This window comes from Streptomyces sp. NPDC002476 (assembly GCF_042889785.1).
GTDB lineage: Bacteria > Actinomycetota > Actinomycetes > Streptomycetales > Streptomycetaceae > Streptomyces.
Window position 1 is genome coordinate 299,707 of record NZ_JBIARH010000004.1, and the last position, 57,671, is coordinate 357,377.

General features: G+C 70.9%; 43 protein-coding genes, 1 tRNA gene and 5 pseudogenes (2 of these 49 only partly in view). 14 read left to right on the plus strand and 35 right to left on the minus strand.

Features of this window, described 5'->3' with window-relative positions; translation table 11 throughout:
• The 4 genes and pseudogenes from ACFYXM_RS07140 to ACFYXM_RS07155 form a co-directional block, all read right to left on the minus strand.
• Positions 1-1,436 carry the 5' portion of an NAD-binding protein gene (locus tag ACFYXM_RS07140; RefSeq protein WP_389287624.1) on the minus strand. The gene continues 631 nt to the left of window position 1, outside the view, so 1,436 of the gene's 2,067 nt are visible here — the first part of the coding sequence; the start codon lies at positions 1,434-1,436; the stop codon falls past the left edge of the window.
• 37 nt (positions 1,437-1,473) lie between these two features.
• On the minus strand, positions 1,474-6,540 hold the full coding sequence (locus tag ACFYXM_RS07145; RefSeq protein ID WP_389287626.1) for a DNA repair ATPase: 5,067 nt from the start codon (positions 6,538-6,540) through the stop codon (positions 1,474-1,476).
• A 375-nt stretch (positions 6,541-6,915) separates the two neighbouring features.
• Positions 6,916-9,150 (minus strand): flotillin family protein, encoded by a 2,235-nt coding sequence (locus tag ACFYXM_RS07150; RefSeq protein ID WP_389287628.1) that lies wholly within the window; start codon positions 9,148-9,150, stop codon positions 6,916-6,918.
• A 518-nt stretch (positions 9,151-9,668) separates the two neighbouring features.
• Positions 9,669-10,283 (minus strand): annotated as a pseudogene (locus ACFYXM_RS07155) (hypothetical protein); the annotation flags it as partial.
• 271 nt (positions 10,284-10,554) lie between these two features.
• Between ACFYXM_RS07155 and ACFYXM_RS07160 the strand changes: the two are divergent.
• Positions 10,555-11,625, plus strand: a complete 1,071-nt coding sequence (locus tag ACFYXM_RS07160; RefSeq protein ID WP_389287630.1) for a PucR family transcriptional regulator — start codon at positions 10,555-10,557, stop codon at positions 11,623-11,625.
• A 226-nt stretch (positions 11,626-11,851) separates the two neighbouring features.
• On the opposite strand, the gene ACFYXM_RS07165 is transcribed toward ACFYXM_RS07160, so the two are convergent.
• From ACFYXM_RS07165 to ACFYXM_RS07185, 5 genes are all read right to left on the minus strand, one after another.
• Positions 11,852-12,307 carry a tellurite resistance TerB family protein gene (locus ACFYXM_RS07165; protein WP_389287632.1) on the minus strand — a complete coding sequence of 152 codons (456 nt, stop codon included), beginning with the start codon at positions 12,305-12,307 and terminating at the stop codon, positions 11,852-11,854.
• Between the two features lie 287 nt (positions 12,308-12,594).
• Entirely contained in the window at positions 12,595-13,833 is a 1,239-nt protein-coding gene (locus ACFYXM_RS07170; RefSeq protein ID WP_389287634.1) for a cation:proton antiporter, read from the minus strand.
• 2 nt (positions 13,834-13,835) lie between these two features.
• Entirely contained in the window at positions 13,836-14,306 is a 471-nt protein-coding gene (locus ACFYXM_RS07175) for a cation:proton antiporter regulatory subunit (RefSeq protein WP_389287636.1), read from the minus strand.
• Positions 14,307-14,522: 216 nt separating this feature from the next.
• Positions 14,523-15,995 (minus strand): flotillin family protein, encoded by a 1,473-nt coding sequence (locus ACFYXM_RS07180; RefSeq protein ID WP_389287638.1) that lies wholly within the window; start codon positions 15,993-15,995, stop codon positions 14,523-14,525.
• Positions 15,996-16,108: 113 nt separating this feature from the next.
• Positions 16,109-16,618 carry a hypothetical protein gene (locus tag ACFYXM_RS07185; RefSeq protein ID WP_389287640.1) on the minus strand — a complete coding sequence of 170 codons (510 nt, stop codon included), beginning with the start codon at positions 16,616-16,618 and terminating at the stop codon, positions 16,109-16,111.
• A gap of 416 nt (positions 16,619-17,034) precedes the next feature.
• On the opposite strand from ACFYXM_RS07185, the gene ACFYXM_RS07190 reads away from it, so the two are divergent.
• Both ACFYXM_RS07190 and ACFYXM_RS07195 read left to right on the plus strand, forming a co-directional pair.
• On the plus strand, positions 17,035-17,811 hold the full coding sequence (locus ACFYXM_RS07190) for a serine aminopeptidase domain-containing protein (protein ID WP_389287642.1): 777 nt from the start codon (positions 17,035-17,037) through the stop codon (positions 17,809-17,811).
• Between the two features lie 171 nt (positions 17,812-17,982).
• The gene (locus ACFYXM_RS07195) at positions 17,983-18,255 is read left to right on the plus strand and encodes a DUF1876 domain-containing protein (RefSeq protein ID WP_389287644.1); all 273 of its coding nucleotides are present in this window, start codon (positions 17,983-17,985) and stop codon (positions 18,253-18,255) included.
• 200 nt (positions 18,256-18,455) lie between these two features.
• On the opposite strand, the gene ACFYXM_RS07200 is transcribed toward ACFYXM_RS07195, so the two are convergent.
• Positions 18,456-19,304 (minus strand): GNAT family N-acetyltransferase, encoded by an 849-nt coding sequence (locus ACFYXM_RS07200; RefSeq protein WP_389287645.1) that lies wholly within the window; start codon positions 19,302-19,304, stop codon positions 18,456-18,458.
• A gap of 167 nt (positions 19,305-19,471) precedes the next feature.
• Positions 19,472-20,278: an SDR family oxidoreductase gene (locus ACFYXM_RS07205; protein WP_389287647.1), complete on the minus strand. Its 807-nt coding sequence runs from the start codon at positions 20,276-20,278 to the stop codon at positions 19,472-19,474.
• 787 nt (positions 20,279-21,065) lie between these two features.
• Between ACFYXM_RS07205 and ACFYXM_RS07210 the strand changes: the two genes are divergently transcribed.
• Positions 21,066-21,824 carry a polyprenol monophosphomannose synthase gene (locus ACFYXM_RS07210; protein WP_389287649.1) on the plus strand — a complete coding sequence of 253 codons (759 nt, stop codon included), beginning with the start codon at positions 21,066-21,068 and terminating at the stop codon, positions 21,822-21,824.
• Positions 21,825-22,360: 536 nt separating this feature from the next.
• Here the strand turns inward: ACFYXM_RS07210 and ACFYXM_RS07215 are convergent.
• The 5 genes and pseudogenes from ACFYXM_RS07215 to ACFYXM_RS07235 form a co-directional block, all read right to left on the minus strand.
• A pseudogene (locus ACFYXM_RS07215) lies at positions 22,361-22,987 on the minus strand (phosphoribosyltransferase); the annotation flags it as partial.
• A gap of 225 nt (positions 22,988-23,212) precedes the next feature.
• Positions 23,213-24,010 (minus strand): VOC family protein, encoded by a 798-nt coding sequence (locus tag ACFYXM_RS07220; RefSeq protein ID WP_389287651.1) that lies wholly within the window; start codon positions 24,008-24,010, stop codon positions 23,213-23,215.
• A 246-nt stretch (positions 24,011-24,256) separates the two neighbouring features.
• A complete protein-coding gene (locus ACFYXM_RS07225) occupies positions 24,257-24,958 on the minus strand; it encodes a response regulator (RefSeq protein ID WP_389287653.1) in 702 nt (233 codons plus the stop codon).
• Positions 24,930-26,360, minus strand: coding sequence for a sensor histidine kinase (locus ACFYXM_RS07230; RefSeq protein WP_389287655.1), 1,431 nt, complete (start codon positions 26,358-26,360; stop codon positions 24,930-24,932). The genes ACFYXM_RS07225 and ACFYXM_RS07230 overlap by 29 nt, the downstream gene beginning before the upstream one ends.
• Before the next feature lie 239 nt (positions 26,361-26,599).
• A pseudogene (locus ACFYXM_RS07235) lies at positions 26,600-28,109 on the minus strand (MMPL family transporter); the annotation flags it as partial.
• 285 nt (positions 28,110-28,394) lie between these two features.
• On the opposite strand from ACFYXM_RS07235, the gene ACFYXM_RS07240 reads away from it, so the two are divergent.
• Positions 28,395-28,847, plus strand: coding sequence for a VOC family protein (locus ACFYXM_RS07240; RefSeq protein ID WP_389287657.1), 453 nt, complete (start codon positions 28,395-28,397; stop codon positions 28,845-28,847).
• 172 nt (positions 28,848-29,019) lie between these two features.
• On the opposite strand, the gene ACFYXM_RS07245 is transcribed toward ACFYXM_RS07240, so the two are convergent.
• From ACFYXM_RS07245 to ACFYXM_RS07285, 9 genes are all read right to left on the minus strand, one after another.
• Positions 29,020-30,135, minus strand: coding sequence for a CU044_5270 family protein (locus ACFYXM_RS07245; RefSeq protein WP_389287659.1), 1,116 nt, complete (start codon positions 30,133-30,135; stop codon positions 29,020-29,022).
• The gene (locus ACFYXM_RS07250; protein WP_389287661.1) at positions 30,132-30,824 is read right to left on the minus strand and encodes an RNA polymerase sigma factor; all 693 of its coding nucleotides are present in this window, start codon (positions 30,822-30,824) and stop codon (positions 30,132-30,134) included. The genes ACFYXM_RS07245 and ACFYXM_RS07250 overlap by 4 nt, the downstream gene beginning before the upstream one ends.
• A gap of 257 nt (positions 30,825-31,081) precedes the next feature.
• A complete protein-coding gene (locus tag ACFYXM_RS07255; RefSeq protein ID WP_389287663.1) occupies positions 31,082-31,903 on the minus strand; it encodes an enoyl-CoA hydratase/isomerase family protein in 822 nt (273 codons plus the stop codon).
• A complete protein-coding gene (locus ACFYXM_RS07260; RefSeq protein ID WP_389287726.1) occupies positions 31,900-33,030 on the minus strand; it encodes a cytochrome P450 in 1,131 nt (376 codons plus the stop codon). Before ACFYXM_RS07260 ends, ACFYXM_RS07255 begins: the two co-directional genes overlap by 4 nt.
• Before the next feature lie 537 nt (positions 33,031-33,567).
• On the minus strand, positions 33,568-34,968 hold the full coding sequence (locus ACFYXM_RS07265; protein WP_389287665.1) for a cytochrome P450: 1,401 nt from the start codon (positions 34,966-34,968) through the stop codon (positions 33,568-33,570).
• Between the two features lie 203 nt (positions 34,969-35,171).
• Positions 35,172-35,762, minus strand: coding sequence for an ATP/GTP-binding protein (locus ACFYXM_RS07270; RefSeq protein ID WP_389287667.1), 591 nt, complete (start codon positions 35,760-35,762; stop codon positions 35,172-35,174).
• Entirely contained in the window at positions 35,737-36,111 is a 375-nt protein-coding gene (locus ACFYXM_RS07275) for a DUF742 domain-containing protein (RefSeq protein WP_351517666.1), read from the minus strand. The genes ACFYXM_RS07270 and ACFYXM_RS07275 overlap by 26 nt, the downstream gene beginning before the upstream one ends.
• A complete protein-coding gene (locus tag ACFYXM_RS07280; protein WP_073789056.1) occupies positions 36,108-36,512 on the minus strand; it encodes a roadblock/LC7 domain-containing protein in 405 nt (134 codons plus the stop codon). Before ACFYXM_RS07280 ends, ACFYXM_RS07275 begins: the two co-directional genes overlap by 4 nt.
• Positions 36,509-37,741 (minus strand): ATP-binding protein, encoded by a 1,233-nt coding sequence (locus tag ACFYXM_RS07285; protein ID WP_389287670.1) that lies wholly within the window; start codon positions 37,739-37,741, stop codon positions 36,509-36,511. Before ACFYXM_RS07285 ends, ACFYXM_RS07280 begins: the two co-directional genes overlap by 4 nt.
• A gap of 554 nt (positions 37,742-38,295) precedes the next feature.
• On the opposite strand from ACFYXM_RS07285, the pseudogene ACFYXM_RS07290 reads away from it, so the two are divergent.
• The 4 genes and pseudogenes from ACFYXM_RS07290 to ACFYXM_RS07305 form a co-directional block, all read left to right on the plus strand.
• A pseudogene (locus tag ACFYXM_RS07290) lies at positions 38,296-38,531 on the plus strand (isochorismatase family protein); the annotation flags it as partial.
• An 809-nt stretch (positions 38,532-39,340) separates the two neighbouring features.
• Entirely contained in the window at positions 39,341-40,030 is a 690-nt protein-coding gene (locus tag ACFYXM_RS07295) for a DUF4232 domain-containing protein (RefSeq protein WP_389287672.1), read from the plus strand.
• A gap of 168 nt (positions 40,031-40,198) precedes the next feature.
• The gene (locus ACFYXM_RS07300; RefSeq protein ID WP_389287674.1) at positions 40,199-41,305 is read left to right on the plus strand and encodes a hypothetical protein; all 1,107 of its coding nucleotides are present in this window, start codon (positions 40,199-40,201) and stop codon (positions 41,303-41,305) included.
• A 203-nt stretch (positions 41,306-41,508) separates the two neighbouring features.
• Positions 41,509-43,563: a PA14 domain-containing protein gene (locus ACFYXM_RS07305; RefSeq protein ID WP_389287676.1), complete on the plus strand. Its 2,055-nt coding sequence runs from the start codon at positions 41,509-41,511 to the stop codon at positions 43,561-43,563.
• 344 nt (positions 43,564-43,907) lie between these two features.
• Here the strand turns inward: ACFYXM_RS07305 and ACFYXM_RS07310 are convergent, their stop codons facing one another.
• The 4 genes from ACFYXM_RS07310 to ACFYXM_RS07325 all read right to left on the minus strand — a co-directional run bounded on the left by ACFYXM_RS07310 (position 43,908) and on the right by ACFYXM_RS07325 (position 46,000).
• Complete coding sequence (locus ACFYXM_RS07310) at positions 43,908-44,339, minus strand: SRPBCC family protein (RefSeq protein ID WP_389287679.1); 432 nt, start codon at positions 44,337-44,339, stop codon at positions 43,908-43,910.
• 150 nt (positions 44,340-44,489) lie between these two features.
• Complete coding sequence (locus ACFYXM_RS07315; RefSeq protein ID WP_073789040.1) at positions 44,490-44,786, minus strand: hypothetical protein; 297 nt, start codon at positions 44,784-44,786, stop codon at positions 44,490-44,492.
• A gap of 198 nt (positions 44,787-44,984) precedes the next feature.
• Entirely contained in the window at positions 44,985-45,656 is a 672-nt protein-coding gene (locus ACFYXM_RS07320) for a nucleotidyl transferase AbiEii/AbiGii toxin family protein (RefSeq protein WP_389287681.1), read from the minus strand.
• A complete protein-coding gene (locus ACFYXM_RS07325) occupies positions 45,653-46,000 on the minus strand; it encodes a transcriptional regulator (protein ID WP_351071647.1) in 348 nt (115 codons plus the stop codon). Before ACFYXM_RS07325 ends, ACFYXM_RS07320 begins: the two co-directional genes overlap by 4 nt.
• A 455-nt stretch (positions 46,001-46,455) precedes the next feature.
• Here ACFYXM_RS07325 and ACFYXM_RS07330 point away from each other — a divergent pair.
• Positions 46,456-46,980: pseudogene (locus ACFYXM_RS07330) on the plus strand (tyrosine-type recombinase/integrase); the annotation flags it as partial.
• A 140-nt stretch (positions 46,981-47,120) separates the two neighbouring features.
• Here the strand turns inward: ACFYXM_RS07330 and ACFYXM_RS07335 are convergent.
• The 3 genes from ACFYXM_RS07335 to ACFYXM_RS07345 form a co-directional block, all read right to left on the minus strand.
• Entirely contained in the window at positions 47,121-47,501 is a 381-nt protein-coding gene (locus ACFYXM_RS07335; RefSeq protein WP_389287728.1) for a hypothetical protein, read from the minus strand.
• A 2-nt stretch (positions 47,502-47,503) separates the two neighbouring features.
• The gene (locus ACFYXM_RS07340; RefSeq protein WP_389287684.1) at positions 47,504-49,294 is read right to left on the minus strand and encodes a hypothetical protein; all 1,791 of its coding nucleotides are present in this window, start codon (positions 49,292-49,294) and stop codon (positions 47,504-47,506) included.
• A gap of 468 nt (positions 49,295-49,762) precedes the next feature.
• Positions 49,763-49,833: transfer RNA gene (locus ACFYXM_RS07345), tRNA-Gly, on the minus strand.
• A gap of 516 nt (positions 49,834-50,349) precedes the next feature.
• Here ACFYXM_RS07345 and dcd point away from each other — a divergent pair.
• The 3 genes from dcd to ACFYXM_RS07360 all read left to right on the plus strand — a co-directional run bounded on the left by dcd (position 50,350) and on the right by ACFYXM_RS07360 (position 52,298).
• Positions 50,350-50,925 carry a dCTP deaminase gene (gene dcd, locus ACFYXM_RS07350; protein ID WP_389287686.1) on the plus strand — a complete coding sequence of 192 codons (576 nt, stop codon included), beginning with the start codon at positions 50,350-50,352 and terminating at the stop codon, positions 50,923-50,925.
• Between the two features lie 6 nt (positions 50,926-50,931).
• Positions 50,932-51,432, plus strand: coding sequence for a phosphoribosyltransferase (locus ACFYXM_RS07355; RefSeq protein ID WP_351524200.1), 501 nt, complete (start codon positions 50,932-50,934; stop codon positions 51,430-51,432).
• Positions 51,433-51,623: 191 nt separating this feature from the next.
• Positions 51,624-52,298, plus strand: a complete 675-nt coding sequence (locus ACFYXM_RS07360) for a DUF2690 domain-containing protein (protein WP_389287688.1) — start codon at positions 51,624-51,626, stop codon at positions 52,296-52,298.
• Between the two features lie 350 nt (positions 52,299-52,648).
• Here the strand turns inward: ACFYXM_RS07360 and ACFYXM_RS07365 are convergent, their stop codons facing one another.
• The 3 genes from ACFYXM_RS07365 to ACFYXM_RS07375 all read right to left on the minus strand — a co-directional run bounded on the left by ACFYXM_RS07365 (position 52,649) and on the right by ACFYXM_RS07375 (position 57,131).
• Positions 52,649-53,653 carry a Yip1 family protein gene (locus ACFYXM_RS07365; protein WP_389287690.1) on the minus strand — a complete coding sequence of 335 codons (1,005 nt, stop codon included), beginning with the start codon at positions 53,651-53,653 and terminating at the stop codon, positions 52,649-52,651.
• 287 nt (positions 53,654-53,940) lie between these two features.
• The gene (locus tag ACFYXM_RS07370; RefSeq protein WP_389287692.1) at positions 53,941-56,223 is read right to left on the minus strand and encodes a (Fe-S)-binding protein; all 2,283 of its coding nucleotides are present in this window, start codon (positions 56,221-56,223) and stop codon (positions 53,941-53,943) included.
• A gap of 146 nt (positions 56,224-56,369) precedes the next feature.
• Entirely contained in the window at positions 56,370-57,131 is a 762-nt protein-coding gene (locus ACFYXM_RS07375) for a sugar transferase (RefSeq protein WP_389287694.1), read from the minus strand.
• Positions 57,132-57,462: 331 nt separating this feature from the next.
• On the opposite strand from ACFYXM_RS07375, the gene ACFYXM_RS07380 reads away from it, so the two are divergent.
• The coding region annotated (locus ACFYXM_RS07380) for an Hsp70 family protein (protein ID WP_389287696.1) crosses the window boundary (this coding region is incomplete at its 3' end): on the plus strand, positions 57,463-57,671 show 209 of its 1,092 nt. 883 nt of the annotated region lie beyond the right edge of the window.

Sequence of the window (57,671 nt, forward strand, 5' to 3'; positions counted from 1 at the left end):
CGCCGGGCCACCGGAATGCCGCGCGCGTCCGGATCGTTCTCCACGCACACCACGGGGACGCCCATCTCGCGCAGCTGGACGAGGACCCGCGTACCGATCTTGCCGAGTCCGAGCAGCACCACGTGGCCCGACAGGCCCCGGGGCGGGCGGCGCAGCGACGACACCGTGCGCAGTGAGCCGAAGGCTTCCAGGACGGCCGCCACGAGCAGCGGAAGCAGCATCAGCCCGGCGACTCCGGACAGGAGTTGGATGAGCTGGCGGGCCGTTGGTTCGCCGGTCGCCGGGTCGCCCATCGCGAACAGGTCCAGGAGCGTGAGGTACGCGGCGTGCATCGGGTCGTCGCCGGTGGTGAGTGTCGAGGCGACAGCCAGGGCGACGACGGACAGCCCGACGCCCAGCGCCGACCAGCGCAGCCGCCGTGAGAAGATCCGGCTCAGCGGCGCGCTCCTGCCCCCCATCCGGGGCGGCGGCGCGTCCGGGTCGGCCCGGCTCACCGTCTCCAGGACGACGGCACCGCGGCCCGTGGCCGCCGCCACCTGGCTAGCGTCCGGGAGGAGTTGGGGGCCCTCGGCGCCGCTGCTGTCGGAGCCCTCGGTGCCCGCCGGGTCGTGGGTGGTGGAGGACAGCAGGGCCAGGGTGCACAGGCCGGGGTCGGCGATCCGGCCGTCCTCGGGCGGGGTGCGCTCGGCGGCGCGCAGCAGCAGGCCCTCCGCCTGGATGACCTTGCTGGAGCCGGTGAGCGCGGTCGCGGCGAGGGCGGGCGCGGCGGTGTCGGCATCGGACAGGACGGTGGTGGAGGCGTCCAGGGCCGCCGGGTCGAGGTCGGGGGCGGTGACGGCGGCGGCCTGGTCGAGGAGCGCCGCCAGATGCTGGCCCAGCTTGCGGTTGTAGAGCCGGATCACCAGCCGAAGGCGGGGGTTGAGGCGGCGGGCGATCAGCGCGGCGCGGATGTTGCGTTCGTCGTCGTCGTAGACCAGGGCCAGCGCGGCGGCCGAGTCGACGCCCGCTTCCTCCAGCGCCTCGTCGGAGGGCTCGGCGGCCTCCATGATGCGCACGGCCTCGACCCCGGCGTTGGTGTCGGAGCTGTCGACGGTCAGCACACCGGAGTCGTCGATGGTCAGGATGCCGGAGCCGTCGCTGTCCCCGGCCGGATCGCCGCCCGAGGCGCCCGCGCCGCCGAGACCGCCCAGGTTGCGGTTCATCGCCGCCGACATCCGGCCGAACAGCGTGGCGGCCCGCCCGCGCCCGGTCAGCGGCAGCTCCGGGCGGCGCGCGTCGCGCCCCGGCGGGAGCAGCAGCGTGACCCGTTCCCCGTACACGTACCGCAGTTCCACCGAGAGCCGGCGGGCGAGGGTGTCGTCGCCGCAGACGACCATGTGGCCGCCGGACGAGGCACGTTGGGGCTGTGGGGGGAGAGTCGACACGTGTCCCAGCATGCCTTGCCCGCCTCCATCGCTCGACCCGTTCGGGCAGTCAGTGATCTTCGTGTGACGCAGGGAATTCCGCGGGGCGGGTGATCGCGGGGTGAGGGGCCGCGTGGCGGGCCGTCGGGTTGGTGAGGACGTGGCGCGGGTCGGCGACACGGACGATGGCCGACTCCACCGCAGCGATCCGGTCCGCGAGCAGCCCCAGGGCGGCGACGGCCCGGCCCAGGGGGTCGTCGTCCGGGGCGCCGAGTGCCTGGGCGCGGACGTAGGAGGTGGTGATCTCGGCCCAGCGCGCGGCCTGCCGCGTCGTGAGCCGGCCGCGCAGTTCCGCGAGCTTCAGCAGGTTGGCCTCGGCGCCCGTGGTCAGCGTCTGGGCCTCCCCGGCGTAGTGGTCGTCGATGACGGCCGACAGCTCGGCGTCGTTCATCACCGGCACGATCCGCTCGGCGATCTTGTTCATGTTGCGGTACGAGCCCTGGAGCCGGAACGGCGGCTCGGTGCGGGACTCGTCGGCCTGGGCGGCGGAGGCGATGTACGCGGCGTTCACGGCCAGCACCGTGTCCCGGGCGGTCAGCAGATGGCGCAGCACCGCCGTGATCCGCTCCACCTCGGCGGGCGCGTAGGGGTGTTCGAGGCGGTCCGGGCGGGCCGCCCCGTCCCCGGACGCGAGCCGCACGAACAGCGCCAGGTCCTCGCGGGAACGCCCGGCGAGCGGGGCCAGCACCGGGTTGGCGGTCAGCGCGTTCTCGACGAAGCTCAGCGCGAAGACGTCCTCGCGGCCGGTCAGCACCTCGCCGAGGTTCCACACGTCGGCCCGGTTGGCGAGCATGTCGGGGATCCGGAACCGCGCCCCCGACTCGGTGTACGGGTTGCCCGCCATGCACACCGCGAACCGCTTGCCCCGCAGGTCGTAGGTGCGCGGCTCGCCGTCCCGTACGCCTTCGACGCGGCGGGTGGCGTCGCAGAGCGGGATGAACTTCTGGAGCAGTTCGGGCGAGGTGTGCTGGATGTCGTCCAGGTAGAGCAGGGTGTTGTTGCCCGCCTCCAGCGCGAAGTTGATCTTCTCGATCTCCTGGCGGGCGGTCGCGGTCCGCGCCTGTGCCGGGTCCAGGGAGGTCACGTCGTGGCCGAGGTTCGGTCCACTGACCTTGACGAGGACCAGCCCGAGCCGGTCGGCGACGTACTCCATGAGCGTCGTCTTGCCGTAGCCGGGCGGCGACACGAGCAGCAGCAGCCCCTGTGAGTCGGTGCGCCGGTCGGCGTCGGCGGTGCCGAGTTGCTTGGCGAGGCTGTCGCCGATCAGCGGCAGGTACACCTCGTCCAGCAGCCGGTTGCGGACGAACGCCGACATGACGCGCGGCCGGTGGTCGTCCAGCCGCAGCCGGGCCCGCTCGGCGGCCACGAGTTCGGTACGCAGGCGCTGGTAGGCGCGGAAGCCGGGGACGGCAGTGGCGCGGAAATCGCCGGTGCGGGCAAGGAGTTCGTCCAGTCGTACGGTCAGCCGGCCCCGGTCGACGCGCGGATGGGCGCCGAGCAGGCCGTCCACGGTCGCGCCGAGCGGCGCCGCGCAGTCGTAGCGGGCGAGCACCGGCTCGGGGCACAGTTCCACGGCGACGGCCTCTGCGAGGTCGCCCGGCTCGATGCCGGTGCCGCTCGCCGCCGCGTACGAGGCGAGCCAGCCCTCGGCCAGCTGGCGGCGGGCCGGGAGGTCGTCGTGCAGGGCGGCCAGGTCCTCGTCGTAGGCCGAGGAGCCCACGGCACGGCGGAACTTGTCCAGGAACGTGCGGACGGCGACGCTCGTGACGAAGCCGTCGGGGCCACTGGTCAGCTCCTCGAAGAGGTACGCGGCCACGGCCCCGGGGCCGGGTGCCTCGGCACCGGTACCCGGGCCGGAGAGCAGGGACGAGGCCGCGCCCATGGCGTGCGCCCACTCCTCCTGGAGGGCCGCGACGGCGGGCGCGAGCCCGAACGTCTCCCGGGCGCGGGCCAGTGAGACGGCGCGCCGGGTCCAGGAGGTGCGCCGGGCCTCGTCCGCCCCGTACGCCCAGAACAGCTGGGCCGCCGCCCGTACGGCGGGCGGGAAACGCAACAGCCCGGCCCCGGCGTGGAGTTCGAGCAGCGTGGCGAGGATCGCGGCGGCGTCCTCGTCGTGCACTCCCCGCTGATGGCCCTCCTCGTACGCGGCTGCAGCCGACTCCCGTACCAGGGCGGTGAGTTCGTCCGGGTCCAGGGCGGTCAGAGCGTCCACGCCATGCTCGGCGAGGAGCCGGGCCGCCAGGTGCTCGGCGCGGTAGACGCGCGGCGACTCGGAGGGCAGCGTCCGGTCCCAGTACGGGCGGGTCGCCGCGAAGTCCGGGTCACCGACCGGGGCCCGGTAGTCCGTGCCGGTCAGCGCGAACGCCAGCTCCTCCCCGTGCGGGACGAGCGTCAGGTCGAACGGCTGGGTGTTCACCGCGAACCGGTGCCGACCCAGCCGGATCACGGAGCCGCCGTCCGCGTACAGCTCACCCCGGTCGCGCAGCGCCCGGCCGGCCTCCTGCCGGGCGGCCAGCAACCGCCCGTCCAGCTCCTCGGCGCGCACCGGATCGCCGAGTTCCCGCAGCTCGTCCGCGGTGCGGCGGATCTTCGCGACCATCGGGTCGGAGGCGAAGTAGGTGTGCACGGCGTCCGGGTCGGGCAGGGCGGACACCCGCCGCGAAACCGTCTCCAGGACCCGGGCCGCCGAGTCCGCCAGCCGCTCCGCCCGGCGGGCCCGGGCGTCCTGGAGGGTCTGCTTGCGGGCCGAGAACGCCTCGTACACCTCCGTGCGGCGCTCGGCCAGCTCGGCGAGGAAGTCGTCGAACTCCGCGAACCGCGACTCCAGGTTCTCCAACTGGAGGAGCAGTCGGGAGAGTTGGTCGTCGCAGGCGTCCGGCGTGCCGGCGGCGGCCAGGGCTCCGGTGACGGCCTGCCCGAGCAGGGCGAACTCGGCGGCGAACTCGGCCCGCCCCTCGTGCTCCAGGAGCTCGCGGCGGCGCGCGTCGAGGGTGGCGCGGGCCCGGTTGACCCCGCCGAGGACCTCCGCGATCCGCTCCAGGATGGACGTACGGACCATGGCATCGCCGATGTCGAGCCCGGCGACCACGTCCGTGACGGTGTTCAGGCCCTCCGTCGTCCCGGTCAGTCGGTCGCCCAGGGCGGCGGCTTCGGCGACGGTGGTGAGCGCGGACGCCTCGTCGGTCAGGCGGGCGATGTCGGCGTGGTGGTCGGCGAACGCGTCGTCCCGGGCGAGGAACGCGACGGCGCGCCGTCCCGCCGACTCGATGTCCTCGGCGGTGGCGGCGGTCAGTTCGGCGATCCGTTCCGTGTCCGCGTACCGCATCTCCGCGAGCGTCGCCAAGTGGCCCTGAGTACGCCTGAGTTCGGTGAGTCGGCCGACCCATTCGGCGGCCGAGCGCGGGGCCTCGCCGCGGACGCGGCGGACGAGCGCGGTGATCCGGTCGGCGGTCTCGGTCAGTGCGTCCGCGGCCTGCCGGGTCAGCTCCCGTACCGTCTCGAACTCGCCGGTGATCTGCTGCGCGGCCTCCCGTAGCCCGGCCAACGGGGCGGCGAGTCCGCCCAGTTCGGGGTCGGCGAGCCAGTGGTAACGGTCGGTGGCGCGGGTGCAGTCGGCGACCAGCCGCGCGTATCCGGCGGCGGTGGGGGTGGTGCCGGTGATCTGCTCGGTGCTGTGCGCGAGCGCCAGCAGGTCGGAGACACCGCGCACCAGATCGGCGTTGCCGATCCGGGCGAGCGGGCCGGTCCCGGCGGGGCGGGAGGCGGCGTGGGTGTCGGAGACGTACGGGGTCCGCCAGCGCTGCACCGGGTGGACGCGGGCCGGTTCGTCGCCCCCGGCACCGGCCTTCAGCAGGATCAGCGTGCCGTCGTCGAGCAGGGCGTGGCCGCGCCCCTGGAGCGGGGTGGCGACCTCCTGCCGGATCAGGTTGTAGGGCAGGAGCAGGCCGCGGCCGTCGTCGGGGGAGCGGAAGACGTAGAGCACGTCCTCCCCGTTCGGGGAGCGGACGACGCCCTCGAAGACCGGGTCGGTGAGCGGTTCGGCGATGTCGAAGGTCTTCGCGGCGCCGGTGGTGAGGTAGTAGCCGCCGGGGAAGATGATCCCCTGGTCCTCCGGGAGCCGGTGGCAGGCGGGCCCGATGCCGTCGAGCCGTGTCACGCTGCCGAGCAGCGTGTTGAAGACCAGGTGGCGCCAGTTCTCCTCGTTGTACGGGCGCACGCGGAGCAGGACCAGCGGCCCGACGGTGGCGTGCTCGACGTCGGCGTCGGCGAGGGACTGGAGCGGTTCGGCGACCGGCTCCTCGTAGATCCCGTCGGGGGTGTCGGTGTCGTCGACGGTCTTGATGGTCAGGGTGCCGCCGAGGGTGTCGACGAAGAGGACGGCGCCGCCCGGTCCGTCCGCGTCCCCGCCGACGGCGATGTGCGGGTGCCGGCCCGGGACGTGGGACTCGCGTCCCGCGACGATCCAGGTGAAGTCGTGGGAGGGCGGGAAGACGTGGTCGCGGTCGCCGCGCGCGTCGAGGAACGCGCCGGGCGAGCCGTCGGGGCCGAGCGCCCAGCGCAGCACCCGGATGCCGTCGGCGTTCTCGCCGGTACGGAAGACGGCGAGCAGCTTCCCGTCCACGCGGCGCAGCCGCAGCAGGCGGGCGTCGCGGTAGTAGCGGTGCAGAGTGGTGAACTCGCGGACGAAGCCCTCGTCGTCGAGCACGCCGCCGTCGGGTGCCTCGCCGTTCTGCCCCGGATGCGGGTCGGCTTCGGTCAACTCCGGCCCGTAGAGGGCGAGTACGTCGTTCACCTCGGCCGGGTCCGCCGTCCCGGGGGCCCGCTCGAAGCCGAAGAGGAGCCGCCCGCCCACGGCCACCAGGTCGCGGGGCACGCACGCCTGGGCGGTGCGGATCCGCTCGGTGCCGGTGAGGTGGAGTCCGGTCGAGCCGAACTCCTCGGTGCGGCGGGCGTTGAGCGCCTCGGCGCGGGCCGCGAGATCGGCGGCCCGGTCGTGGAGCCGGCGGCGCAGCACGTCGTACGTCCCCGCGTCCACGGGGCCGCCGGCGGGCGGTGCGGTCGTGGTGTCGGTGTCCATGCGCGCGGCTTTCTGTGAGGTGTGCGGTGTGCCGGGGCGCCCGTGCGGGTGGTGGTGCGGCCCGTGGGGTGGGGACGGCCGGTGGCGCGGTGTGCGGTGTGCGAGGGGCCTGTGGGGCGCGGAGGCGGTTCTGTGGTGGGGCGGGGGTGCGGTGGTGGTTCTGTGGTGGGGCGGTGGTGCGGGGGCGGGCGGCCTGCGGCGTGGGCCCGTCCGGTGCCGGGGGACGGTTCGGCGGTCACCGGACGGGCCCGGGGATGTCCGGGCAGGGCCCTGCCGCCCTGCCCGGACGGGTTCCTGGCCGTTCGCGGCGCCCGGACCGGGCCGCGGGCGCGGTGAGCGGTGCCCGCGGAACCGGCCCGAGCCGGACGAGTGTGCCTACGCGACCGGCGCCCCGTTCCGTGCCGCGAGCGTCTCCGCGTCCGCGCCGTGCGCCCCGGCGTCCGGAGCGTTCACCGCCCCCTCGGCCCCGGCACCCGTACCGGCAGTCCCGGCTTCGGCCCCGGTTCCGGCGGCCGTACCCGCGACACCCGCGCCCACGGCCCCCGTCAGCGCGGCGACCGGCAGGTCCGCGAGGCCCGAGTCCCGTGCGGCGGACAGCAGTTGACGTACCTGCTCCGGCGCGATCCCGGCCCCCGGTGCCCGCATCAGCCGCGTCAGCAGCGCCGACACCGTCAGGTTCCGCACGTCCCCCGTGGTCACCGAACCCACCATCCGGGTCAGGTCGTCCGTGAACGAGGACGTGCCGTCCAGCCACGGTCCGGCCAGGGCCTTCGCCGTGTCCGAGTTCTCGACGAACCCGTCGAGGCTCCTGCCCAGCGAGATGGAGGAGACCAGCCGGTCGAAGAAGACCGACTCCCCGCCGACGATGTCGATGTCGGCGTTCTCCAGTCCGGTGGCCAGCACCGTCGCCTGAGCCTCCGCGACCTGCCGCTGCACGTCGAGCCCGGCCAGCCGGATCTCCTTCTCCGCGGCGAGCCGCAGCCGGTACTCCTCGTGCCCGCGCGAGGCGTCGTCCAGGGCCGCCATCGCCGCGGCCTTCTCGGTGAGCCCGGCCGCCTCGGCCTTCAGCTTCTCGCCGATCATCGCCGCGTCGGCCGTCGCCTGGGCCTGCGTGCCCTCCGCCTCCGCGAGGGCCTTGAGCCTGGCCCCCTCCGCCTCGGCCCTGAGCCGTGCGGAGGCCGCCTCGGCCTCGGCGAGACCGGTCTTCTCGATGACGGCGGCGGCCGCGTCCCGCACCTGGACCTCCGCGAGGCCGGGAGCGGCGGACTCCGCCTGGACACCCTCCGCGAGCCGCAGCTTCGCCTGGGCGTCCAGGTCCGCGGTCTTCAGCCGGGCCTCGGCGAGCGTGAGCTGTTCGGCGGCCAGGTGGGCGGCCGCGGCCTCCGCCGCCTCGGCGGCCTTGATGTCCTTGACCAGCTTCTCCTGCGCCTCCGCCTCGGCGGCGATGATGACCGACCTGCGGGTGCGCTCCGACTCCTCGACGGCCCGCAGCGTCTTGATGGACTCCTCCTGCTCCGCGACCGTACGGTCCACGGCGATGCGCTCCCGGATGACGTCCGCGACCTCGCGGCGCTCGGCCTCGACCTCCTTCGTCGCGGCGATCCGGTCGAGCTCCGTCTGCCGCTCGCGCCCGATGACCTCCAGCAGCCGGTCCTTCTCGATGCGCTCGTTCTCCACGGCGATGACCCGCTCGCGGTTCTTCTGCGCGACGGCGATCTCCCGGGCCTGGTTCTCGCGCTGGATGCCGAGCTGCTCCTCGGTACGGATGAACGCGGCCTGGGCGTTCAGCCGTTCCTCCTCCTGGACCTTGGCGGTCGCCGCTTCCTCACGGGCCCGCAGCGTCTCGACCTCGCGGCGCTGCTTGATCTCGGCCTCGGCCTGCCGGCGCTCCAGCTCCAGGATCGTCTCCCGGGCGTCGACGTCCTGCCGGGTGATCTCCTTCTCCTCGGTGCGCTGGTACTCGTTGGTGCGCACGTGCTCGATCGCCGTCAGCTCGGTGATCTTGCGGATGCCCTGCGCGTCGAGGATGTTGGCGCCGTCGAGCTGCGTCATGGGCGTCTGCTCAAGGAAGTCGATCGCCGCGTCGTCCAGGTGGTAGCCGTTCAGGTCGGTGCCGATGACCCGGATGATCCGGTCCCGGAACTCCTCGCGCTTGGTGTACAGGTCGACGAAGTCCAGCTGCTTGCCGACCGTCTTGAGCGCCTCGGCGAACTTCGCGCCGAAGAACTCCTGGATCGCCACCTTGTCGCTGGCGCGCTCCGTGCCGATGGACTGGGCGACCTTGATGACGTCCTCGACCGTCTTGTTGACCCGGACGAAGAAGTTGATGTGGATGTCCGCGCGGATGTTGTCCTTGCAGATGAGGCCCTCGCGCCCGGTACGGCGGATCTCGATGGTCTTCACCGAGATGTCCATGTACTCGGCCTTGTGCAGCACCGGCAGTACGACGGCCCCCGTGAAGGTGACATCGACCTTCTTGGTCTTGGAGATGATCAGCGCCTTGCCCTGCTCGACCTTGCGGAAGAGTCGGCTGATGACGAGGAGGAGGGCGACGGCGATGAGCAGGACGACGGCTACGAGTACGCCGAAGCCCAGGGTGATGGCATCCATGGCGGTCCTTGACGGCTGGTGCGGAAGGCGGAAGGCGGAAGGCGGAAGGCGGAGGGAGGGAGGGGCGGGCCGGCCCGTTCGGCCGGGAGCCTCGTGCGGCCCCGTTCAGTCCCGGTCAGTCCCTTTCGTTCTTTCGTTCAGTCACGTTCATTTACGGTCAGTCACGTTCAGTCCGGTTCGGGGTCGTCGGAACGTGTCCGGCGATGGAGGGTCGTGGACGGCCCGGCGTTCTGCGAGGCATCCCGCGAGTCGTCCCTCGGGGCCGGCGTCGACGTGATCGGGCGCGGCGGCGCAGCGGCCGACCGCACGACCGGCCGGCCGGAGGACCGGTCGGAGGTAAGGCCGACCGGTCAGCCGGAGTGGTGCGCGGTACGTGGCGCACCGTGCTGGGCGGCCGGGCGCCGGGCGCGGCGCGACCCCGGCGGAACCTGCGACCTCGGCCGTTCCGGCCGCTCCAGGTGCTCCGACCGCTTCAGCCGTTGAAGCCCTTTCGGCTGCTCCGGCTGCTCGGGCCGTCCCGGCGGGCCCGGATCGAGGGCCCTGTCGTACGGCGAGACCCAGAAGAACTCGCCGTTGTCGTCGTACGCGTACAGCAGCCCCGCGCTGCCCGCGACGAGCAGCGGCCCGTCCGGCGGACTCAACAGCCTGACCTGGACGATCGCGGTGGAACCGTCGTCCGCCACGACCTCGGCCTGACCGAAGTCGGAACTCACGGAGCCCGTACGGATCGTGCAGACCCGGCCGAGGAAGTCCTGCCGTGACGGAGGGGGTACCTCCGGCAGGCGGCGGCGCAGCAGACGCACCAGCGCCCGCGTGACGGTCCAGGCGATCAGCAGCGATCCGACGAGCACGGCGCAGGTGAGCACGGCGCGGAGGGTGCCGGTGGCGCCGCCGCGATGCAGCAGGACGGTACCGGTCAGGCTCGTGAACCAGCCGACGACGACCAGCACGGACACCGAGACGGTGACCGGCACTCCGCCGATCCCGGCCAGGCCGGTGTCCAGGTCCCCGTCGAAGGAGTGGTGGTCGGCGGCCCCGGCCAGCACGAGCAGCCAGAAGAAGACGACCACGGCCAGCGCGGCTCCGAACAGTACGGCCGGAAAGGCAGTCGCCGCGCTCAGGAATTCCTGCATCGGTCCACCCCTGTCTGTTCTGGCGGGGTCCGGTGACGGCGATGGGTGACCCAGGCGCCGCGGCCCGCGCATGGCGGTGCCGCGACGGCCGGGCCGTCCCCCGTGTTCCCCCGTGTTCCCCCGTGGTGCTGGGCCGATCGTGCCATTCGGGCCCCGGGGAGTGCACTGCCGGAATCCGGCAATCTTTATGCGGCCTTGATGCCGGGCACCGGCAGCGCGGCGTGGTGTTGGATGGACGTCGGAGTCTCGTCAAGAAGTGAGGGGGGTACGTGTGGCCGCGCCGGAGATACCCGACGAATATCTGGGTGACTATGCCCGCATTCTGACCGAGGTCGCCGCCACCGGCCGTCGGCTGACCCGGGACGAGCTGGACGCCCGTCGGGCCATGGGGCGCCGGGCCGCCGAGGCGGGTTTCCAGATCCGTGCCCTGGTCGGCCTCCATCTCGCGGCGACCCGCGCCGACTGGCCGTGCGGCCCTTCGGCCGACGCCGCGACGACCGATTCCGTACTGGCCGCGGTCGAGCAGGCCGTCGACGCCTTCGCCGAGGGATTCGAGCGGGCCCAGAGGATGACGGTGCGGCGCGAGGAGGCGGCGCGCCGGGAGTTCATCGACGACCTGCTGTACGGGCGCAGCGACCTGGGCCGGATCGCCGAGCGCGCCACCCGGTTCGGGCTGCGGCTCTCCCGCGCCCACGCGGTCGCGGTGGCCACCGGTCCGGAGGCGTACACGGAGACCGACCCCGTGCCCCGCGCGGTCGAGTCGGCGCTGCTCGCGCGGTTCAGTGGCCGGAAGATCCTGATTACGACGAAGGACGGGCGGCTGGTCTGCATCGCGCCGGCCAGCCAGCCCGATGTGCTGCGCTACTTCGCCAAGCAGGCGCACGCGGCGACGGACGGCGGCCGGGTGGCGGTGGGCCGCCCGCATCCGGGCCCGGGGGGCGTGGTCCACTCCTACGACGAGGCGCTCGACGCGCTCGATCTCGCGCAGCGGATGGACCTGGACGATCCGGTGCTGTACGCCGCCGATCTGCTGGTCTATCCGGTGCTGACCCGGGACCGGCAGGCCATGGCCGACCTGGTGCGCGGTCAGCTGGGCCCGCTCCAGCGGGCGCGCGGTGGGGCAGAGCCCCTGCTCAACACGCTCATCACCTACTTCGACGCGGGCTGCGTCGCCGCCGAGACGGCCCGGCGGCTGTCGCTGAGCGTGCGGGCGCTGACCTACCGTCTGGAGCGGATCCACCAGTTGACCGGGGCCGACCCGGCCGACCCGATGCACCGTTACACGCTGCAGACGGCGGTGATCGGCGCCCGGCTGCTGGACTGGCCGGCCAAGGAGCTGTGACCCGGACGCCGGGAGAGGGGTGGCCGCGGGCGCCGCGAGAGGAACGGCCGCGGGTGCCGGGAGCGGAGTGGCCGGGGGTGCCCATCGGGGGAGTTGGGCACCCCCGGCCTGCCGGAGGCGGACCGGTGTCGTCCGGTCCGCGGTCGTCCGGCGGTACGCGGGCGGGCCGGGGTGCCCGGTCCGCCGGGGAGGGAGTCGAGGACCAGGGCCGGTCCGGAGACGGGCCCTACAGGTCGAACTCGTGCGGCGGGAGGTCGAGCGCGAAGCACGCCTCCCGCACGACGGCCCGCTCCGACGCGTCGAAGTTGCCGTCGGCGCCGCCGATGACGATGCCGATCTGGATGACGGCACGCGCCTCGGCCGGCTTCTTCTTCGCCTTGCCGATCTCCTGGAGGATGGAGACCTTGCCGAAGTCGAAGTCGGCGGTGAGCTTGTTCACGTAGTCGTTGAAGCGACGCTGGAGGTCGTCCGCCGGGAAGTTCTGCAGGACGTTGTTGGAGGCGATCAGCGAGGCGACACGCTGGCGCTCGGACGGGTCGACGGAACCGTCGGCAGCGGCGACGAGGGCGCACATGGCCATGCTCGCATCACGGAACGCCCCGCTCTTCAGGTCGTTCTTCTTCGCTTCCAGCTGCGACTGCATCGACGAAGCAGATTCCTTGATCCGATCCCACAGGGCCATGTCGTCTCCATACGTTGCGTTGTGTTGCCGGAACCAACTGAACTCTACAGGCGTGTAGAAGTTAGCAGGAGGGTGTTCCCGGAGTGTCCTCCGTGTTCCGTGAACAGCACTGAGTGCAACGAGTGGCTGTCGGGAGAAGTGCCCCGAAGTCCGAAGTGTCCCGATCGCGAAGCGCCCCGACCGCCCGGCGACGCCACGTGAGTACGGGCGTCGACCGGGCGGCCGGGGGCGGATGCGGTCGGTCGAGGCGCTGGGCAGGGCCTGGTGCCCTTCCGGGCGAACACGCCCTAGGGCGAGGCCGGGATCTCCTCCCGCGCGGCAGAACCCGCGGCACCCGTGGTTTCCGCGGTGGCCGGGGCACCGGCGGTACGGCCGCGTCGGCTCAGGACCTTGGTCGCGATCGGCTCGGTCCAGCGGGCGGTGAGCGGTCCGGCGATCACGAGGATGAGGACGTACGCGGTGGCGATGGGGCCGATCCGGGGCTCGGTCGCCACGGCCAGTCCGGCGATGACGATGGAGAACTCGCCGCGGGCGACGAGCGTTCCGCCGGCCCGCCAGCGTCCCTTCGACCCGATTCCGGCCCGGCGGGCGGCGTACCAGCCGGTGGCTGTCTTGGTGAAGATCGTGACGACGGCCAGCAACGCGGCCGGGAGCAGCACCGGCGGGATCTCGGCCGGGTTGGTGGAGAGACCGAAGAACACGAAGAAGACGGCGGCGAACAGGTCCCGCAGCGGGGTGAGCAGCTTGCGCGCGCCGTCGGCGACCTCACCGGAGAGCGCGATCCCGACCAGGAACGCGCCGACGGCCGCGGACACCTGCAACTCCTGGGCCACACCGGCCACCAGGACCGTCAGCCCGAGCACGACCAGCAGCAGCATCTCCGGGTTGTCGGAGGACACGGCCCGGCTGATCAGCCGTCCGTGACGCAGGGCCAGGTAGAGCACGAACCCGACGGTGCCGAGCGCGATGAGCAGGGCGATGCTGCCTCCGGCGAAGCCCACTCCCGCGAGCATCGCGGTCAGCAGCGGCAGATACACGGCCATCGAGAGGTCCTCGATGACCAGGACGCCGAGGATGACGGGCGTCTCCCGGTTCCCGAGCCGTCCGAGGTCCGCGAGCACTTTGGCGATCACCCCGGACGACGAGATCCACGTGACGCCGGCGAGCGCGACGGCCCCGACGGGTCCCCAGCCGAGCAGCAGCGCGGCCACCGCTCCCGGGGTCGCGTTGAGGAGGAAGTCCACGACCCCGGAGGGGTACTGGGTCTTGAGGCTGGTCACCAGCTCCGAGGCGCTGTACTCCAGGCCCAGCAGGAGCAGCAGCAGAATGACACCGATCTCGGCGCCGACGGCGGTGAACTCCTCACTGGCGCCGAGGGGCAGGAGCCCGCCTTCCCCGAAGGCGAGCCCCGCCAGCAGATACAGGGGAATGGGCGAGAGTCCTATCCGCCCGGCGAACCGCCCGATGATTCCCAGCCCCAGAATGACGGAGCCGAGCTCCACCAGCAAAGCGGTCGTGTCATGCACTGTCAGCCCTCCGCGATGATCTCGGAGAGCGCATCGACGCCCTCCCTGGTTCCGACGACGACGAGCGTGTCCCCGATGGCCAGCCGGAAGTCCGGCCCGGGCGACGGATGCGCACTGTGCGTCCGCAGCACCGCGACGATCGAGGCCCCCGAGCGGGTGCGTGCCCGGGTGTCCCCGAGCAGCCGTCCGCCGTAGGGGGAGCGCGTCCCGAGCGGGATGTGCTCGGTGACCAGGTCGATGCCCTCGGTGCGTACCGCGTCGATGGGCGCCGCGTCGATGAGGTGCGCGAGGCCGGTCGCCTCCTGCGGTGTCAGCGGTACCGAGAGACGGCACGAATCAGGATCGTCCTGGTCGTAGAAGCCGATGAACCGACGCCCGTCGTGGTGCACGACGACGGAGATGTGCTGACCCGACTCGGTCGTGTAGTCGTACTGGACACCGACTCCGGGCAGTGTGGTGCGGTGGGTTCCCATGGCTTCCTCCTGAGGGACATGGCGACATATCGACACTCTTGGTGATTTCTTTATCTGCGCATTACCTTATCCGGAGGGTTTCCGCCGCCTCCGGTGCGGCGGTGCGGGGCCGGGGCGCGGGAGCGCTGGGCAGCGGGCGCGGGGTTCCTGACATGCGTGTGCCCGGCCGGTGCGCTACCGGCCGGGCACGTACGGGCGCGTACGGGACGGGCCCGGTCAGTCGGTGATCTCGATCTTTCCGTCGGCAGGGGTGGCATCCGCCCCGCCCGTCTGCCGGGCGGACACGCCGGACGGTGCGGCGCCGTCCGAAGCGGGGGCGGCCGCAGCGCCCTTGAGGTTCTTCAGCAGCGCGGCCAGGTCGACGCCCGTGGTGGAGCTGAGGAGTTCCATGCCCTGTGCGACGTTGTCGGTGACGGTGCGCGACAGCCGGCTCGCACCGTCCGTGGAGATCACGGTCATCTTGTCGACGGCGCTCAGCGGCTCGGACGCCTTGGCGACGACGTGCGGCAGCACCTCGACCAGCATCTGGAGCACGGCCGCGTCGCCGTACCGGGCGAAGGCGTCCGCCTTCTTCTGCATCGCCTCGGCCTCGGCCGCACCCCTGGCGGCGATGGCCGCGGCCTCCGCCTCACCCTCGATGCGCACGGCGTCGGCGAGGGCCGAGCGGTGCAGCTTCTCGCCCTGACCGGTCAGCCGGGCGCGCTCGGCGTCCGCCTCGGCCTCCTTCACCTGGGCGATCCGGCGGGCCTCCGCCTCCTGCTCGGCCTGGTAGCGGGCGGCGTCGGCGGGCTTGCGGACCTTGGTGTCGAGTTCGCGGTCGGTCAGCGCGGCCTGCCGCTCGGCGACCTTCTCCTGCTCCGCGAGGACCTCCTGCTGACGGGCCGCCTCGGCGAGCGGGCCCGCCGCGTTGGCCTTGGCCGCAGCGGCCTCCGTCTCGGCCTTGATCTCCGCCTGCTTGAGGTAGAACGTCCGCTCGGCGACGGCGATCTCCTCGGCGGCCTTCAGCCGGGCCTGCTCCGAGGCGCGCTTGGCGTTCGCCTCGGCGATGTCCGCCTCCTGCTTGGCACGGGCGGCCTCGGGGCGGCCGAGGTCTTCGAGGTAGGAGCCCTCGGTGGTGATGTCCTGGATCTGGAAGGCGTCCAGGATCAGGCCCTGGCCGGAGAGGCTGGCCTCGGCCTCCTCCGCGACCTGCCCGGCGAACGCGGCGCGGTCCCGGATGATGTCCTCGACCGACATCCGGCCGACGATGGCACGCAGCGCGCCGGAGAGCACTTCCTGGGTGAAGCCGACGATGCCGTCCTGCTGCTGGAGGAAGCGCTGGGCGGCGGCCCGGATCGCTTCCTCGCTGCCGCCGACCTTGACGATCGCGACGCCTTCGAGGTTGGACTTCACCCCGCGCAGGGTGACGGCCCCGCGCACGGCCACCGGAATGTGCCGGCTGGACAGGTCGAGGGTGAACTTCTGCTGGACGAACGGGACGACGAAGACGCCGCCGCCGACGACGACCTTCTGGCCGCTGTTGTCGATGCTGGTGCGGCCCGTCACCGGGTCGGTCGACTTCTTGCCCCGGCGTCCGGTGATGATGAACGCCTCGCTGGGCCCCGCGACCTTGTAGCGGGTGATGACGACGAGGGCGAGCAGTACCAGGAGTACGACGACTCCGACGACTGCGGTCACGACTGGGCTCATAAGGGTGTCCCCCCTGCCTCCCTGCGGGACGGCAGTTCGATTGCGGGTGGTGGTGCTTGCGGTGCGGTGGCGGGCCGCGGTGGTCCGACGGATGGTGTCCCGGCTCGGTGGGGTCAGCGTTCGACGGGCCGCACGGCGACCGAGGTGGTGGACAGCACGGCCTCCACCCAGACCTCGGTGCCGCGTCCGACCGGCACCGCGCTCTTCGCCGCCAGCTTCACCGGCTGGCCCGCCAGCCGCAGCAGGACCTCGCCGTAGCCGTCGGCGGGGATGGCCGTGACGACCGACCCGGACGTGCCGACGAGATCCTCCCCGCGCGGAGTGACACTGGTCTGATCACGCATCAGCGCCCGGCTGAACTTCCAGGTGAGCCACGCCGCGAGGATTCCGGCCAGTACGCCGCCGACGGTCGCTACGACCGTACCGGCGTCCGTGGTGCCGAGCACGATCGCGCCGCCGAAGCCGAGCATCGACAGGAACCCCGCGATGACGGGCAGGGACAGGAGCCCGTCGAAGAGACCGTCCAGCACACCGCCGAAGAGACCTTCGAGAATGCCGTCGAAGACCAGCGACAGGACGAGCAGGACGACCCCCGCGATACCGAGACCGAGAAACAGGGTCACGCGATCACCTTTCTCGGTCCTCGAAATCCTCCGAACATGCTTCCCCCCGAACATCTCCGTCGAACTGGCTGGATGGTCCCATACGGGACGGCTGGAACACATTGCCGGAAGCCGGAAAACTTTTACGGTCTCTTTATGCCGGATGCCGGACCATCGCCGGGCGCCGGCGCGGCCCCGTGCGGGCCGCTTCCGGGCGGTGTACGGGGCACGCGTCCGAGGCTCGGGCGCCCGTGACTGTCCACACCCTGTGGACAGCGCGGCGCCGCACTGTCCGGGGGGCTTCGGACCGGCCGGAGGCGTCCGTCCGACCGGCGATCTCCGACGGTCCGGCGACACGGCCGCGCCGCGTGCCGCATGCTCGACAGGGAGCGGGGTACCGCACAGGCATACGTGCGCAGGCACGAAGGGAGGTGCGTATGACCGGCAGTCGACCGCCGGCCGCTGCCGTGATCCTGTTGCACGGCGGCCGTGAGACGGGCCTGGGACCGCCCCCGCCCGGCCTCCTGAACCTGCCCGCCGTCCGGATGCGGCCGTTCGCGCGGGCCGTCGGCCGGGCGACGGCCCGCGACGACGGAGCCATCGACAGCGGCGGCGCCGGGGACGTCCTGGTGCGCACTGCCCGCTACGCCCACCAGGGCTGGAACGGCTCCCGGGAGGACCCGCTCCACGACGCGCTGCGCGCCCTGGACACCCTGCGGCGTGAGGCGGGCGAACTCCCGGTGGTCCTGGTCGGGCACTCGATGGGCGCCCGCGCCGCCCTCCGGGCCGCCGGCCATCCGCTGGTACGCGGCGTGGTGGGCCTGGCCCCCTGGTGTCCGGCGGACGATCCGGTCGCCCAGCTCGCCGACCGTGACGTCGTCCTCCTCCACAGCACCCGTGACCGCGTCACCAGCCCCGGGGAATCCAGGTCCTTCACCGCTCGTGCCCGCCGCGCCGGGGCCCGCTCCTGCCTGGTCGAGATCCGGAACAGCGATCACGCGATGCTGCGCCGTGCCGGGGCCTGGCACACGCTGACGACCCGGATCGTCACCGGCCTGCTGGGCCTCGGCCCGCTCCCCGAGGAGATCGCGACGGCGCTCCGGCTCCCACCGGCCGCCCCGGCGACGCACGGCAACCTGGACCTGGACCGGCTCGCTCCCGACGGGTCCGCGCCCGGCGGGTCCGGCCCCGGCACGTTCATCGGGAACTGTTAGACCGTCGCCTTCCGGGCCCGGAGCCGGGGCATGGAGGAACGTGATCGTGCCGGGGCACGACCGTGACGGGAACGCGGCGGACCGGGGCACGGGAGTCATGCCCGTTCGCGGGGGGTGTGCCGTGGTGCAGGGGCGGCGGAACGGGCGCACTCTGGTAGGGAGGTGATCGAGATGATGCGCACAGTTGTCGGGTGGCATGTGGATCTGGAATTCGAGGAGGACAGTCACCGCACCCGCGCCGCCGCTCTGGTGAGGCTGCCGGACGGGGTCGAGGTACGCGCCCACGGGTACGCGAGCCGTCACCCCTCCGACAAGGAACAGCCGAGGGTCGGCGAGGAGATCGCGGGAGCCAGAGCACTCAACGAACTGGCGATGAAGATGCTGACGAAGGCGCACGACGAGATCGACGAGGCGTCCGGCCGGACGTCGCACCCGCTCACCTGAGCCGGGCGCCGGGGGTTCCGGGACCCCCGGGCGTGCGCCGGCTCGGGGTCCCGGCTGCGGCAAACCGAGGCGCCGGGGCTCTACGAGGCGGGGCCCTGCGGCGTGGGCTCTCCGACTCGGGCTGATACGGCGTGGGCTCAACGGTGTGCCCTGCAACGGGCCCGGCGTCGGCCGAGCGCGCAAGCCGTCGACATGGTGCCTCAGCCCAGTTCCAGGCTGGTGATGCCGTACAGCCCGGGGTGGTCGATGTCCGGTGACGGGCCGGTGTACATCCGGGCCGTCTCGAACGACGGGGTGAGGCCCAGCCGTTGGGCGAGCCGGACGGCGGCCGGGTTGACGTCGGGCACGTCGATCGCCACCGGGGTGGCCGGATCACCGGCCGCGAGTGCGCCGATCAGGGCACCGGCCACCTCGGGCGACTCCGCGTACACCGGGCCGATCCGGGACGCCGCGCGGCAGGGGCGCAGCACGGCGAGGCCCCGCAACTTCCCGTCACGGACGGCGGCGAGCGAGGCGTGGGCCGGTCCGGCGATCCAGGATGCGAGGAAGCTGTCGCGCTCGGCGGGGAAGAAACGCCGGTCGTAGGCGGCCAGTTGATCGAACGGGATACCGCGGGCATCGACGAGTGCGGTGCCGGGAGGCGCGGACGGCACATCGGCCGGACGGCCCTCGTAGCGCATGTTGGCCCAGACGGAACGGAACCCGGATGTACGGTAGTTGTCCTGCTGGGCCACCACACCGTCCAGCCCCACGTTGCGCCCCTGGAGCCGGGACATGCCGGCCCGCCAGGTCCGGATCCCGTAGCCCTGGCCCCGCAGTTCGGGACGGGTGAGGTAGAAGCCGAGGAACCCGAAGCCGGAGCCGTAGCGGACCACGGAGACGCTGGAGACCGGATCGCCGTCGAGCCGGCCGATCAGGAAGCCGCGCGGGTCGGTGGCGTAGAAGGCGTGGTGGTCGGCCAGTCCGGGGTTCCAGCTCTCCGCGTGGGCCCAGTCGGCCAGCATGGCGAGGTCGTCGGCGCTCGCGGTGGTGATCTCGAAGTTCGGCACGGGGCACCTGTACCCCGGAGGTGATCGGTTCAACGGTGGTTCTTCCGCCACCGCCCGTCCGGGTGAGGCGGTCGTCGGCAGGAACCCCGGTCGTCGGGTGGGCGGTGGTCCTGGGCCGTCGGGCCGTGGTCGGCGGCCGTCGGGAGGGCTCTCCCCGGCCCGCGGCGCTACCGCCCGCCCGCGACCCGCAGCACCGCTCCGGTCACGTAGGACGCCTCGCCCGACAGCAGCCAGGCGATGGCGGACGCGATCTCCGGCGCCGTACCCGGCCGGCCGAGCGGGATCCCGGCCGCTGCGGTGTGCGCCCGGTCCGGGTCGCCCGCCTCGGCGTGCATCTCGGTGTCGATCATTCCTGGGGCGACGGCGTTGACGCGGATGCCGTCCGGCCCCAGTTCCTTGGACAGCCCCACCGTCAGCGCGTCCGCCGCCGCCTTCGTGGCCGCGTAGTGGACGAAGTCGCCGGGGCTGCCGAGGGTGGCGGCGGCCGAGGAGACGTTGACGATCGCGCCCGCCCCGGCGGTGACCATGTCCTTCGCGGCGCGTCGGCAGCACAGCAGGACGCCGAGGAGATTGACATCCAGGACCCGGCGCAGAGTGTCCGTCGAGGTGTCGACGAGCCGCCCCAGCGGGCCCGTCACACCGGCGTTGTTCACCAGGCCGGTGACCGGGCCGAGCCGTGCGGCCGCGAGGTCGAAGAGCCGTTCCACATCGGATTCCACGGAGGTGTCCACGCGCACCGTGATGCAGCGCGCCCCCGCGGCCCGGACCGCGTCGGCGGTCCGTTCTGCGGCGTCGGCGTCGCGCACGTAGCCGAGCACGAGGTCGTGCCCGTCGGACGCCAGGCGGACGCAGGTCGCGGCGCCGATGCCGCGGCTGCCACCCGTGACGACGGTGACGGGGCGGGGGCGTGGAGCCGTTTCCTGCGGCGGCCGAGCGGTGTCGTGGGGCTGCGGTGTGGTGTCGTCTACGGCCACGGGGGACCTCTCGCTCTCGGGGGTACCGGTCGCGGCGGGGCTGCCGGGCGCATCGGGTGCGTCGTGCGCGCAGGTCCGTCGGCCGGGCGGTCACACGGTCGCACGGCCACGCCGTGGTCCTCGCGTGGGCCGCGCCCTGGTTCCGTACGCGGATTGTACGGAGCGGACCGCCGCCCGGAGGCCGGCCGCGCGCCGTGCCCGCGACGGCCCGGCCGCCTGCCGTTGGAGTGGAGTGCGGTGCGGCTGTCGGGCGTGGTGCCCGAGGGGTGCGGGCGCGGGTGCTTAGGGTCGATGGCTGACGGACCGCGGTCGGCGTGACACGGGTTGAATCGCCCGACGCCGGTTTCGGCTCCGCCTCAACGGCGTTCCCCCGCCGTCGCCTCGCATCGCGAGGGCGGGGGACGCCGACGGGCACCGAACGCCACGGCGCAGCGCGGGCGCAGCGCCCCCTTCCGTCGTGTGCGCACCCGCGACACCGGCAGATGTCCGGAGGAAAAGCGCGACGAATGCCGGGAGTTTTCCGCGACCGGCCCGAGGAATCCCCGGATGCTAGGCTCGCGCGATCCCGCGCGGGGAAGCACCCGGAGAACGCGCGAAGAGTTCGAGGAGACTCCGAGGAGAATCCGAGAAGGGGGCCGGGAAAAGCCCCGGGGAGGATCACGGGAACGTGCGACGCGGGGCGCGGATTTACGCGCGACGCAGGACATGCGGAACACGCGACGCAGGACATGCGGAACACGCAGCGCAGGACGCGGGGAAACGGGAAAGGGACGCGGGGAAGCGGGAAATGGGACACGAGGACAGCGCCGGGACGAAGGACTCACCGAAGATCGTGGTGGTGGTGCCCACCTACAACGAGCGGGACAACCTGCCTGTCCTCGTGGATCTCCTGACCGGTCTGGAACTGCCCGGTCTGCGCATTCTCGTGGTGGACGACAATTCGCCGGACGGCACCGGCGCGGTCGCGGACGAACTGGCGGCGGACCCCGCCGGAGTGGTCGAGGTGCTGCACCGCAAGGAGAAGGACGGGCTGGGCCGCGCCTACGTCGCGGGGATGACGCGTGCGCTCGACGGGGGCGCGGACGTCGTGGTCCAGATGGACGCGGATCTGTCCCATCCCGCGTCGCGGCTCCCCGCGATGATCGAGACGCTCTTCGCCGAGGGCGCCGCCGTGGTGATCGGTTCCCGTTATGTGGCGGGCGGTTCGCTCGCCACCGAGTGGCCCTGGCATCGCAAGGCGCTCTCCGCGTGGGCGAATTTCTACGTCAACGCGATCCTGCGGTTGCGGGTGAAGGACGCCACCGCGGGTTTCAAGGCATGGCGTGCGTCGACCCTGAAGGCGATCGACGTGTCCTCGGTGCGCAGCAACGGCTATTCCTTCCAGGTGGAGATGAACCACCGTACGGTCCGGCACCGTTTGAAGATCGTCGAGGTGCCGATCCGATTCGAGGAACGGGTCGCGGGTCAGTCGAAACTCGGACTGGGGGTGCAGATCGAATCCGCCCTCGCGCCGTGGAAGCTCCTGTTCGGCAAGAACGGCCGCTGAATTCGGCCGGGGGGTTCGGCCCCGCCCGGCGCACGCCGGCAGCGCCGGCGCGTCTTCACGGGCGCGTGCGGGCAGCATGGCTCCGGGGGTGCGCGTGGACAGTGACCCGCGTGGCGTCGGCGGGAGCGCGAAGGCGGGCTGTGAACTCCCGGCGGCGGACCGGGGGACGACGGCCCTGCGTTCCTGGCCGGCCGCTGACGGTTCTCTCGACGAGAACGTGGCACGGTCGCGGCGGATCGCCGAGGCGTGCGCCCGCAACGGCGGAGCGTTGCTGCGGAGCTTCACGACGGCCAACGGGGTACGGGACATCGACCGCTTCCGGCAGGCGCTCCGTGAAGCCGGTCCTGCCCGCCGAGCCGGTCCAGCCGCTGCCGGTCCAGCCGCTGCCGGACCGGAAGGTGGCGGCTCGATCGCCGTGATCTGCAACGACGTCCGCCGACGTCCGCCGGCCGGCCGACCTCCCGGAGTACCGCCGCGCCGGTACGTGCGCGTCAGCCTTCGCCGTCGCTGCCCGGCGTCACATGTCCGCCGTACCGGGCGCGCGCCAGCAGGGCGACGACCTCGTCGTCGGAGGTCTGCGAGAAGTCCCGGTACCACTCCCCGACGGCGTAGAACAGGGGTGGCACGGACAGGCACACCACCTCGTCCGCGCACTCCCGCAGCCGGGCCACCGCGTCCGGGGGCGCCACCGGAAACGCCGCCACCACACGGGCCGGATGCTGGGCCCGTATCACCCGGCAGGCCGCCTCGGCCGTGGCGCCGGTCGCGACACCGTCGTCGACGACGATCACGGTCCGGCCCTCGACCGGTATCCGCGGCCTGCCCGCGCGGTACGCCTGTGCGCGGCGTACCAGCTCCGCCGCCTCGACCCGTTCGACCGCGGCGAGATCCTGCTTCCCGGACCGCAGACGACTGACCACCTCCTCGTTGAGAACCCGTGTCCCGCCCTCGCCGATGGCGCCGAACGCCACCTCCTCGTGATGGGGCACGCCGAGTTTGCGGACCACGATCACATCGAGCGGGCCGCCGAGCGTCTGTGCCACCTCGAAGGCAACCGGGACCCCGCCGCGCGGCAGCCCCAGGACGACGGGGTCCTCGCGCTCCAGATGGCGGAGCGCCTCGGCCAGCTGCTGTCCCGCGTCCGCGCGGTCGACGAACAGCACGGTGTGTCACCCCCAACCGGGGAGCCCGGGAACCGACCGGGGGAGCCGGGAACCCGGCCGGGCGGCCGGGGACCACGCGGGCACGCGCCCGCCTCCCCTTTCGAAACAACCCCATGCGCGACGGGCCCGCAACTCGGACCCGCGGCGTACCCGCGACGGACCCGCCGCGGACCCGCCGCTCGGGCGGAACCATCGGGGGAGCCGGGACCGGGCCGTCGGGGCAGGTCAGGACACTGGTGACATCTTGGGCATCTCGCCTTCGGTCGTGTGGACGTCGATCACGGAGAACGCCGCACCCTGCGGGTCCGTCAGTGCGGCGAAGCGGCCGAACGGCATGCTCATCGGGCCGAACCGGAGGACCGCGCCGCGCTCGGTCGCCTTCGCCACGGCCGCATCGCAGTCCGCGACGGTGAAGTACACGTTCACGTGCGACGGCACCTCGGGCGGGAAGTCGTCGCCCATCCGCATCCGTCCCATGACCGTCTCGTCGCCGATGTTGTACAGCCTGAAGTCGACGTGCTCGTCCTCCATCTTCACCATGGAGTACGGGAAGACTGCGGAGAAGAAGGCGTCGGACTTCCCGGGCTCCCGGGTGAAGACCTCGGCCCAGCAGAACGTGCCGGGCACCCCATGGGCCTCGAAGCCCTCGTGGGAGCCCGCCTGCCACACGCCGAAGACGACACCTGCGGGGTCGCGGGCCAGCAGCATCGTGCCGAACTCGCCGACCTGCATCGGATCCATCAGCGTCTCTCCGCCGTTGTCACGGATCTTCGCGGCGGTGGCGGCGGCGTCCGGCGAGGCGAGGTACAGGCACCAGGCCGCCGGGCCCTCCTGGCCGGGCATCGGGGGCACGACGGCGGCGACCGCCCTGCCGTCGGCGTACGCCTGCGTGTAGTTGCCGTACTCCTCCGCGGACTCACCGAACGTCCAGCCCAGCACGTCACCGTAGAAGCTCTTCGCCGCCTCCAGGTCGGGGAACATCGCGTCGGCCCAGCACGGTGTGCCCTCCGCTCGTACAGCCATGACTCCGGCTCCTTCGCCCTCTGTGGGTTCATCCGCTCTCTGCGTGTCTGTCCCGTTATCGACGCGTTCGTCCGCAGTCCCACGCTAGCGATCGGGCCGCGGGGCCGCGCGCCGGAGACGCCCGTACCGGCCGTGAACGGTCGTAAGATCCACATCGGCCGGTGAGTGGACCGGCCCGCGGAACGGAGGTCCGCCGAGCGTGGTCCGTCGGCCCTCGCCCGTCGGGCCGTGCCTTTCGGGCCGTGTTCAGCGCCCCGCGTTCCGGAAGCCGTCGCCGGGCCGCGGCGGGTCCACCCGCACCAGCCCCGACTGATAGGCCATCGCGACGAGTTGGGCCCGGTGCCGGGCCCCCAGCTTCGTCATCGCACGCCCGACATGGGTGCACACGGTCAGCGGGCTGACGTGCATCCGCTCGGCGATCTCGTCGTTCGACAGGCCCTCGGCCACCTGCGCCATGACCTCGCGCTCGCGTGCGGTCAGGACGCCCAGCACGTCGGGCGCGGCGACCCTGCCCTCGGGCAGGGCCAGGTATCGGCCGATCAGGGCCTTGGTCGCGGTGGGTGACAGCAGGGTGTCCCCCGTGGCCACCGTGCGGATGGCGCCCAGGAGTTCCCCGGGGGCGACGTCCTTGCCGAGGAACCCGCTGGCGCCCGCGCGCAGGGCCCGGGTCACGTACTCGTCGATCTCGAACGTGGTGAGGATGAGGACGCGGGTTCCGCGCAGCGTCTCGTCGCGGCAGATCAGCTCCGTCGCCGCCACGCCGTCGAGTCCCGGCATGCGGATGTCCATCACGACGACGTCCGGCCGCGTGGCGCGGGCCTGCTCCACCGCCTCGCGGCCGTCCGCCGCGACGCCGACGACCTCCATGTCGTCGTTCGCCTCGATCAGCAGTCGAAAGGTCCCGGCGAGCAGTGCCTGGTCATCGGCCAGCAGTATCTGGATCGTCACCGTGCCGCCCTCTCGTCCCGTCCGTGCCGCCATCGTTCCGGAGAGGTTCGGGCCGCGCCGTCCCCGCCCCCGCCGCCCTTCCCGCCGCCGTGTCCGCTTTCGTCCCGGCCTCCGCGGCCACCTCTGCCCCGGCGGTCGCCCCCGTGGCCACGGACGCCCCCGAGGTCGCCTTCGTGGCCGCAGCCGCGTCCGTCGCCGTCTCCGCGTCCTTCTCCGGTTCGGTCTGCGACTCCAGGGGGAGCTCCGTGGTCACTTCGAAACCGCCGGCCGCCCGGTGCCCGGCGGACAGCCGGCCGCCGACGGACATGGCCCGTTCACGCATGCCGATGAGGCCGTACCCGTGCGTGCCCGAAGCCTGCGGCTCGTGCCCGTCGTCGGTGACGGTGAGCGTGAGCAACCGGCGCGAGTAGCCCAGCCGGACCGAGGCCGTCGCGGACCCCGCGTGCTTGGTGACGTTGGTCAGCGCCTCCTGCACGATCCGGTACGCGGTGAGGTCCGCGCCCGGCGACAAAGGCCGCACCGTGCCCTCCACCGTCACCTGGACGGTGAGACCCGTCTGCTCGAACGAGGCGATCAGCTCCGGTAGCTGGGCGAGTCCGGGGGAGGGCTCAAGCGGTGTCTCGGGGTCGTCCTCGCTGCGCAGCAGCCCCACGGTCGCCTTCAGCTCGCGCAGTGCGGAGGAGGTGGTCCCGGCGAGCTGGTCCATCATCTGCCGGGCCTGCTCCGGCCGGTTGCGCAGCAGGTACGAGGCGGTGGACGCCTGGGCATGGGCGAGGGCGATGTGGTGCGCGACGATGTCGTGCAGCTCGCGGGCGATCCGGGTCCGTTCCTCGCTCACCCGGTGGCGCGCCTCCTCCTCGCGGGTGCGTTCCGCGAGTTCGGCCCGCGCCTCCACGGCGGCCACGTAGTCGCGGCGGCTGCGCACCGACTCGCCGACCGCACCCGCCAGGAAGACGCAGGAGAGGATGCCGATCCGGTCGGGCCGCAGCAGTGCGCCGTCGCCCCAGAGGGCCGAGACGGCGGCGAAGGTGGCGACCGCCCCGAGCGTGTACACCGAGGTCGTACGGAGGTCCGTGAGCAGGGCCAGCTGGTACAGGGCCACCAGGGCCGCGCCGGTGAGGCTCGGCGAGGGGTCGAAGCCCATGTCGTTGCCCATCAGGCCCAGGGCGCTGCCGCACAGCGTCGTCACCACGACCATGGTGCGCGGGTAGGTGCGCTGTCCCAGTAGCAGGATGGCGGAGGGCACGGCGGCCGCCAGGGCGAAGGAGGGCGCCGGGCCGCGGACGATCCGGGCGTCGGTCACGGTGCTGGAGAAGACCGCGAAGGCCCACAGCAGCGCGGCCACCGCCGCGTCGACAGCCCGGGGGTGGCGCCGGGCCCACAGCCGCCAGTCGGTGAACATGCGCTCTTCTTTCCTTCTCGGTCCCACCATGGTCGCTGACATGACCGCCCGTTGTGCGCAAGATGTCCGGAGTCGTCTGTCGTGACGTACGACGGACGGCCTCCGGACTTCCCCGCGCCTCGTCCCATTCCGAGGACGTGCCTCTCGCCCCGAGGACGTGCCTCTCGCCCCGTGGGCGTGTCTTGCCCCGAGGGCGTACGAGGTCCCGCACGGGGAGCCGGCCCCTGTGCGGGGAGGTCTCATACGCGCACGGGACCGTGCTCGGCGTCCTTCTCGGTGCCCGTCGGCTCCGCTCCTGTCTGCCGCGTCCCCGCCGCCCTCGCTTCGGCGTGCGCGGCCGCAGGACCGCTCCGGCTCAGCCGCTCGCCCTCCACGTCCACCCGGGGCACGACCCTCTCCAGCCACCGGGGCAGCCGCCATGCCCGGTCGCCGAGCAGGGCCAGAACGGCCGGGACGATCGTCATGCGGACGACGAACGCGTCGAAGAAGACGGCCGAGGCGAGGCCCAGGCCCATCATTTTGATCATCGCCTCGCTCATCCCGATGAACCCGGCGAACACCGCGATCATGATGGCCGCCGCGGCCACGACGACCCGGGCGCTGTGCCGGAACCCGGTGACGATCGCCTGGCCGGGCCGCTCGCCGTGGACGTACGCCTCGCGCATCCGGGTCATCAGGAAGACCTCGTAGTCCATGGCCAGGCCGAAGACCACACCGATCAGGAAGATCGGCGTGATGCTCATGATGGGCCCGGTCTGCTCGACGCCGAGGATGTCGGCGAGCCGGCCCCACTGGAAGACCGCGACGATCACACCGAAGGCCGCCGCCACCGACAGCAGGAAGCCGAGCGCCGCCTTGAGCGGGACCAGCAGTGAACGGAAGACGATCATCAGGAGCAGGAAGGCCAGACCGACGACGAGCGTGAGGTAGGGCGCCAGCGCGTCGGAGAGCTTCTGCGAGATGTCGATGTTCACCGCCGTCGTACCGGTGACGAGCATCTTCGCGCCGGTGTCGGCCTCCAGGCCGTGCGCCTTGTCGCGGATGGTGTGGACGACGTCCGTGGTCTTCTCGGAGCTCGGCCCGGTGGCGGGCACGGCGGTGATGACCGCGGTGTCGCCCGCCTTGTTGAAGGCGGGGGGCGTCGTGGCCACGATGCCGTCGGTGGCGGCGAGCTTCTTCGCAGCGTGCGCCGCCGCGGCCTTCGGGTCGTCGGCCCCCTTGGCGTCGACGACGACGGTGAGCGGCCCGTTGAAGCCGGGGCCGAAGCCGTCGGCCAGCGCGTCGTAGGCGCGGCGCTTGGTACTGGAGGTGGGCCGCGACCGCGAGCCCCAGCATCATGGCGAGCGTGGTGGTCGTGGTCGACATCCCGGCGGCGATGATCGAGGCCACGCCCGCGCCCACGCCCACGATCGCGGTGAGCAGCGGCAGCCCCGCCGCCGCGAGCGAGCCGAACGTGACGAGCAGGACGACCGCGGCGACGACGACGCCGGCGAGCTCCGTCGCGCCGCCGGCCTCGGAGTCCGGCAGGAGGGCCGAGCCGCCGAGCTCGACGGTCAGCCCGGCCTTGCGCCCGTCCTCCGCGGCGTCCTCCAGCGCCTTGGTGGTGGCGTCGGTGAGGTCGACGCTCTGCACGTCGTACGTGATGGTCGAGTACGCGGTGCGGCCGTCCTCGCTGACGGCCCCGGCCATGTCGAACGGGTTGAGGGCGGCCTTGACCTGTGGGCCGCCCGCCACGTCCGCGACGACCCGCGCGTCGGGCGCACGGCGGGGCCGGAGGGGTACCTCGATCCTTCGTGAACGGGGGCGTCATCGTCGTCGTTCACCTGCATGGACTCCTGCGTACTGTCGCCGCAGTACGCGGCATGTCCGTCCTCCCCCTCGCGCAGGACGGCCGACGGGCGCACAGGATGACGAGGCGGAACGGTGGGCGCCCGTGAAACCGGCTCGATTCCGGTTCGAGTCCGGTTCGAACCGGTTTCGAGTCCGGTTCGAATCCAGTTGTGGAGGCATGGCGTAACCAATAAAATCGGTTACATGGCATTGGGTTGGAAGCTGGTCATCGACAGCGCGAACGCGTCGGCTCTCGCGGACTTCTGGGCCGCGGCCCTGGAGTACGAGGTGGAGGATCCCAGCGCTCTGATCGAGCGACTGCTGGCCGCGGGCCGGATCGAGGAGAACGCGATCGTCGAGCACGGCGGGCGCAGGACCTTCCGCGGCTACGCCGCGATCCGCCATCCCGAGGACCCGTTCGACGCGACCAGCGGGGTGGGGCGCGGCCGACGGCTGCTCTTCCAGGACGTGCCCGAGGGCAAGTCCGGCAAGAACCGTCTGCACATCGACGTCCACGGCGAACCCGGCGGCCTCGACGCCCTGGTGGCCCGGCTGGAGGGCCTGGGAGCGACCCGTGTCCAGGAGGTCGACAAGGGGCCCGCCGGGCGCTGGTGGCTCATGCGGGACCCGGAGGGCAACGAGTTCTGCGCGGCTTGACGCCTGCCACTCGATCGCTGCCGTCCGACGGCTGCCGCTCGACGACTCCCGTCCGACGGCTGCCGCAGGATGTCCGCCGCGGGACGTCCTCGCCACCGGACGTCCTGCGGACGGGGTCGGTCGGGCCGCGGCCGGCGTCGGCCGCGGCCCGACCGAGGTGTTGTGGTCGGACTCAGTTGCCGTCGGCCGGGACCTGCTTGATGTCGTCGACGACGGCCCGCTTCATGATGGCGCTGGTGAAGATCACCGTGCCGCGCTTGATGACGCCGCTGTCGCCCCGCACCTGGACGCTGCGCTCGCCCAGGAACTCATGGGTCTTGCGGTCGAAGATCCACTCCATGCGCTCGCCGCTCGTCTCGTCCAGCCGCGCCACCGCCACGCCGTGCCGGCCCGCCGCGTCCACCGCGTCGTCCACGACCACCACACCGGGGATCTTCGCGGCGGCCTTGAACAGGGCGGAGTACAGCGCGGCGGGCGGGTAGCTCTCGCCCAGCAGGTCGCCGATGGTGGTGAAGGCCTCCTGGTCGGGGGAGTTGCCCTTCCCCTTGGTCTCCTTGTAGATCTTCTTCAGCAGTTCGTCCGGGTCGGTGGTCAGTGCGGCCAGGTAGTCGTACGACGGCGCGTTGAGGTTCGCCACCGGGGTGTTGCCCTGCTCGTCGGGGAGACTCAGGGTCTCGCCCTCGGGGCTGTCGTTGACGGTCGGGTCGATCAGCCAGCCCTTGGTGCCGTCGAAGGACTGCCATGTCTGGCGTCGGTGCAGCTTGTCGCTGGCCAGGCTGGACCCGCCGTCGACGACCTTCTCGTAGCTCTGGGCCGTGCGCGACTCGATGTAGACGTACCGGCCCTTCCCGGTGTCGGGCCCTGAGGACTCGGCCGCCGCCAGCGAGATCCGGTCGAGCAGCTGGGGCACGCCCTCGGTGGTCGCCTTGCCGACCGAAGTGGTCAGGACCGGGCCGTCTGCGAAGTCCCCGACCCTGACCCCGACCCCGACCCCGCTCCCGTCGCCGCCGGACAGGGAGTTGCCGACGAGGACCGCCCCGGCCAGGGCGCAGGCGAGCACCGGCAGGGCGATCAGGCGGCGCCGCCCCGTGAAGCGGCGCGCCGCGGGCCGGCCGGAGTCCGTACCGGCTCGCCGCTCGTTGTGCTGTTCGTCCTGTTGGATCAGGGCCATCAGAGCCTCCTTGTGGAACTGGTGACGACCCGTCGGCAGATCACGTTCCGGCAGCGGGAGCAACTGGGCGCTCTCTTCCCACTCGGCCGGATTCTGCCGGCACCGGTCGGTGTTCATCGGATTCCTTCCTGTGCGGGCCGGACCGCGGTTCGGCGGTCGCCTCTTACCTGTCCGGGACCCGCAACGGGTTCCCGATGCGTTGCGGCGGACGCGACCGGCGTCGAAGCCCGGCCCGAAGGAGTCCGGCCCGAAGAGGCCGGGGGCGCGGCCGCGGTGAGTTCGGCGTCGGTGAGCCGGCGCAGCCTGGCGCGGGCCCGGGAGAGACGCGAACGGACCGTGCCGACCGGGATTCCCAGCACCTCGGCGGCGGCCGTGTACTCCAGGCCCTCCCACAGGCACAGGGTGAGGACCTCGCGCTCCGGCCGGCGCAGCGCGGCCAGCGCGGTGAGGGCGGCGGCCAGGCGCCGCCGGTCGTCGACCCGTCCGGCGACCTCCTCCGCGTGGTCGGGGACCGACATCTCGGCCCGGGCCGCGGCGGTGGCGGCCCGCCGGTAGCGGCGGTTGCCGCGGGTCTGGTTGCGCGCGGTGTTGGTGGCGATGCCGAGCAGCCACAGCCGCAACGTGCCGCCCTCGGGGTCGACCCGGTCGCGCAGCCGCCAGGCCTCCATGAAGGTCGTGGCCATCACGTCCTCGGCGGCGGCCCAGTCGGCGGTCAGCCGGAAGGCATGGTTGTACACGGAGCGGGCATAGTCGTCGAACAGCTCGGCGAACGCGCTCGGGTCCCCGGCCCTTATCCGGGTACGCATGTGTGTGCTCACCTCCCCTGGCTGTCCGGCGCCGCGGGGAGGTTCCAGTGACTCGTAGGTGACTCACGTCACAATGCGGCGCGGTACGGACGCGCCGGACGCCCGACGGACACGCTACGGACGTCGTGCGGGCGCCGCCCGGACGCCGTACGCACGCTGTACAGCGTCACGCGGACGTCGTACGGACGCTGTACGGCCGGTCACTGCCGTGCACACGCTGTACGGCCGTCACCGCCGTACCGACGTCGCACGGGGGCTCAGCGCACCGGCGCCGCGCCCGTCGCGCTCTCCCCGGCGTCCCGGGCCCGCCTGCTCGCGGCGGCGACCGCGGCCATGAGCTCGGAGTCCAGGACCGCGGGATCGGCCATCCGGTTCGCGGCCATGTACGAGTTGAGCAGGGCCTTCGTGATCCGTACCGCGGACTCCGGGCGGCGCGCGACGGGCTTGGCCCACGCGGTGACGGCGGCGTCGAGTTCGTCCTCGGGCACGACGCGCTGGAGGACCGACAGCTCGTACGCCTCGGCGGCGCCGATGGGCCGTCCGGTCAGGATGATCTCCCGGGTCCGGGCGGCGCCCAGTTCATGGATCAGCCGCGGCAGCATGCCGCCCCAGGCGGTGGGCAGGCCGAGCGCCAGTTCCGGCAGCCGGAAGCTGGCGGTTTCGGCACCGACCCGCAGGTCGCAGGCGAGCGCCAGGGCCATCCCCGCGCCGATCGCCTTGCCCTGGACCCGGGCGATGGTGACGATCCGGCTGGTCGAGAGCAGTTCGCAGACGCGGCGGGCCTTGTCGCCCGCGATCCGGATGCCCCGGCCCTCCTGGTCCTCCGCCAGCCAGTCCGCGAACTCGTTGCGGTCCCCGCCGAGGGAGAAGTCGTCCCCGGCCGCGCTGAGCACCAGCACCCGGACCTCGGGGTCCGGAGCGGTCAGGATCGCGAGCAGGTCGTCCAGCATCTCCTCGTTGACGGCGTTGCCCGACTCGGGGCGGTCGAGTTCCACACGCAGGACCGGGCCCTCGCGCAGGGTGCGGACCGTGCTCGGCCGCCGGTGCCCGGACAGGCGTTCCGAGAGCGAGAGCTTCATATCGACACGCCCATCGAGGTCACGCGCCGGAAGACCAGACGGGACGCGTACACGGGTGGTGTCGTGACCCGCAGGGTGGGGAAACGTTCCAGCAGCTGGATGAGGAGCGTGCGGGCCTCCAGCCGGGCGAGGGCCGCCCCCAGGCAGTAGTGCACCCCGCCGCCGAAGGTGAGGTGGGTGCCGCGGCGCTCGATGTCGAAGGCATCGGGGTTCTCGGTGCGCCGCGGGTCGTGGTTGGCGGCGCCGTACAGGACGTGGACCATGCTGTCCTTCGCGATCGGGACACCGGCCAGGACGGTGTCCTCGGCGGCGACCCGGGTGTTGATCTGGATGGGTGGGTCGTACCGCAGCACCTCGTCGACCGCCGCGTCGATGTGCCCGGGGTTCTCCCTGAGCCACGCCCACCGGCCGGGCTCCCCGAGCAGCAGCCCCACCATGGCCGACAGCAGCGTCGCGGTGGTCTCCAGCGAGGCGATGGTGACGAACATGGTGAGGCGGTAGAGGATCTCGTCGGCCGTCTCGCGGTCGGGTTCCCGCGCGTCCCAGTGGTGGATCCAGCCGGTCAGGATGTCGTTGCCGGGCTTCGCGCGCCGCTGCCGCACCATCTCGGTGAAGTAGGCGCGCAGGTGCCCGGTCGCCTCGGCGGACGTGGCGAGTTCGCTCTTGGTGGGGAGCAGTTCCTGGGCGTACACCTGGTTGTGGGTGATCTCCAGGATGTGGGGGTGGTCCGCGGCCGGGACACCCAGCCAGGAGCCGATGGTGCTGATGGGCAGCTGCTCGCTGACCGTGCTGACGAAGTCGGCCTCGCCCCAGCGCAGTTTCTCGGCCAGGTCGTCGAGCAGGCGGGCGCTGTGCTCCTCGATGACCGGGGTCAGCCGCTGGATGGTCGAGCGGTCGAAGAGGTTGCCGAGGCTGCGGCGCTGGCAGGTGTGCTCCGGAGCGTTGAGGCGGGAGAGCGTCTTGGTCATCTCCTGAGTGGCGACCGCCCCCCAACGCTCGGGGTCGTCCTGGCGTTCCTGCCAGGCGAAGTCCGGTGCCAGCCAGTTGCGGCCGCGGAGCACCTCACTGCATGTGTCGAAGCCCGTGACGAAGTACGCGTCCCAGGGGGCCCGCACGACGTCCCCCATGGCCCTCACCTCGGCGAGCAGGCCGTAGGGATCCGCCTGTCCCTCCGGTGATTTGAGACGCCGTATCAGAGAGATGAGGGCACGGCGGTCGTCGGCGGGCCTTTCGGTACCACTTGCAGCGCTCACACAGAGTTCCTTGATCCGGGCTCATGGTTACGGCCAGAACCTACCCCTCCGTATATGTTCGCCAAGCGCCCGTGCCTGTTGCTCCTGTCACAGAGAAATGCCCCTGTGACCTCTTGTCATACGCCGAGGGGTGCCCAATCCCCTTTCGGAAAGGGCAAGTTATGCTCGAAATTCGGCCGATTCCGGTCGTCGAGAGCGGAGTTTTTCGGAAGTCGACGGCCGGAAGTTTCCGACCGGTATCCGGACTCGGATCGCGGGATCGCACCGGGATCACGGACCGTTGCGCGGACCGAGACCGCTGCGCGGATCACGGATCACGGGTCACGGGTCACGGGTCACGGGTCACGGGTCACGGATCGCGGACCGCTCAGTGCCTGGCGCCTGGCGCGGTCCGCTCCCCGTCGGCCGCGCTCACACCCGGAAGACGTCCAGGAAGGAGCTCCACCAGCCCTTGTTCCTCTTCTGGGGCTCCCCGGAGTCGTGGCGCGTCGTGGTGGCGTCGTCAAGAGGGGAGATACGAGGTGACACGGGCGAAGCCGCGGCGGTGTTCGGCACGTTCGCGACCCGGCGCGGCGCACTCGGGCTGAATCGCACGGGCAGCGACACCAGGGCGCGGTGGAACGGGCCCGGCCGCCATTCGACGCCGGTGGCCGGTATGGCGAGGGTCAGGTCCGGAACGCTGTTGAGGACCCGCTCGATCGCGGTGAGGGCGATGAGCTGGGCCGGGGACTTCGCCGGGCAGACGTGCGGGCCGGCGCCCCAGGCCAGATGGGCGCCCTTGCTCAGGGTCTGGCGGGCGCCGGTGAGCGCCGGGTCGGTGTTCGCGGCGGCGAAGCTGATCAGTACCGGCGTGTCCGCCTTCAGTGTCACGCCGCCCAGGTCCATGTCCTGGACGGGGTAGTGCGTCGCGTAGTTGGCGATCGGCGGGTTGTTCCAGAGCACGTCGTCGAGGGCGTCCTCGACCAGCATCCCGGTGCCGCGCCGCTGCGCGCTGCCCGCGTCTTCGGAAAGCAGGAGCAGCAGCGCGTTGGCGATGAGGTTGCGCTCCGGCTCGATGCCGGCGCCCATCAGCATGACGAGCTGGTCCTTCAGCTCCTCGTCCCGCAGGCCGGCCGGGTGCTGGATGAGCCAGGAGGTGATGTCCTCGCCGGGCTGCCGCCGCTTCAGCGCCACCAGCTCCATCAAGCACTCCGTCATCTCGGCGTTGGCCCGCAGCACGTCCTCGCCGTCGAAGATCGCGGCCATGGTGCGGGTCAGGCGGTCGCCGATGTCGCCGGGGCAGCCGAACAGCTGGTTGAAGAGCAGCAGCGGCAGCAGCTTGGCGTAGTCGCCCAGCAGGTCGGCGGAGCCGCGTTCGATGAACTGGTCGATCAGGTAGTCGGCGATGCGCTCGACGTCCCGGCTCAGCCGGGTGGTGTTGAGCCGGGCGAGGCTCTCGGTGACCGCCTTGCGCAGCCGCAGGTGCTCGGTGCCGTCCGTGAACAGGCAGTTCGGACGGTACGCCATCATGGGCAGTACCGGGCTGTCGAGCGCGATGCGCCCTTCCCGGAGTGCCGCCCACCGCCGCGAGTCGCGGGCGAAGTACGAGGGGTTCTGCAGCACCCGGAGCGCGGCCTCGTGCTGCACGACGAGGGTGGCGTCCACGCCGGGGGCCAGCTCGATCGGGGCGGCGGGCCCGTGTGCGCGGAACGCGTCGTACGCGCGCTGCGGATCGGCCGCGAACTCCGGCCCGTAGAGAGACGTCTGGCGCTCACCGTGCATCGGGCACCCGCTGGGGGCGTTGTACGGGGTGGCTCCCGGCGACGAGTCCATGTTGATTCCTCGATGTGAACGCGGGCCGATGGGCCCGCACGACGGACGGAGATGGGGGCTCGGCCACCCGTCTTGGAGGGCGGTGGTCGGAGCGGGGGCCGGCCCGCCGTCCGGGCCCGGAGGCGCCGGACAGCGGGCCGGCCACGCGGCGGGACGCCCACCGCGACGGGTGGCGGGGACGCCCACCAGCACCGGTGGCCGGGTCAGGCCACGCGCGCGAGAAGGTGCTGCACCAGCGTGATCAGGGCCTGTGCGGACGACTTCTCGTCCCGGGCGTCGCAGTAGACGACCGGGGTGTCCGGCAGCAGGTCGAGAGCCTCGCGCAGCTCCTCCTCGGCATGCCGGGAGTACGGGTCGAAGCTGTTGACCGCGACCGCGTACTCCAGCCCGTACGTCTCGACCAGGTCGATCACCGGGAAGGTGTCGGCCAGCCGGGCCGGGTCGACGAGGAGCAGTGCGCCCAGCGAGCCGCGCGCCATGTCCTCCCACAGTTCGACGAAACGCTGCTGGCCCGGCGTACCGAACAGATACAGCACCAGTTCGTCGCTGAGGGTCAGTCGGCCGAAGTCCAGCGCGACCGTCGTGGTGACCTTGTCGGGCGCGCCGCGCAGGTCGTCGACGTGCTCGCTGGCCTGCGTCATCCGCTCCTCGGTGCGCAGCGGAGTGATCTCGGAGAGGGTGCCGATGAGCGTCGTCTTGCCCACGGCGAAGTGTCCGACGACGAGGATCTTCGCCGCACGCCGCACCGCGTCCGACACATAGATGTTCTCAGCCGAACCGGACGTGGAGTCCATGCAACACCTCTTCGAGGATCTTCCTGTCAACGAGCTGAGCCGGCGGCGGCGCCTTGCGGCGCATCAGATGACCCTGTTCCGCTAAATCGTTGAGCAGCAGACGCGCCACACCGACGGGCAGCCCCAGGCGGCCCGCGACCTCGGCCACCGACAGATACCCGCCCGAACACAGCTCCCAGATGGCCCTGACCTCGGGGCTGGGGTTCGGCGGCGGCTGCCGGTCGGGGGCGATGGTGACGAGGGTGACGAGGGAGAGGTTCTCCGCGTCGGGCAGCCCACGTCCTCCGGTGATGACGTAGGAACGGACGAACCCGCTGTTGACCGACTGCTCCTCGCCCGGGGCCGTCATATGTCGCTTCCGGCGTTCAGGCGGGGAGGAGTGGTCATCGCCTTCCCCAGCGCGGTGACCTGCTGCTGCATGCGGAACGACATGGCTTCCATGTCCACGTCGGCCGCGGCGGCCGCGGCCAGGTAGGCGCCGGTCCCGGCGGCGATCAGGAAGATCCAGCCGTGCTCGTACTCCAGAAGCGTCTGGCGCCAGCGTCCGGGGGTCTGGGCCCCGATGAACGGCGCGACGGCCCGGCTCAGCGACTGCATGGAGCTCATCGCCGCCGCCACGGTCTCCGCGTCGTCCCGGCCGATCTCACTGGAGTTGGCCAGCAGCAGACCGTCGGCGGAGACGAGGATCGCGTGCCGCGCTCCGGGTACCTGGAGCACATCGTTGAGCACCCAGGAAAGATCGGGGTTCACTGGATCTCGGGTCCTTCCATCGTCGTCGTGTCACGTCCGGACCGGGTTCCACGCTGGAACGCACCCAGACGGGAAGCCGTTTCCTCGTTGCTGCGGACCGGCGCGGGCTCGGCCGACGGCACCACCGACACCGGGCTCTTGCGACGACGCTTGGGCAGACCACCCGCGGTGGTGAAGGGCGCCGCAGGCTGAGGGGCGGCGGCCGGCTGCGGGGTCGGCGGGAACAGCGGGGTCGGGGCCGGTGCGGCCACCGGGCGGCGCGGCAGCGTCGACACTCCCGGGTCGTGGGCGGCCGGGGCCACCTCGGCCGGCGCGGGAGTGGGCGCGTCGGCGGTGAGCAGCTCGTCGGGCAGCAGGACCACCGCGCGCACACCTCCATAGGGGGAAACGGAGTCCACCGAGACCTTGAAGCCGTAGCGGGCGGCCAGCACACCGGACACGGCGAACCCGAACTGCGGCGGAATGCCCAGGCTGGACACGCTGATCGCGGCCTGGGGGGCGAGGAGGGCCGCCGCGCGGTCCTTCTCCTCCTGGCCCATACCGAGACCCGCGTCGTCGACGATGAGACAGACGCCCTTCGGCACGGCCTGGATGTTGATCTCGACCGGGGTGCCGGGGGCGGAGTAGTTGGTGGCGTTGGCCAGCAGCTCGGCGAGGACCACCGCGACCGGCTCCACGGCCTTGCTGACCACCGAGAAGTACACCTGGCCGTTGACCCGGACCCGGTCGAAGTGCCGGATACGTCCCTGGGCGCTGCGGGCCACGTCGAAGACGGAGGCGGAGGTCTCGCGGCGACCGAGCCAACCACCGCACAGCACCGCGATGCCCTGGGCGCGGCGCCCGAGCTGGCTGTTGGCGTGGTCGATGGCCATCAGGTCGGCGAGCATGCCGGGGTCGTCGCCGTACTTCTTCTGGGCGTTCTCGATGACCACCTGCTGCTCGTCCGCGAGCCCCTGGAGGGTACGGACGGCCGCCTTCAGGACGGCCTTGGTCTCCTCCTCGGCGTCCTTGCGGACCTCGGCGAGGTCGGAGGTCTGTCGGTGCAGCAGACCGGTGTGGGCGGCGTGTAGTTCGTCCCGTTGCCGTTGGAGCGCGTCACGCTCGCCACGGAGTTGGGAGTTTTGTCTGCGAAGCCCGATATTGGTCTTACGAGCCCGTAGAACGGCGCCGACGGCGACCAGTGCTACGACAACCAGCGCCCAGAAGAGCGGGCCCTGTACAAATGTCATGAGACTCACTTCAAGTGCCATGGCTGTGGAAACGGCTTGACGCTCCCTCGTGAGCCCCGTGGTCCGGGCTGGTCGAGCCACGGTCGGGTCACGCGGGGAAGGCCCCTCCGAATGCGGGGCCGAGGAATTCATCCCTCCCGGAATGCCCCCACATGCCATCAGCCCACTGGAAGTAAGATGATCTTAGCATCGGGCTCTCGGGTAAATGTCAAGGCCGCCACGCCAGTTGCACTCTTGGCGTGGAATGTTCACATACGGGGGCGGAACCGGCACCCCCATCGGCGCGGTTGGCCCGGCCGTGGCCCGCTCTGCGGGGCCGACGGCCCGGCATATGGCCTGAACATGATGGAAAGTCGGGGTGCGGGGTCTCCGGCGGTCGGCGCCCTGGGTGCGACGGCCGCGGACGCGACCAGGTCGCGGGGGTCGCGGACGCGACCAGGTCGCGGCGGTCGCGGGGTCATGGAGCCATGGAGTCATGTGATCCCGGGGTCGCGAGGCCGCGAGGTCATGTGATCCCGGGGTCGCGAGTCCCGAGGCCGCGGGGATCACGTGTCGAGGGGGGCGAGTTCCGCCCCGGCTTCGCCCCCGCCGTGACTCCGGCGCAGTGGACGAGGTCTTCTGCAAGGGTGCCCACTCCGCTTCCAAGAGCGGTTTCGAGGGTGCGGCGGAAGACGGCGCACCCCTGTCCGACTGGCTGCGCGCCCGTGACGTCACCGAGCTCGACATCGTCGGTATCGCCACGGACCACTGTGTGAAGGCGACCGCGCTGGACGGTGTGCGGGAGGGCTTCGGCGTAACGACCTGGGGAGCAAGAGGGAGCGGGCTCCCGGCGCCCTGCGACTCCGCCTCCCGCGTCGTCGTCGGTCAGCGACGCTCCTTCCCCGGGCTCTCAGCTGCTTTCGAGCAGGGGAGAGCCCATCCGCCTCCCTTGTCCGCCTTGGAGTCGAAGCCGCACGACGCCGCTCGCTGATCCACTCCCTCTTGCTCCCCAGGTCGTAAGGGTCCGTCGCAGATGCTGTCCTCGAACGAACAGCCGGTGAGCAGCGCCGCAGCGGTCAACGCGGTCGGTGCGGTCAGTGCGGTCGGCCTGAGCCTTGCGACGGACGCGGGGCGGCGCCGGGGACGGGGCCGGGGACGGGGCCGGGGCCGGGTGAGCGTGCGCATGGTCTGTCTCCCCGTGGACGGTTGGGAACGGCCTGGCCGACGGAGGCGGGGTCGATCGTGAGTTCGAATGCTCAGCCGGGGCCGTGTATGTACGTGAGATGTGTGTGCCGGGCCCGGTTCGTTCGCGAAATCCGACGCGTCGATGCACAAATGTTTCACATGCCACGAATATCGGGTCGACAGTCGAAAGAGGAATTCCGGCCTCCCGTTCCAGGGCCTGTGCGTGGCAGCGCCGGCGGGCCTTCGACGGCCGCTCGTCGTGGCGCCGCCCCGCCGCGACCAGCGGAAACCCCCTGCTCAGGTCAAGTCGGCGCGCCGAAGAATTCTGGTGACAGAACGCGAACATACTCTGGATCGTTCCGTGACCGGATTCTCTGTATAAATTTTCTTGTCGCGAAAATCGGTGCGTCCATCAATTCGGCAGAGGGAAGAGAAATGTTCGGCAAGCGTGCTCGTAGGACTGTCGTCGCCGCCGTCGGTCTGACCGCGGCGTTCTCGCTCACCGCATGCAACGGCGACGACGCCGATGGTGCCGCCGCCCCGGCCGCCTCCTCGGCGGGCCAGAACACGGGATCTTCGAACTCGACGGGTACCTCCGGTTCGGGGTCCAAGGAGTCCACGGGCTCCTCCGGCTCCGGCTCCTCCGGCTCCGGCTCTTCCGGCTCCGGTTCCTCCGGCTCCGGTTCCTCCGCCGGGAAGGGCGCGGGCGATGCCAAGGCGGGTGCCTGCCGCACCGACGCGCTCCAGGTCGAGGCCGCCGACAACACCACCGACAAGAAGGAGGGAGTGGTGACCGTCAGCTTCAAGAACACCGGCGGCGACTGTGTCGTGAACGGCTTCGCCGGCGCCGACCTCAAGACGGCCGACGGTTCCTCGATCTCCCTGGACCGCAACGGCGAGGCCACGGGCCGAGACGTCATCAAGACGGGTGACGTGGCGGCCTTCAACATCTACTTCCCCGTCAACAACTCCGGTGGTTCCGGTGTCCGCCCGACCAAGATCGTGGTCACGCCGCCGAACGAGACCAAGTCCGTCACCCTCTCCTGGCCCGCCGGCAGCCTGCCCGCGACCGACCACCCGGACGGCACCAAGCTGGAGATCGGCCCGGTCCGCAGGGTCGGCTGACCCGCGCCACGAGCCGCCCACCGGCGTATCCGATGTTGCAGAGCCCGGGCCGACGGCCTGGGCTTTCGCGATGACCGGAGCCCTTTCCACGATGACCGGACCCCTTTTCGGTGAGTGGACTCCTCTCCGTCCGGCAGTGACAATCGGTCCGGCAGAGGAGGAGGACCGATGGCCGACGTGTTCGTGTGCGCGCGGTGCGGCGTCGCCCTGACCGCTCCCGTGTCACGGGTCGCGCTTCCCGTCCACGCCCGCCAGACGTACGGGCACCAACTGCTCCCCGCCCTCATGGAATCGGGGACGTACGCCGTCGATCCGGAGCCCTCCGGCCCACCCTGGCGGCCGTGGAACGAGATCCTGCCCGACGAGGCGGCGGCCCGCGGCGTGTTCGCGCCGCTCGACGGCCTGTCCTTCGGGGAGCCCGGAGCGGTCGCCGTCGCGCCGGGCGACCTACGCGACACCGCCCTGATCCCGGAACGGCTCGGTGGCTACTGCCTGGGCCTGGACGGGCGGGACGGCCCGAACGTGGCCTGTACGAACTGCGGGCGGGCGGTGGCGACCCGCATCGACGACTGCTCGTACTGGCAGACGGCATGGCTCGTTCCGCACGCCGTGCGCCGCGTCTCCGTCGACGGTGTCCCGGACCACCGCCCGGCGGCCGACTGGCAGACGCTGATCCGGGAACAGCAGGGTGGCACCCTGCCGGTCGAACAGTCCGGGGCCTGGGACCCTCGCTGGGAGGCGGCGATCGGCGCGTCCCTCGCCCATCTGCTGGCAGCCTCGGCGGGCGCCCGGGTGACCATGTCCGACGGTCTCCTCGCGGACACCTTCGGCCGTGCCCTCGATGCCCTGCTCCCACCGGGCCCGCCGACGAGGAGGCTCGCCCCCGCCATCCCGGGCCGTTCGGTGAGGAGGCTGGCCCTGGACGGACCGGGCCTGCCCTCCCCCGACCCGGCCCCCGACATCGCCCTGGTCCCGCGGCATCCGCGTACCGGGCGGGCGTGGGCCTCGCCCGGCGCCGCGGACACGGTGCCGCTGGCCGCCGACGTGTGGACGTACCTCGCGCTCCACGACGAACGTTCCCTGGTGCCCGCGACGGGCGGACTGCCCGACGGTGTGCTGCGCGACGACCCTCTGCCGCCACGCCCCTGGCGATTCCTCCGCCCCGACCCGTACATATTCCTCCACACGCTGGCGCGGCTGCCGGCGGTGCGACGGCCGTGGCTGCGCGAGATCCACGACCGGGTGCGGGCGCACCCGTACACCCGCCCGTTCTGAGGCCCCGTCCCGCTAACCGCGTTCCGGAAGAGGCGAGGGGCGGCGGGCACGGGCGGGCGACTCCACAAGGCCGGAGCCCTCCAGAAAGGTTCACCTGCCGGGACGCGGGGCTAAATACACCAGGCACTACAACCAGGCAACCACTTCGTGAGTCATGGTCGTTGGCCGGATTGATCGGCCGCCGATCCACACCGAAGGAACGAATGAACCGACCCAGAGGCACGACGGTCGCCGCGGCCTGCGCCGTCGTGCTCGCCACCGCAGGCGGCCTGCTCAGTGTGGCCCCCTCCGCCTCCGCCGCCGCTGTGACCTGTGCATCGCCCGTCTTCAAGCGGACGTTCTACGCGAACACCACGTTCTCCGGGACGCCCAAGCGCACGGACTGCGACTCCACGATCGACGAGAACTGGGGTACCCGGGCACCCGGTTACAAGGGCATGCCCGCCAACAAGTTCGGCGTGCGCTGGTCCATGAGCCGCGACTTCGGCTCCGGTGGGCCCTTCTCGTTCACCGTCTCCGCCCGAGACGGCATCCGCGTCTATCTCGACGGCGTCCGCAAGGTCGATGTGTGGAAGGACGGCTCCGCCACGGTCACCAGGACCGTCAACGTAACCGTCCCGAAGGGCAAGCACAGCCTCCGCGTCGACTACGTCAACTGGACCGGCGCCGCGAACGTCAAGTTCGGCTACGCCCCGCGCACGTCGGCGAGCGTCGACAAGGTCAAGCCGCTCGTCCCGACAGGCACCACCGTCAGGTACGACGCGACAAGCACGTCCACGAAGGTCTCCTGGGCCAGGAACAAGGAGATGGACCTCGCCGGATACCACGTGTACCGGCGGCTGATGGGCACCTCCTTCCCCGCGAAGCCGATCGCGACGACGACGGCCACCTCGTGGACCGACACGACCGTCCCGAAGGACGGCCACGTCCACTACTACGAGGTCCGCGCCTACGACAAGGCCGGCAACACCTCGTCGGGCACCGCGGACATCGGTATCACCACCGTCGACCGGACCGCCCCGGCCGCCCCGAAGGGCGTCGACAAGAACTGGTCCATGAACTACCCGGACCGGGTCACCCTCTACTGGGACGAGAACAAGGAGCCGGACCTCGCCGGCTACCGGGTGTACCGCTCGACGACGCTCCCGGTCGCCCTCACCCCCGAGAACCTGCTCAGCGGCGACAAGCCGACGTATTACAGCTACTACAGCGTCCCCGTGCCGCAGACCGGCGACGTCTACTACTACGTCGTCACCGCCGTCGACACGCACGGCCTCGAATCGGCCGCCTCGTCCTACGCGATGTACTACACGCGCGACAAGACACCCCCGGTGGAGACCGCGTTCAACCTGCGGGCCGAGGAGGGCGAGGCGGGCGTCACGCTGACCTGGGACCCTTCCGAGGGGACCAGCAGGGACTTCGCGGGCTACTCGGTCTTCCGGAGGCGCGCCACGGCCGCCGCCGGTACCGCGCCCGAGGAAGTCGGCAAGGGCGTGAAGGGAACCACCTTCACCGACGTCGCCCCGCCGCCCGGCACCACGTACATCTACTACGTCATCTCCGTGGACCACGCCCGAAACGGGGGCCCCTCCTCCGACAAGGTCACCGTCACCGTCACCGGCAACACGACCGCCCCCGCCGCGCTCACCGGACTGACCGCCACCCCCGAGGAGAACGGCGTCACCCTCTCCTGGGACGCGAGCGACGCCCCCGGCCTCGCCCACTACCGCGTGCTGCGCGGCACCCTCTCCGACGGTCGGTGGACGTACGCCCCGGTCGAGGACTCCTGGAGCCACCGCCCGAAGGAGATCAAGAGGACGACGTTCCACGACATGGTGCCGGCCGACGGACAGGAGGCGCGCTACGCCGTCGTCGCCGTCGACCAGTACGGCAACCAGCTCACCCCGGACACCGGCGCGACCACCGTCGCCACCACCGCCCTGGACCTCCGCCCCACCACCCCGCCCGCCACCGGCGGCCCGTTCACCTTCGTGGGCGCGGGTTCGGACGGCTACATCTCCTGGGGCTTCGTCGCCGGTGCGAACGGGGAGGGCAGCCCCGCCACCGACATCGTGATCCGCCGCTGGAACCCGCGGACGGGGGAGTTCGACCTGATCAACACCTCGCCCAGCAACTCCAGCTCCTCGTACTCGGACATCACCCAGCCGCCCACCACCACGGTGTACTACCGCCTCTCGGTCCGCTACGCCGACGGCACCGAGTCCGGCGAGACGGAGGCGGTGGCCGTCACCTACTGAGCCCACTTCCGCGGCCTCTTCCCTGAAGGAGACGGCCTACCTGCCGGTCAGCGGCGAGGGCCCGCAGGACGTACAAAGCCACCGGAATCCGGCCTTCGCCGCGGAACAGGCGACGGGAACCGAACTCGCGCTCTGAGCTTGGGAATCAACGTCGCCTGCGAGGCTGACATGGGGCTGACCAGGTCGGCCGCCAGCTGGGCGTCCCATGCGGGGACACACGGGGCACCGTTGCTGACTGCTGTTTGCCGTGCTGAAGGGCACGGACGGGGCACGACGGCCCTGGACCGCACTGCCGTCATACGCCCTCGCGAAGCGTGAGGCCGACCCCGACCGGTGGGGGCGCCTCACCGTTCCCGTTCCACCAACTCCTTGAAGTGCTCGAGGTCGTCCCGTACAAGCCGTTCGATCGCGGTCGCCTGGGCGAATCCCTTCGGCCCGCCGAATGTCTCCCTGACGGTGCCCGGGTCGTACTCGATCCGGGCCTGGACCCGGGTGTGCTCCCGGTCGATGGGCAGCAGTGAGAAGGTCCCCGCCAGGTCCGGACCGCTCGTGGTCTGCCACTCCAGCATGTGTTCCTTGCCGCGGTCGGTGATCTCGGCTTCGAACTCCTGAGCCCGGCCGCCCGCGTCGACGTCCAGGCGCGCCCGGTGCCCGTCCTCCGAACGAGCCTCGCGCACTCCTTCGACGAATCGCGGATAGGTCTCCACCTCGTGGAGGTGTTTCCAGGCCACAGCGATCGGAACAGCAACGTCGATCTGTTCTTCGAGAGTGCTCATCGGCCACCTCAAAACTCGGTTCACCGTCTATGGGGCCATGACTCCAGTATCGCCCCTGGAGGATCGATGGGGGCCGGGAGTGTCGGTGTCCGCGACCGGTGCTGCCCGTCCTCGGCGTTCCGGGACGTGGGCAGAAGGACCGCGGCGGCTTCAGGCGTGCCCGACTCCGAGTTCGCGGCCGCGATAGAAGCCTTCCCGCTCCTCGACGACGTAAGGGGCCATGGCCTCACGCCGCTGCGTCTCCGCCGCGGAGGCCCGCCAGGAGTCGCACGCTTCCTTGGTGTCCCAGAACGACACCCCGGTGATCTCTTGCCCGTCCTCGGACCAGTACGCGTAGGCGCGCCGCAGCGCCTGCGGGTACGGGTCCGGGCGCCAGGCTCTCTCGAACTCCTCCAACGCGCCCGGCTTGATGCGGCGTGTCGTCACCCAGACAAAGTGCTCCACCATCGCGGTCTCCTCTGGAGCGCCGGTTCGACTTGATGGTGCCTTCTCGAGCCATCGTAGGTCTGTGGCACGGCTTCCGCCCCTGCTGCGGCCGTGGACCAACAGGGAAGCCTGTGTCAGCGGGTGGTCACGGCGGCCGAGGGGCGGCCAGCCCCTGTCGCGAACCGCATTCCTGTCGAACGGTCGGCATCCGTCAGGCCATCAGTCCTCGTGCGGGGCCTCAAGCTCGTGAAGCCGTTCCCCGATGTCGTCGGCCCAGGTCTGTGCCCACCGGCGCAGCCCGGCAATTGCCTGCGCGTCGAGTCCGTAGGCGGCGAATTCCGTGTCATCGATCCAGTCGGCTCCGCTCAGCCGTGCTTGAAGCTCGCTGAGGTCGAAGGAGTCGCGGGCATGGCGTCGGCCGAGCTCTTCGAGTTCGACGGGGCTCCAGCGGCTCGTGGCGGCCTGCACATCGATCAGGTCCCTGGCGAGTCCGCGGTCGGCCAGGGTGCGGACCTTGGTGCCGACGACATCTTCGAGGGACAGCACCAAGCCGTGTTCGGTGTGTACGGGTGGTCGCCAGAGTGCTTCCTTGAGGATGTCGACCTCGCACTCTTCGCGGCTGGCAGGGTCGGTGACGATCAGGCGTGCGGACAGCGGGTCTGTCTCCAGGGCTTCTACGTGCCATCCGCGCCGCTCCAGTCCGGTTCGCACGACGGTCGCGATGTCCTCCATGGGATCTGGGTTCTCGGTCGCGACATCGAGGTCCTGGCTGAGCCGGTCGACCAGGCCGTGTGCTTGGACCGCGTAGCCACCGGTGAGCACCAGAGGGTAATCACCGCCCACGGCGAGCACATCTGCAAGCAGGCGGCGGTGCAGTTCTGTGAGGTTCACGCAGCGGCCTGAACGCTGTGAGCCAGCTCGTCGAAGGAGCTCTCCCAGACCTCACGGACATCACGGCTGACCAGTGTGCGCAGTGTGGGCCACAGGCCGACGAGAAGGTCGCGATCGAGGTACTGGACCAGGTCGTCGTGCTGCCCCTCGGCCAGGACGATGCGGTAGTAGCTCATCCGCAGCCGGGGCTGATCGAGGTCGAACGTAGTGAGCCCCGACCATGCCAGGTGGAGCGGCAGACTCACTGTGCCGTGCTCGGGGCCGACAAGGTCGGACAGCGCTGCGGGCAGGCGCCGAGCAAACTTGGCACGGCGGAGATCAGAAAGACCGGGCGGTGTTGCCATAGCCCGATTATCCAGGAAGAGCCAGTGGTGGGCTCCGCGATCCGCGGACGTACGCTCCCGCGGGCAGGCAGAGGGGCCGACCGGTGCCGTTCCGCCAGGGGTGCGGATGTCAAAGAGGAAGCCCCGGGACGGTTTTTAGGTTCTAGTGGTCGTCGCAACACCCCAGCTCAGGGGGTGCGATGGACTTCAAGATCCGGGAGATCCGGAAGCGCCAGGGGCCGGGGCTTTACATGGAGCGGGTGACGAGAATCGAACTCGCGCTCTGAGCTTGGGAACCACCCGGCACTTGCGCATACGGATGGCGCCTGACCTGCGAAAATGACTGCCGTAGGGAGAATGCTGGGCTCCCATCCGAACCCGTGTTGACCGCTGTGTACCGCCCCTACTGGCGACGTTGTCGCACGGCGGTGCCGTGCACGGACCGGATCCGGTCCGTGCACGCTGCAGTCGCTACCTTCGGCGCCTACGGGCCCATGCGCCCGGAAGAGCAGGCCGCCCTTCGGCGGCCCGACGTCACGCTCGAACCCCTCGCGGTCCAGATCCGTGACGCCGCACCCGAGCTGACCACCGGCCGTCGCGTCGAAGGCGACACCAAGGCGGCCGCCGGAAGGCGAACCGTCTTCCTCCCGGCCTTCCTGCACATCGAGGTGAAGCGTCACCTCGACTGGTACGCCGAGAAGAAACCCGACGGGCTCCTGTACGTCGGAGAGAAGGGCGCCCCCTTCCGACGGTCCACCTTCGGCCGCAAGTGGCGCAGGGCCCGAACCAGGGTCGGCCTGCCGGAAGGCTTCCGCTTCTACGACCTCCGCCACACCGGCCACACCTTGTCCACCCAGTCGGGCGCCACGCTCAAGGACACGATGGTCCGCGTCGGCCAGTCCTCGGAGAAGGCTGCGCTGATTTACCAGCACTCCGATGGTGAGCGGCAGCGGGAGGTTGCGTCGGGCATCGACGCCCTGGTGCAGGAGGGACGCCGGAGATTGAGGAAGCGCGCCGCTCGGCTGCACGAGAGAAATAGGCGGACGTGGGCAGGGCCGGTCGGCCCTGCCCACGTAGCCGTGACGCTCGGCCTCCAGCCAGCTTTTGGCCTTCTCGCAGCATGAAGGGGCGATCCGGTTCCTCAGCTGAGAAGTGCCTCGATCGCACTTCGAAGTGATCCGGCGAGCGAGGTCAGGGACGTGGCAGACCCAAGCGCGAGGCTTAGCATCTCCAGGGTCTCGGTCAGGCGGCGACCGTCCGGCGTCGGCTCGCGTAGCTCCTCGTCAATCCTGGCTACGGCCTGGCGGCAACCGTCGATGCTGTGCACTTCGTCAGCGCGTGCGTCGAGGGCAGCTACCAGCTCGGCGAGTCTGGTCTGTGCAGCCAACAGCCTGGGATCGTCTGCTGCAGTCCCCGAGACTTGGACTTGGCGCATGTCGCCACCGACTCTGCCGGTGTTGACCTGGTTGCCGCTGCCGGTGACATTGGTGCCACCACCAGCGTTTGCTCGCCCGAATCTCATGATCAACCTGCCTTCTCGGTTCTGTTTTCCGGACCGCCAGGCATGGGGCCTTGTTGCATGCCGCCGCCCATGTTGCCGGTGTTGACCTGGTTGTTGTCGCCGCTGATGAAGTTCTGGGTGATGGCGATGGCCTGACGTTTGAACTCGCCGGTCGCCAGACCGTGGTCGGCGAGAAAAGCGCTCACCGTGCTGAACATCCGCGATTGCAGGATCGACACGTAGCGCTGCACGTCCTCGGTCTGGTGCATGTCCTCAGTTGTCTCCCGACCGCAGTGCTCTCTCAGGCTCACCGGCCGGCCGTCGTCTTTCTCGCGGACAGCGGCAGCGGCCGTGGTCACAGCGGTCAGCAGCCCGAGGCCGCGTCCGATGGCCGTGTACACCCGGGACGCGAGCGCCACGGTATCTCCGCATGCGTGGAGGGGTGTTTCTGCCAGTTTCCTGGCGAGATCCCAGCCCTTGGCGGGCGTTACGTTTGCCGAGGGAAGCAGCGGTGCCAGGACGTGGGGGCGGGTGACGAAGTGCAGCGTGTTGCCTTCCAGGGCGGCATGCGCGAAGACCGTGACGACGATTTGGCCATCCCAGGCGACGACCTGCGCGGCGAGGTATCTCCGGGAGAAGTGCCCGGTGGGCGCATCCCGGGCTTCGGTGCACATCTCAGTGGCCTCCGGCCACTCCGACTTATCGCCGCCGCCTCCACTGCTCTGGCCCAAGCTCTTCCACCGGCCCTCGGGGATTCCGAGGAACTCGGCCACATCGCAGTTGGGCAGGGCGTGGGTTTCGACGAGAGCTCCGCGAAGCTCCTTCAGCTCCTCGCGCACCTTGTCGAGCAGCTCGTCCGCCTCGAATTTCTGACTTGCGTCGAGGTCAGACAAATCAGCTGTGGCCAAAGGCGGGTGGTCTTCTTCATCCTCACTGGTGCGGGCTGGCGTGAGCTGGATGCGGGTGGCGCCTCTCGGCCACGAGTCGAGGCCGGCTCCGACGAAGCGATCCACCCTGCCTTCCCTCCGGTACGCGATGCTTTGCCACTGCTCAGTGACCTTGCGCGCAGCGATTCTCTTGGCGGCGAAGGGAGCGAGGAAGGGACGTGTGGCGATGTGTTCGCGGCCAGGACGCAGCGACTGCATGTAGGCGTGGCACGCCCAACGGTCGAGCAAGTGAACGGTAGTGGTGGCGAGCAACAGATGCGGCGCGACAAGTAAGCCTTCCAGGACGGCATCACGCAGTAGCGGGTGATGTGGTTTGGCGAGATTCCAGAGGGCTAGTAGCGCCGCAACAAGGAAGACAGCTGGAACGAGTGCACTAAAACCCCATCGCGCGATCGCCCGGCCAGCCCGCCCGGTGAGGAACTGCCACAGCAACACGGCGGCGGCGATTGCTACAAGTCCTCGTGGATGTGAGCCCGCCAGATAGACAGGCGTTGCCAGCAACAACGCGCCACGGATCCGACGCTGCCTTCGTGCCGCAACGCTGTGTGTGAGCACCGGCGTCAGCCCGAATCCGAAGGACGGTACTGGCCGCTTTCGGGCGTACAGCACGTTGGCCAAGGCCCACTGTGCGAGAGACTCGCCGGTGAATTCATCCAGAGCCCGGATAGGACGCGGGGGCCTTCCTTGGATCTTGTCCTGCCATCGTCCGAGCCAGTCCTGTGCTTGCCCGATCCGGTTGACCCGCTCATGCATAGAACCGGCCAATCCTCGGGTGACCGAATTATTGCTTGGCACCTCATCCCGTTGCGTGTAATCGGTCCGGGCGGGGCGCTGTCCGGGCACGTAAGCGATTGGCTTTCCGGTCACGGTATCTACGGGGACTCCGGGGATAGCGTCCGGCTTCTGCGGGCCGGTGGGGTGCTGGCTGCTTCCGGTGGGCGCCATCGCCCTCCACGACAGCAGCATCTGCCACCTCCCCCGAGGACGCTTCTTATGAGGACCACACCTTGTGGCATGCGGCCCCTACTTCGCTGGTGAATGACCGTGTCTGGCTCAGAAGCACCTCAGCGTCGGCCGACACGCAACGATTCCTCGGCGCCTTGAAACCGGGCGGTAAACGTGCCCTCGCATGCGGCTGACGCAGCCGATCCGGCGGAGTGGCCCAAGTCACCCACGTTGTCTTTTGGCGCCTTCCCCGGCGTGGCTCCCATGGATTGAGGACGGCGCCGAGGCATCCGCCTCGGCGGGAGATGGGGCACACGGAGGGCACGCCACCCTCTAAGAGGTCTAGACAACAAGAAAGGCCCAGGTTGTTGACCTGGGCCCTCTTGTAAGAGCGGGTGACGAGAATCGAACTCGCGCTCTGAGCTTGGGAAGCTCATGTTCTACCATTAAACTACACCCGCAAAGCACTGGCGATCATCGTGCTTGATCGATCCCTTGTGCAGCGTTCCACACTCTACCCCATGCCAGACCTCCGGCGGTGCCGTGGGTCTTTTTTGGTGTGTGGAGACGTCTGCGCGAGGGGTGGAAACGGGTGCTGGGGGCGGGAGTTGGGGGCGTAGCGTAGGGCGTCGGAGTGCCGCCTGGAGTGGCGTCCTGTTCATCCCCTAATGTGGCGTTCTCGTCCATGTCTTGATGGGGAAGGGACTTGATGGACTCCATGGAGCGCACCGTCGTCCGTTGTGCCGAAGGGCACGTTTTCGCTACCGCCTCGTTCCCGATGCAGCAGCTCGGGTCCGGACGGATCGGCCCCGGGCGGCTTATTCGCTGTCCTCGTTGCGCGCGGCTGCGGCATGCCGTGCCCGTGGTGTTCGAGCAGCGGTAGCGGAAGGCCGCGGATGACGCGGCGGGAGCGGTGACAGGCGCGCGGGGCGGTCCCTGGTTGGGGCGGGCCCGCGCGTTCTGCGTATCCTCGGGGAGTGCTTCTCTCAGACAAGGACATCCGGGCCGAGATCGACGCCGGACGTGTACGCATTGATCCATTCGATGCGTCGATGGTGCAGCCATCGAGTATCGACGTGCGGCTCGACCGCTACTTCCGGGTGTTCGAGAACCACCGTTACCCGCATATCGACCCGGCCGTCGAGCAGACCGATCTGACGCGCATGGTCGAGCCGGACGGGGACGAGGCGTTCATCCTGCACCCCGGTGAATTCGTGCTCGCCTCGACGTACGAGGTCATTTCGCTTCCCGACGATCTCGCGTCGCGGCTGGAGGGGAAGAGTTCGCTGGGGCGGCTCGGTCTGGTGACGCATTCGACCGCAGGTTTCATCGACCCGGGATTCTCCGGGCACGTGACGCTGGAGCTGTCGAATCTCGCGACTCTGCCGATCAAGCTGTGGCCGGGCATGAAGATCGGGCAGCTGTGCATGTTCCGGCTGAGTTCGCCGGCCGAGTTCCCGTACGGCTCGGAGCGGTACGGATCGCGGTACCAGGGCCAGCGCGGGCCGACCGCGTCGCGTTCGTACGTGAATTTCCATCGGACCCAGGTGTGATACCGAATGAGTGATGACGTGCGGGAGAATCTGACGTACGAGGCATTCGGTCATGCCGTCCGCGAGCTGGCGCAGACCGTGGCCGACGACGGTTACGAGCCCGATATCGTGCTGAGCATCGCGCGCGGCGGGGTGTTCGTCGCGGGCGGCCTCGCCTACGCGCTGGACTGCAAGAACATCCACCTGGTGAACGTCGAGTTCTACACTGGGGTGGGGACCACGCTGGAAATGCCGGTCATGCTGGCACCCGTTCCGAATGCGATCGACTTCTCGGACAAGAAGGTGCTGATCGCCGACGACGTCGCCGACACCGGGAAGACGCTGAAGCTCGTACGCGATTTCTGCATCGACCACGTGGCCGAGGTGCGCAGCGCGGTCATCTACGAGAAGCCGCATTCGCTCGTGAAGTGCGAGTACGTGTGGAAGAAGACCGATCGCTGGATCAACTTCCCGTGGAGCGTGGAGAAGCCCGTCGTACGGCGTGGCGGACAGGTCCTCGACGCCTGAGACCCGGCGCACTCGGACTTCGGGGCCCGCGGACGCGGACGCCTGGGACACGGTGGGCGTCAGGCCCGCCGGGCCCGGCCGGGCGGGACTCGGGCGTTCGCTTGTGCGGGGTAGGCGTGACGTCCGGCGGGGAACACTCTCCTTCCAGGTGAACAGGTCTTGCCATGGTCCGTGGCGGAACTGGGGGAGAGATGGCAGAAGGGAACGGCACTCCGCCGTCCGGAGGGCCGAGCGGTTTACCCGAGGGAGCCGGTGGCTCCTCGACCTCCCGCTCCCGATGGCGCGGCTGGGCTGGGCGCCACGGGCCCGAGACGTTGATCGGCGCGCTGGTCGTGACCGTCGTCGGCGCGGTCGCCTCCGTGATCCTCACCTCGGTGTTCGAAGGCGGTGACGACGAGGGGGCGAAGGGCTCGCCTCCCGCTGCGTCCGGGGCGCCGGGCACGGCGACGCCCGGGTCCGCCGCCTCGCCCTCCTGCGTGGCGGAGGCGTGCGTGGGGCTGGATCCCGAGAAGACCGGGTGCGGCGTGGGCGCGCGGACGCTGGAGGAGGACTGGACCGGCACGATGCACCTGGAGATTCGGTACAGCGAGCGGTGCGGAACGGTGTGGGGCAAGCTGACCGGCGCACAGCCCGGTGACACGGTGACGATCAACACCACGCCCTCCCGGCGACAGACCGCGTCCGTGCGTACCGGGCAGACCAAGTACACGCCGATGCTCGCCGTCGAGGACGACTTCTCCGCCCAGGCGACCGCGACCGCGGTCAGCGGGAAGCCCGACGAGGAGATCCCGAAGGGCCACACCCTCCGGGTCGGGGCGGACCGGACGTCGCTCCCCTCGGCCTCGGCGAACGCGCAGCCCGTCTAAGGGCTGTCCCGTAATCCCTGGCGGGCGCGCGACGACGGCTGCGGCACCTCGCCGCGTTGCCGGAACGTCCGCATACATCCAGTATGCGGACGCCCCTCCGCCTTGCGATGCACCACATCTGACGCCGCGCGCTGGTCCGCCACGGATTGCGGGACAGCCCTTAGGCGCAGCGCATACGGGCATGGACCGCGACGGCGCAGCACATACAGGCGCAGCACGTACAAGCGCGGACCGCGAACGCGCGGCCCGCGCAGGCCCGGTCCGCACGTGCGACGGCCCCGGCACCTTCGTGCGGTGCCGGGGCCGTCGCACACACGCCGACGCGGTGCGGCGCGGTGCCGTGCCGTGGGTCAGAGCGTGCCCAGCTTGATGAGCGACAGCAGGGCGACCAGCTGGATCGCGGACGCGCCCAGGGCCTTCGGCCACGGCAGGTCGTGCGACTTGCTGACCATCGTGGTGAAGAGCGCGGCCGAGGCCAGCCAGGTGACCCAGCCGAGGACCTGGACCAGGGAGTTCTCGCCGCCGAGGAACAGGGCGAAGATCAGGCGGGGCGCGTCCGTGATCGACATGATCAGCATGGAGAGGCCCACGGTCGGCTGCCAGGCACCGTCGCCGCCGAGCTGGCGGGCGAGGGTGTGCGTGACCGCGCCCAGGACCAGGCCGCCGATGACGAAGCAGACGCCCGTGACGACGACGTAGGGGATCGCCGTGGAGATCGTCGCGTTGATCGCGTCTTCCCGGGCCTGGTCGAAGCCGAAGAGGGCGAGCAGGCCGTAGAGGAACGTGACGATCAGCGCCGGGCCCCAGACGGGGTAGTCGCGCATCTGCCAGAACGTCGGCCCCGGGCGCAGCACGATGCCGCTGAGCAGGTCCTTCCAGTGCAGCCGCGGGCCCGCGGGCTGGGCGGGGGCCTGACCGGCGCGGTAGGTGCTGCCGTCGCCGTACGGGTCCTCGCCGAGGCTGAACGCCTGGGTGTGGCCCGGGGAGTTGGCGTACGGGTCGCCCTGCCGCGGGCCTCCGTGGGGGTGGGGCTGCTGCTGGTACGGGTCGCCGAAGTACTCCGGCTCACCGTGACCACCGCCGTGACCACCGCCGTGACCACCGCCGTGGTGGCCGGGGTGATGGCCGGGCCTGGGGCCATCGGGGTTGTAGCCGCCCTGGTAGCCGCCGTTGCCGTCGTCGGCGTAGCCGCCGCGGTGGTACGAGGGAGGGGCGCCGTTGCCGCCCGTCGGCGGCCATGGCTGCTGCCCGTACGGCGGTGGTGCCTGTGTGCCGTACGGCTGCTGCTGCGGTTGCTGCTGCGCCTGTTGCGGGGTGCGGTTGTCCCGGCCGCGTCCGATCCTGAATCCAGCCACTCGTCGAACGTACCTGGTCCGCGCGGGTGTGGTGAGAGGGCCGGGGAAACCTGCCCGCCATTGCGGCCGAGCTGTGACATCCCCTAAGGGAGACCCCGGGGGAGACCGGGGGAGGCGCCGGGGCCCTGAAAACCCGCTGAGGGGGGCGGGGGCGGCTCCGCCGTACCCGTACGCGAGCGGGCGCGCCTGCGGGAGCGCGGGAGCGGGGAACCACAGGAACGCGGAAGCGGCCGGGCCCCGCCCCGAGGCAGGTCCGGCCGCTTCCGTCGTACGGCGGTCCGGGCGGTCTACTTCACCGGCTCCGGCTCCGGCCGGTCCGTCGATTCGGCGTCGCCCGCCGGGTCGGCCGGGGTCTTCACGGAGTCCAGCAGCAGCTGCGAGACGTCGACCACCTGGACCGACTCCTTCGCCTTGCCGTCGTTCTTCTTGCCGTTGACCGAGTCGGTCAGCATGACGAGGCAGAACGGGCAGGCGGTGGAGACGATGTCCGGGTCGAGGGACAGGGCCTCGTCGACGCGCTCGTCGTTGATGCGCTTGCCGATCCGCTCCTCCATCCACATCCGGGCGCCGCCCGCGCCGCAGCAGAAGCCGCGTTCCTTGTGGCGGTGCATCTCCTGCTGGCGCAGGCCGGGGACCTTGTCCATGATCTCGCGCGGAGGGGTGTAGATCTTGTTGTGACGGCCCAGGTAGCACGGGTCGTGGTACGTGATCAGGCCCTCGACCGGGGTCACCGGGATCAGCCGGCCCTCGTCGATGAGGTGCTGGAGCAGCTGGGTGTGGTGGATGACCTCGTACTCGCCGCCGAGCTGCGGATACTCGTTGGCGATGGTGTTGAAGCAGTGCGGGCAGGTCGCGACGATCTTCTTCGCCGACTTGGCCTTCTTCGTCGAGTCGTCCACGCCCCCGTCCTCGTCGAGGGACTCGCCGAACGCCATGTTCAGCATCGCCACGTTCTCCTGGCCGAGCTGCTGGAACAGCGGCTCGTTGCCGAGACGGCGGGCCGAGTCACCGGTGCACTTCTCGTCGCCCCCCATGATCGCGAACTTGACGCCCGCGATGTGGAGGAGTTCCGCGAACGCCTTCGTGGTCTTCTTGGCCCGGTCCTCCAGGGCGCCCGCGCAGCCGACCCAGTACAGGTAGTCGACCTCGGTCAGGTCCTCGACGTCCTTGCCGACGATCGGGACCTCGAAGTCGACCTCCTTGGTCCACTCGACGCGCTGCTTCTTGGCGAGACCCCAGGGGTTGCCCTTCTTCTCCAGGTTCTTGAGCATCGTGCCCGCCTCGGACGGGAACGCGGACTCGATCATCACCTGGTAGCGGCGCATGTCGACGATGTGGTCGATGTGCTCGATGTCGACCGGGCACTGCTCCACGCACGCACCGCAGGTGGTGCAGGACCACAGCACGTCCGGGTCGATGACGCCGTTCTCCTCGACCGTGCCGATCAGCGGGCGCTCCGCCTCCGCGAGCGCCGCGGCCGGGACGTCCTTCAGCTGCTCCTCGGACGCCTTCTCCTCGCCCTCCATCGTCTTGCCGCCACCGGCCAGCAGGTAGGGGGCCTTGGCGTGCGCGTGGTCGCGCAGGGACATGATCAGGAGCTTGGGGGAGAGGGGCTTGCCCGTGTTCCAGGCCGGGCACTGCGACTGGCAGCGGCCGCACTCCGTGCAGGTGGAGAAGTCGAGGATGCCCTTCCACGAGAACTGCTCGACCTGCGAGACGCCGAAGACGTCGTCCTCGCCCGGGTCCTCGAAGTCGATCTCCTTGCCGCCGGACGTCATCGGCTGCAGCGCGCCCAGGGCCGGCTCGCCGTCCGCGTTCCGCTTGAACCAGATGTTCGGGAAGCCGAGGAAGCGGTGCCAGGCGACACCCATGTTGGTGTTGAGCGAGACCGTGATCATCCAGATGAGCGAGGTGCCGATCTTGATCGCGGCGACGAGGTAGATGAGGTTCTGCAGCGTGCCGAGCGTGAGGCCCTGGAACGCGAGGACCAGGGGGTACGAGATGAAGTAACCGGCCTCGTAGCCGTCGACGTGGTGGATCGCGCCTTCGAGACCGCGCAGGGTGAGGATCGCCAGGCCGATGATGAGGATGACGTACTCGACGAAGTACGCCTGCCACGCCTTGGAGCCCGCGAAGCGGGACTTGCGGCCGGCCCGTGAGGGCAGGTTGAGCAGCCGGATGGCGATCAGCACGAGGATGCCGACCGTCGTCATCAGGCCGATGAACTCGGTGTACATCTCGAACGGCGCCCAGTCGCCGATGATCGGCAGCACCCAGTCGGCCTTGAAGAGCTGGCCGTACGCCTGGAGCAGGGTCGGCGGCAGCGTCAGGAAGCCGATGGCGACGAACCAGTGCGCGAAGCCGACGATCCCCCACCGGTTCATCCGGGTATGGCCGAGGAACTCCTTGGCCAGGGTGATCGTGCGCTGCTTCGGGTTGTCGGTACGGCTGCCTGCCGGGACCGGCTGTCCGAGTGTGACGAACCGGTAGATCTGCGCGACGGCTCGGGCGATGAGCGCAACGCCGACCACAGTCAGCACCAGCGACACGATGATCGCGGCGAGTTGCATTTGGGGGCTCCTCGGGCCTGCGAGGGTGGGATCCAGCGTCTACGAGCGAATACTCGCATCTACTAAGCAGTAACTTAATCAGTCCGTGCTGACACTACCCACTTATTCCGCGGCGCTGTAGCCGCATCGGCGGTGATCTGTGTCGCTCAGGTGCGCCTTTCGGGGCGGGGCGCCCCGGGGAGGTCCCGGAACAGCGGAATCCGTACGGTACGCGCCAGGATGGCCAGGTCGAGGCGTACTCCGCGGTGCTCGGCGTAGTGCTGGTCGAGCAGGTCGGGTTCGTCCCAGGGCATTTTGGAGCGGGAGCGGATCTGCGCCAGGCCGGTGAGGCCCGGTTTCAGCTCCTGTCGCCAGTGTCGCGCGCCGGATGCGCCGGATGCACCGGAAGCGTCGCCGGGGTCGCCGGGGCTGCAGGGGTCGGTGGCGTCTGTGGGGTCGGCGGGGGCTGGGGTGTCTGTGAGGTCTGCGGGATTCGTGGTGCTCGTGGGGCGGGATCGGAGGTCGTCCGGCGGCAGGGGCTCCGGGCCGACGAGGGAGAGGTCCCCGCGTACGACGTGCGGCAGGCGGGAGAGCACGTCGAGTCGCAGCCGGCGGGTGCGCAGCGAGCACAGGACGAACACCCTGCCTCCCTGTCCGACCCGGGGCGAGCGCTCGATGATGCCGCCCGGCGGCCTTCGTGCCGCGAGGGCGAGGGCGCCCGCGGCGAGCGCCGGGGCGGACAGGGCCAGCAGGGCCGATCCGAGGGCCAGGTCCAGGACGCGCTCGGCCGACAGGCGCCGCCCCGGGCGCCACTTCGGGGTGCGGTCCGGGCGGTGTCCCGCGAGTCGCCCCGGGTGGCGTCTCGGGAGTCGCGCGAGGGCTGCCGCCGACGGCCGGTGCGTGGGGTGTCGCCGCCCCCGTGACCGCACCTGCCCCTGTTGTCTTCGTTGCTCCCGTTGTCTCCGCTGCCCCTGTCTCTGCATCGTTCGCACCTGCCTGGTGGGATCGGTGGGCCGGAGTGACAGATTTGCACGACTCGCGGCGGTTTATGGCAGAACGATGCCATGGCGTGATGATGGGGAGGGGTTGCGTGGCTCGTGGGGCGAGCGAGTGTTGTCCAGGAGTGGTCGGGATGATCGGTGCGCACTGGGTGGGTGCACGTTAGTTGAGTCGGTCCGACTCAACTCTGTTGACACTGGGATCGGTGTCATGCATCCTTGAGTGAGTTCCGCTCAATGCAGTCATCCTGGAGGAATCGAAATGGCACGTGCGGTCGGCATCGACCTGGGCACGACTAACTCCGTCGTCAGCGTTCTCGAAGGCGGCGAGCCCACCGTCATCACCAACGCAGAGGGCGCCAGGACCACGCCGTCCGTCGTCGCCTTCGCGAAGAACGGCGAGGTGCTGGTCGGTGAGGTCGCCAAGCGCCAGGCGGTGACCAACGTCGACAGGACCATCCGCTCGGTCAA

What these genes read in the sequence shown, in the direction of transcription:
- ACFYXM_RS07295 (WP_389287672.1), top strand. Translation starts at nt 39,341, where the DNA reads ATGTTCGGCAAGCGTGCTCGTAGGACTGTCGTCGCCGCCGTCGGTCTG.
- ACFYXM_RS07300 (WP_389287674.1), top strand. Translation starts at nt 40,199, where the DNA reads ATGGCCGACGTGTTCGTGTGCGCGCGGTGCGGCGTCGCCCTGACCGCT.
- ACFYXM_RS07210 (WP_389287649.1), top strand. Translation starts at nt 21,066, where the DNA reads ATGGGACACGAGGACAGCGCCGGGACGAAGGACTCACCGAAGATCGTG.
- ACFYXM_RS07220 (WP_389287651.1), bottom strand. Translation starts at nt 24,010, where the DNA reads ATGGCTGTACGAGCGGAGGGCACACCGTGCTGGGCCGACGCGATGTTC.
- ACFYXM_RS07195 (WP_389287644.1), top strand. Translation starts at nt 17,983, where the DNA reads ATGATGCGCACAGTTGTCGGGTGGCATGTGGATCTGGAATTCGAGGAG.
- ACFYXM_RS07315 (WP_073789040.1), bottom strand. Translation starts at nt 44,786, where the DNA reads ATGGTGGAGCACTTTGTCTGGGTGACGACACGCCGCATCAAGCCGGGC.
- ACFYXM_RS07255 (WP_389287663.1), bottom strand. Translation starts at nt 31,903, where the DNA reads ATGAAGCTCTCGCTCTCGGAACGCCTGTCCGGGCACCGGCGGCCGAGC.
- ACFYXM_RS07230 (WP_389287655.1), bottom strand. Translation starts at nt 26,360, where the DNA reads ATGTTCACCGACTGGCGGCTGTGGGCCCGGCGCCACCCCCGGGCTGTC.
- ACFYXM_RS07180 (WP_389287638.1), bottom strand. Translation starts at nt 15,995, where the DNA reads ATGAGCCCAGTCGTGACCGCAGTCGTCGGAGTCGTCGTACTCCTGGTA.
- ACFYXM_RS07305 (WP_389287676.1), top strand. Translation starts at nt 41,509, where the DNA reads ATGAACCGACCCAGAGGCACGACGGTCGCCGCGGCCTGCGCCGTCGTG.
- ACFYXM_RS07360 (WP_389287688.1), top strand. Translation starts at nt 51,624, where the DNA reads ATGGCAGAAGGGAACGGCACTCCGCCGTCCGGAGGGCCGAGCGGTTTA.
- ACFYXM_RS07265 (WP_389287665.1), bottom strand. Translation starts at nt 34,968, where the DNA reads ATGGACTCGTCGCCGGGAGCCACCCCGTACAACGCCCCCAGCGGGTGC.
- ACFYXM_RS07370 (WP_389287692.1), bottom strand. Translation starts at nt 56,223, where the DNA reads ATGCAACTCGCCGCGATCATCGTGTCGCTGGTGCTGACTGTGGTCGGC.
- ACFYXM_RS07270 (WP_389287667.1), bottom strand. Translation starts at nt 35,762, where the DNA reads ATGGACTCCACGTCCGGTTCGGCTGAGAACATCTATGTGTCGGACGCG.
- ACFYXM_RS07275 (WP_351517666.1), bottom strand. Translation starts at nt 36,111, where the DNA reads ATGACGGCCCCGGGCGAGGAGCAGTCGGTCAACAGCGGGTTCGTCCGT.
- ACFYXM_RS07145 (WP_389287626.1), bottom strand. Translation starts at nt 6,540, where the DNA reads ATGGACACCGACACCACGACCGCACCGCCCGCCGGCGGCCCCGTGGAC.
- ACFYXM_RS07150 (WP_389287628.1), bottom strand. Translation starts at nt 9,150, where the DNA reads ATGGATGCCATCACCCTGGGCTTCGGCGTACTCGTAGCCGTCGTCCTG.
- ACFYXM_RS07250 (WP_389287661.1), bottom strand. Translation starts at nt 30,824, where the DNA reads ATGCGTACCCGGATAAGGGCCGGGGACCCGAGCGCGTTCGCCGAGCTG.
- ACFYXM_RS07285 (WP_389287670.1), bottom strand. Translation starts at nt 37,741, where the DNA reads ATGACATTTGTACAGGGCCCGCTCTTCTGGGCGCTGGTTGTCGTAGCA.
- ACFYXM_RS07310 (WP_389287679.1), bottom strand. Translation starts at nt 44,339, where the DNA reads ATGAGCACTCTCGAAGAACAGATCGACGTTGCTGTTCCGATCGCTGTG.
- ACFYXM_RS07245 (WP_389287659.1), bottom strand. Translation starts at nt 30,135, where the DNA reads ATGAACACCGACCGGTGCCGGCAGAATCCGGCCGAGTGGGAAGAGAGC.
- ACFYXM_RS07175 (WP_389287636.1), bottom strand. Translation starts at nt 14,306, where the DNA reads ATGGGAACCCACCGCACCACACTGCCCGGAGTCGGTGTCCAGTACGAC.
- ACFYXM_RS07355 (WP_351524200.1), top strand. Translation starts at nt 50,932, where the DNA reads ATGAGTGATGACGTGCGGGAGAATCTGACGTACGAGGCATTCGGTCAT.
- ACFYXM_RS07335 (WP_389287728.1), bottom strand. Translation starts at nt 47,501, where the DNA reads ATGAGATTCGGGCGAGCAAACGCTGGTGGTGGCACCAATGTCACCGGC.
- ACFYXM_RS07165 (WP_389287632.1), bottom strand. Translation starts at nt 12,307, where the DNA reads ATGGCCCTGTGGGATCGGATCAAGGAATCTGCTTCGTCGATGCAGTCG.
- ACFYXM_RS07260 (WP_389287726.1), bottom strand. Translation starts at nt 33,030, where the DNA reads ATGGGGGACGTCGTGCGGGCCCCCTGGGACGCGTACTTCGTCACGGGC.
- ACFYXM_RS07325 (WP_351071647.1), bottom strand. Translation starts at nt 46,000, where the DNA reads ATGGCAACACCGCCCGGTCTTTCTGATCTCCGCCGTGCCAAGTTTGCT.
- ACFYXM_RS07240 (WP_389287657.1), top strand. Translation starts at nt 28,395, where the DNA reads ATGGCATTGGGTTGGAAGCTGGTCATCGACAGCGCGAACGCGTCGGCT.
- ACFYXM_RS07190 (WP_389287642.1), top strand. Translation starts at nt 17,035, where the DNA reads ATGACCGGCAGTCGACCGCCGGCCGCTGCCGTGATCCTGTTGCACGGC.